Source organism: Rhodococcus sp. Leaf225 (genome assembly GCF_001426145.1).
Lineage (GTDB): Bacteria > Actinomycetota > Actinomycetes > Mycobacteriales > Mycobacteriaceae > Rhodococcoides.
The window spans coordinates 386911-441669 of the sequence record NZ_LMRN01000025.1; the positions used below are offsets into that span (position 1 = coordinate 386911).

The window sequence follows — 54759 nt, forward strand, 5'->3', positions numbered from 1 at the left end:
AGCGTGACTCACCATATGCACACATTCGCATGTATGGTCTCGATCATGGGAGCGGGGCACGGACATGCGCACACACCGGCGGCAGGTGAGGCCGGCACCGGGCGTCTGCGACGCATGGGGATCGCGTGGTTCGTGCTCGTCGCGTTCTTCGCCCTCGAGCTGACCGTCGGCCTCATCATCAATTCGCTGGGCCTGCTCGCCGATGCCGGGCACATGCTCACCGACATCATCGGCATGTCGATGGGCCTCGTCGCGCTCACGATGGCCCGGCGCGGATCGAATTCTGCCGCACGGACATTCGGGTGGCACCGGGCCGAGGTGCTCACCGCTGTCGCCAACGCGGTGCTGCTGCTCGGAGTCGCGGTCTTCATCTTCGTCGAGGCGATCCGCCGCATCGGGGACCAGCCGGACATCCCGGGCCTCGCGATGGTGCTGACGGCCGCCGCGGGACTCGTCGCCAACATCGTCGTCATGCTGCTCATCCGCGCCGACGCGAAGGACTCCATCGCGGTACGCGGGGCCTATCTCGAGGTGCTCGCGGACACCGTGGGCAGCGTCGGGGTGCTCGTCGCCGGTGTGCTGCTCCTGGCGTTCGACTGGACGTGGGCGGACATCGTCGTGGGTATCGCCATCTCGCTATGGGTGGTGCCGCGGGCACTCTCGCTCGCCGGCCAGTCGTTGCGCATCCTCACGCAGGCCAGCCCGTCGTCGGTGGACATCGGTGCGCTCGAGGCCGATCTGCGGGCGCTGCCCGGAGTCGTCGACGTCCACGACCTGCACGTCTGGACCCTCACCACCGGCATGGACGTCGCCACGGTGCACATCACGTCGGACGGTTCCGGATCGGTGATGCTGGCCCGCGGGAAGGAAGTGCTCTCGGCCTACGGCCTGGACCACGCCACCGTGCAGGTCGAGCCCGCGGTGCACGGTGCCACCTGCCGCGACGAGCTCACCTGGTAGCAGGCCGGTCGGGATGGTGACAGGCATCGGAACACCTGTGCGACCATGACACGGCAGGTCAGTACCTGCGACGTGCTGGCGAGGGGAATCCGGTGAGAATCCGGAACGGTCGCGCCACTGTGAGCGGGCTTCGTCGTCCGTGAGTCAGATCGCCGATCCGGCACGTGAGACTCGAATCGGACGCGCAATCTGAGGAGTTCCACTCGTGCACATCGCCGAGGGTTTTCTGCCACCCGTTCACGCGGCAGTCTGGACGTGCGCCGCGGCGCCGTTCGTCGTTCACGGCGCTCGCGCCGTCGTCCTCCAGGTCCGGGAGAACCCCCGCAGCCGTCTGCTGCTGGGTGCTGCCGGTGCCTTCACCTTCGTTCTCTCCGCCATCAAGCTGCCGTCCGTCACGGGCAGCTCGAGTCATCCCACCGGAACTGGGCTGGGCGCGGTGTTGTTCAAGCCGCCGGTCATGGCGTTCCTGGGCACGGTGGTGTTGCTCTTCCAGGCGTTGCTGCTCGCGCACGGCGGCCTGACGACGCTGGGCGCCAACGCGTTCTCCATGGCGATCGTCGGCCCGTGGGTGGGGTACGCCGCGTTCCGTCTCACCGGCCGGCTGGGCGGCGGTCTGTCGCTGTCGGTGTTCTTCGCGATGATGCTGGCCGACCTGTCGACGTACTGCACGACGTCGGTGCAGATAGCGCTCGCGTTCCCGGATCCGCAGAGCGGCGTACTCGGAGCCGTCACCAAGTTCCTGTCCATCTTCGCTGTCACCCAGATTCCGCTCGCCATCGCGGAGGGCCTGCTGGGTGTGCTGGTGTTCCGCGTCCTGCGGACCGTGGCGACGCCGGAGCTGCGGGACCTCGGAGTGCTCCGCCGCGAGAAGGGTGCCGTCGATGCGTAGGAACGCCGTGATCAACCTGCTGCTCGTCCTCGGGATCGTCCTCATCGTCGGCGCCGCGCTGATGCTCGACGCGGGACGCAGCGGCGACGAGGAGCGGTTCGTCGGTACCGATTCGGCCGCCACGTCGCAGATCGAAGAGGACCACCCGGACTACGTGCCGTGGTTCGAGTCGGTGTTCTCGCCGACGTCGGGCGAGGTGGAGTCGGGTCTCTTCGCGCTGCAGGCCGCGCTGGGTGGGCTCGTCCTCGGGTACGTGCTGGCGGCGCTGCGCGGTCGGCGCAAGCTCGACGCGCTCCGCACCGAACTCGAACGGACGTAGGTGCAGGGTCTCGCGGTCGACGACGCGGCCTGGGCCAGTCCGTGGCGCACGCGCGCGGTGGGGGACAAGGCGGCACTGTCGCTGGGTCTCGTGCTGTGCGCGCTGCTGCTCCCGCCGTGGCCCGGCGCGCTGATCGTCACGGTGGTCGCGCTCGGTGCGGCCGTCGGGGCTGCCCGCACACCGCTCCGGCCGGTGCTGCGTGCGCTCACCGCGCCCGCAGCCTTCATCGCCCTCGGCGCCGTCTCCGTCGCCGTCACGGTGACCGCCACGCCGGACTGGAGTGTCGGGGTCACGGCCGACAGCGCGCGACGAGCGCTGGAGGTGTCCGGTCACGCGATCGCCGGGACGTCGGCCGTGCTCCTGCTGGCCGTCACGACACCGATGATCGACATCCTGACCGGGTTGCGACGGCTGCGGGTACCGCAGGCATGCATCGACGTCGCCGCCGTGATGTACCGCTTCCTGTTCGTGCTGCTGTCGTCGGTACGCACCATCCGCCAGTCGCAGACCGCCCGCCTCGGCTACTCGTCGCCGCGCCGGTCGCTGCATTCCGCGGGTCTGCTGACGGCCGCCGTGCTGATCAAGTCGTGGGACAGGGCCTCGCGGCTCGAGGCGGGGCTGGCGGGTCGCGAGTTCGGCGACGCGGTCTCGGCGGATCCGGTCGACCGGCAGCGCAGTTCGCCGAGCTTTCTGGTGACCGTCGTGGCGGTGCTGGGAGCCGTGGTGGCGCTGTCCCTGCTGGGACATCGCGCATGAGCCACCGCACGCTCACCGCCCGCGACCTCGAGGTGCGGTATCAGGGCGGGCCGCCGGTGCTGGCCGGCGCGAGCCTGAGCGTTCCCGCCGCGGCGAGGGTGGCGCTCCTGGGCGCCAACGGCTCGGGCAAGACGACCCTGCTGCGGTGCCTGTCCGGAGCGATCGTTCCCGACGGCGGCCGGGTGGAGATCGACGACGTCGCACTGCGCCACAGCCGGTCGGGCCTGCGGGCACATCGCCAGGAAGTGCAACTGGTGCTGCAGGATCCGGACGATCAGTTGTTCTCGGTCGACGTGTACCGAGACGTCGCCTACGGTCCGGTGAACCTCGGCCTGGGGCCCGACGAGGTGCGCGAGCGCACAGAGGCGGCGCTCGAGGTGATGGGCATCGACCATCTGCGGTCCCGGCCGACGCACCAGCTGTCCTACGGTGAGCGCAAGCGCGTCGCGACGGCCGGCGCCGTGGCCATGCGGCCGTGCATCCTGTTGCTCGACGAACCGACGGCCGGGCTCGATCCGCAGGGCGTCGACGAGATGTTCGCCGCGCTGCACCGCCTGGAGAATCACCACACGACCGTGGTGCTGTCGACACACGACGTGGCACTGGCGCTGGAGTGGTCGCACTCGGTCGCCGTGGTCGTGGACGGCGCTGTGGTGCAGGGGGATCCGGTGACGTTGCTGTCGGACATCGACCTGCTGGGACGGGCCAGGTTGCGGACACCGTGGCCGTTGGCGCTCGCGGCGGACCTCGTCCGGGACGGAATGCTCGAACCGGGATCGCGACCACGGGACGCCGAAGAACTACGAAAGATGCTGAGCAGCAGTATCAGTCGGCGCTAACGTACGAGCAACCACTGCTTGTCGTGGCGGTAGATGGTGGACCGGGTGGTCTCGCGGGGGATGTCGATGCCGTCCTTCGTCAGACGCGCCGCGGTGGCTCCGAGTTGCATCGCCCGGCCGGTGATCCAGCGGCGGCGGAACAGTCCGCGCTTGCCCTGCACCCGAGCTCGGAGTCCCGGCATCTCGAGCGTCGGGGTGACCTCGATTCCCGGCACCTCACCGGAGAAGAGCTTGGTGTCGTCGACGTAGGCCTCGCCGACGAGGTGGCCCGACGGCCCCGAGACGGTGGCGAGTCCGACGACGGCCGATCCGGCGTCGTCACGGATGAGGGGAGTGGGGGAGGCGGTGCCGGACAGCGCGACCTTGGCGGCGCGCGATCCGGTGCCGACGCGGAAGAGGTGGCTGGCCTCGCTGGCGGTCTCGGCGACGTAGGCGAGCTCGATGTCGAGTCGGTCGCGCCGCATCAACCGGGTGAGGACGGCGGCGAGCGAGGCGTCGGTGCCGAGCACGATCAGCCGGGGGTCGTGCACCGCGTCGAGTTCGGAGAGCAGGGCGTCGCACTCCTCCTTCGACGGCACCTCGGGTACCGCGGTGAGCGGTAGCGAGGACAGCGCGATGGGCAGTAAGGGCCTGCCGCACTGCAAGACGAACGGAGTCACGCGAATTCCTTCTCAGCCGGACGGGTCTGCCCCACCCTAATCAGGACACGGTCGTCGTGGACCCCGGGAAGGCGCTTGCCCGGTCTCGATTTCGCGTCGCTTTGACCGTGCCGCCGCGACAGAAGACCAGGCAGTACGGTGTGCGGTCGGCTGTGAGCGGCACGTGTCGTCTCGGGCGGTACACTGTGTCACCGGTCATGGTCGGTGCGCGTTCCGCACGTCACGAAGTGCGTTCCGACACGTGCCACAGCCCGGGATGGTCCGGCTGTCCACCCGAGTGATGGAGCAACACATGCCGGCAATCGTCCTCATCGGCGCCCAGTGGGGCGACGAGGGCAAGGGCAAGGCCACGGATCTGTTCGGCGAGCGACTGCAGTGGGTGGTGCGCTACCAGGGTGGCAACAACGCCGGCCACACCGTGGTGCTGCCGAACGGCGACAAGTTCGCGCTTCACCTCATCCCGTCGGGCATCCTCTCGCCCGGTGTGAACAACGTGATCGGCAACGGCGTCGTCGTGGATCCAGGTGTGCTGCTCACCGAACTCGACGGCCTCGAGAAGCGCGACGTGGACACGTCGAAACTGCTGCTCAGCGCCGATGCGCACCTGATCATGCCGTACCACGTGGCCATCGACAAGGTCACCGAACGCTTCCTCGGTGCCCGCAAGATCGGCACCACCGGACGCGGCATCGGCCCGTGCTACCAGGACAAGATCGCCCGTGTCGGAGTGCGCGCGGCGGATGTCCTCGACGAGAAGATCCTGACCCAGAAGGTCGAGGCCGCACTGGAATTCAAGAACCAGGTGCTCGCCAAGATCTACAACCGCCGCGCGCTCGAGTCGGAGAAGGTGGTGGAGGAGGTGCTCGGCCAGGCCGAGGGCTTCAAGCACCGCATCGCCGACACCCGGCTCGCGTTGAACCAGGCGCTCGAGCGCGGCGAGACGGTGCTGCTCGAGGGTTCGCAGGGCACGCTCCTCGACGTCGATCACGGCACCTATCCGTTCGTCACGTCGTCCAACCCGACGGCGGGCGGCGCGGCCGTGGGTTCGGGCGTCGGCCCGGGTCGGATCACCACCGTCCTCGGCATCCTGAAGGCGTACACCACGCGCGTCGGCTCCGGCCCGTTCCCGACGGAGCTGTTCGACGAGTCGGGCGAGTACCTGGCCAAGCAGGGCGGCGAGGTGGGTGTCACCACAGGCCGCGCCCGGCGCACCGGCTGGTTCGACGCCGTCATCGCGCGGTACGCCACGCGCGTCAACGGCATCACCGACTACTTCCTCACCAAGCTCGACGTACTGTCCTCGCTCGACACCATCCCGATCTGCGTCGCGTACGACGTGGACGGCGTGCGTCACGACGACATGCCGATGACGCAGACCGGGTTCCATCACGCGAAGCCGATCTACGAGGAGATGCCCGGGTGGTGGGAGGACATCTCGGGGGCGCGGACCTTCGAGGAGTTGCCCGTCAACGCCCAGAGGTACGTGCTGCGTCTCGAGGAGCTCTCGGGGTCGTACATGTCGTACATCGGCGTCGGTCCGGGCCGTGACCAGACCATCGTGCGGCGCGACATCCTGTCCTGACACGGTCGAGATATCACAAATGGCGTGACGATAACGCCAGGATGGCTCATACTGTGGCTCAGGTTCGCTATGAGGTGGAACAACACGGATCCCCCTCTCAGCGAGAGCAGGTCAGTGGAGGACCGCTATGGACAGCACCTACGTCGGGCTCGAGGTCTTCCAGTGCCAGTTCGAGCGTTTCAGCTTCGAGCACTCGTGGATCGGTGACCGTGTCGGTGAGCTGATGCTGGGGCCGCGCGGCGGCGGCATGCTCGAGTTCCAGCACGCCACGGTCTTCGCGCTCCCCGAGGGCGGCGCGCACGAGGTGCACGGCGACATCCTCGCCTGGTATCTCGCGCACGGCGGCCCGAGTGGATCGCTCGGCTACCCGCTCACCGATGAGAAGCGCACTCCGACGGGCCACGGCCGCTACAACGTGTTCGAGAACGGCACCGTCGGATGGCTCCCGGGTACCGGGGCATTCCTCATGGGATCCGTCCGCACCGCCTGAACTGGACTGCACCCCGGTGTCCACCGAGGTGGATACTGGACCTCATGGTGACTCGCGTGATCGGTGCGTCGACTCTGTCGCGGGACCTCGGGCACTGGCGGCCGTCGGGGCGGCACCGGCCGGTCTACCGGGCACTCGCCGACGGGATCCGGCTCCTGGTGCACGACGGCCGCATCCCCCTGGGCGTCGCCCTGCCCAGTGAGCGCGATCTGGCGGGAGCCCTGTCGCTGTCCCGCACCACCGTCACCAACACGTACGCGGCACTGCGTGACGAGGGGTACCTGTTGAGCAGGCAGGGTTCCCGCAGCACGGTCGCACTGCCGCGGACCGCCCTGGCGGGGCGGCCGGCCCGCGCGGCGGCGTCGGTGATCGATCTGACCCATGCCGCCGTCACCGCCCCGTCCGACGAGGTGACACAGGCGTACGCCGCTGCGCTGGAGGCACTTCCGGCCTACTACACAGGTCACGGTATCGAGCCGGTCGGTCTCGCGACACTGCGGCAGGCCCTGGCTCGCCGGTACGACGAGCGGGGGCTGCCCACGTCGCCGGACCAGATCATGGTGACGTCCGGCGCGCAGCAGGCCTGGCGGCTGCTGCTCGAGGTGCTGGTGTCGCCAGGTGACCGGGTGGTGGTCGATCACCCGACGTATCCCAATGCGCTGGAGGCGATTCGACGAACTGCGGCGCGCGCGGTGCCCGTTCCGTTGAGGCCGCGGGAGTACTCGACCCCTGGATCGGCGCGTTCGTCGAGGCGATGGGACCTCGACGCGATTCGCGACGCGACGGTGCAGACGGGGGCGCGAATGGCGTACGTGCTGCCCGACTTCCACAATCCGACGGGTGCTCTGCTCGATGTCGCCGGCCGCGCGGAACTGGCGTCGAACGCCCGCCGGACCGGCACCACGTTGGTGGTGGACGAGTCGATGGCCGACCTGTGGCTGGACGAGGCGCCGCCCGCTCCGGTCGCGGCGGTGGGGCATCCCGGCACCGTCGTCACCGTGGGGTCCGCGTCGAAGGCGTACTGGGGTGGTCTGCGGGTCGGCTGGATCAGGGCGTCGCCGCCGCTGATCTCTCGCTTGGCGACATCGCGGGCCGCCGTCGACATCGGCACGCCGATCATGGATCAGCTCGCGTGCGCGGCACTGATCGAGCGGCACGAGGAGATCTTGGTTCCCCGCCGCGCGGAACTCCGTGGTAACCGGGATGCGCTGACGGCGGCTCTGGCGCGGCACCTGCCGGACTGGTCGTACGACCCGGCGCCGGGCGGCCTGTCGTTGTGGGTTCAGATGCCTGCCGCGGCGTCCACGGCTCTCGCCGCGATCGCGCCGGCGCACGGGGTGGCGCTGGCGGCGGGGCCGCGGTTCGGGGTGGAGGGGGCGTTCGAGCGCCACGTGCGCCTGCCGTACACGGAGGGTGCCGATCGATTGGAGGCTGCGATCGACCGAATTGCGTTCGCGTACCAATCCCTGAAACCGACCGACGGGGATTATTCTGCCGTCGTGCTGTGACGTGGGGCGGCCGACGGAGAATGGTCGGCCAGTCAGCGGGAGCCGAAGACCTCGTGATCGAGTTCGGCCATGTCCCACTGGAGCTCGGAGCCGAGTTCCTCGTGGTCCGCGCGCGATGCGGCGCGTCCGAGCAGCACTGCGGCACCCGCGGCGACCAGCAGCCACACCACTCCGACGACCACGACGACTATCACGATTCCGTTTGTAGCACCTCGAACTGAAAACATTCTGTGAAACGCGAGACTTGGATCGGTTTCTTACGGAGTAAACCGGAATGAATCTCGATCGGCGCGCTCGGCGGCTGCCCGCTCGCCGATTCGCGTCGGTTTGCGCGGAGGTACTCGTGGGTACAGTCGAACGTATGAGCGATGCGAATGACACCACCAAGACAGGCAATGCGGACGTCGACCAGAGCGCGGAGAAGGATCCGTCCGACTGGGTCACCGGCGACGAGCCGCCCACCGGCCCCCAGTTGAGCTACCTCGAGACGCTGGCCCGCGAGGCCGGCGAAGAGGTGCCGTCGGACCTGACCAAGGCGCAGGCGTCCGAGATGATCGACAAGCTGCAGTCCGAGACGGGCCGCGGAACCAGCTAGACCCCGTCCGTGCCGCGCGCGTCATACTCGGCGCGCGCGGCCGTCACGGTCGGAAGCGTCGATTCGACGAACTCGATGAGGCCGACGAGCCGGGTCGCCGTCTCGCGCCCGAGGTCGGTGAGTGCGTACTCCACCTTCGGCGGAATCTGTTCGAGCACGGTGCGGGTGATCAGCCCGTCACGCTCCAGCCGCTGCAGTGTCTGCGACAGCATCCTCTCGCTGACCCCGTCCACGCGCCGCCGCAGAGCCCCGAACCGGTACGGCCCCTCGTGCAGCGCGGCGAGCGCCAGCAGGCCCCAGCGACTGGTGATGTCCTGCATCGTGTCGCGGGACGAGCAGTGGCGAGAGAACACGTCGGCTTCGAGTGTCGGGTCGGTGTCGGGCACGAGCGCCATCCTACCAGCTGGTCCGTAAGTGATTACGAGGAATGTTGCACTGCACGATTAGTAAGTGCATAGTGGTGCCGACGGCCGAATCGGTCGCAGCGGCACACCCTCTTGGTGCGCCGGACGACGCTCACTCTCCAGGGAGACATGCTCATGACCACGACAGCGGTGACCGGCGCGACCGGACAACTCGGCAGCGCAGTGATTCGATCGCTCCTCGATCACGGGGTCGCCGCGGGCGACATCGTGGCCGTGGTGCGCGACGAGGCCAAGGCCGCCGACCTGGCGGCGCGCGGTGTCGTCGTCCGCGTCGCCGATTACGCGGATCCCGCTGCGTTGCGCGCCGCTCTCGACGGGGTGGACAAGCTCCTGCTCGTGTCGGGTTCCGAGCCCGGGAAGCGAATCCCGCAGCACACCAACGTCATCGAGGCCGCCGAGGCGGCCGGTGTCTCGCTCATCGCATACACCAGTGTGCTGAAGGCGCCGACGAGCGGCATCAGTCTCGCGCCCGAGCACGTCGCCACCGAGGAGCGCCTCGCGTCGTCCTCCGTGCCGTCCGTGCTGCTGCGCAACGGGTGGTACTGGGAGAACTACGCGGCGTCGATCGGCCAGGCACAGCACACCGGCGCCATCATCGGGAGCGGCGGGTCGGGTGTCGTGGCCGGTGCTGCTCGGGCCGACTACGCGGCGGCCGCGGCCGCGGTGCTGATCGCCGACGACCAGGCGGGCGCCGTGTACGAGCTGGGCGGCGAGCGTCTGACGTACGAGGGTCTGGCGGGTGCGATCTCCGAGATCATCGGCGCGCCGGTGGAGTACCAGGATCTGAGCACCGACGAGCACATCGGCGCGCTCGAGGGTGCGGGACTGCCCGCGCCCGTCGCGCAGATGCTGGCGAGCGCCGACGCGGGCATCGCCCGCGGCGACCTCGACACCGAGTCGGGAGATCTGACTCGACTGCTCGAGCGTGAGCCGGTCTCGGCCGTCGACGCGCTGCGCGCCACGCTGAGCTGAGCCGACAGGTCAGGACCCCGGCGCCAGCGCCGCGAACCAGCGCAGCGCGTCGGGGTCGTCGACCGACTCCGGATCGGCCACCGTCGACGGGTCCGCACCCGACAGGATCTTCTTGACCGGGATCTCGAGCTTCTTCCCGGTCCGCGTGTGCGGCACGGCGCGGATCTCGATGATGTCGTCCGGCACGTGACGCGGCGAGGCCTCCCTCCGCAGCGCCGCCGAGATGTGTTCGCGCAGATCGTCGTCGAGCTCCACGTCGTCGGACGTGACGACGAACAGCGGCATCCAGTAGCTGCCGTCCGGGCGTTCGAGACCCACGACGAGACTCTCTGCGATGCCGGGCAGGCGCTCGACCACGCCGTAGATGTCGGCGCTGCCCATGCGCACACCGTTGCGGTTGAGCGTGGCGTCCGATCGTCCGTGGATCACCACGCTGCCCCTGCTGGTCACGGTGATCGAGTCGCCGTGCCGCCAGACGCCGGGGAATGTGGAGAAGTACGCGTCGGCGTAGCGGTCACCGCTCGGGTCCTTCCAGAACCCGACGGGCATGGACGGCATCGGCGCGACGATGACCATCTCACCCGGTTCGTCCACCAGCGGGGTCCCGTCGTCGCTCCACGCCTCCAGAGCGACACCGAGATTCACGGCAGGAATCTCGCCGGGGACCACGGGCACCCCGGTGGGCGCTCCCACGAATCCGCTGACGACGTCCGTGCCGCCCGACACCGGCGCGAGGTGCACCGACCGCCCCACGTGCTCCGCCACCCAGCCGTGCGCCGCGGCGGGGAGGACCGACCCGGTGACCCCGAGAATGCGCAGTGCCGAGAGGTCCTGTGCCCGAGCCGGTTCGACTCCCACACTCTCGCAGTGCAGGAGGTACCCGGGACTGGTGCCGAGCACGGTCACGCGGTGCCGCGCCGCGAGCTCCCACAGTGCGCCGGCGTCCGGATGGCCGGGGCTGCCGTCGTAGCAGACGACGGTCGAGCCCACGAGCAGCCCGGCCAGCAGGTAGTTCCACATCATCCAGCTGGGTGATGTGTACCAGAGGAACACGTCGTCCTCGGTCATGTCCGACTGCAGCGCAGCAGATTTGAGGTGCTCGAGCAGAACACCGCCGTGGCCGTGAACGATGCCCTTGGGGCGCCCGGTGGTGCCGGAGGAGAACAGCACCCACAGTGGGTGGTCGAACGGGACAGGCTCGGGGAGCACCCGTGGGCCACCGCGCCCCTCGTCGAGCAGATCGTCCCATCGGACGGCTCCGGGTACGTCGGTGCCGAGTCGGGAGAAGGCGATCACCGCGCGCAGGGAGGGAATCGAGGCCTGCAGTACCGCCACCTGGTCCCGGCGGTCGCGGTCCACACCGGCGAAGCGGTAGCCGTCGGCGGTCACCAACACCGTCGGTTCGAGCTGTCCGAGCCGGTCCACCGCGGCGGCCGCGGAGTAGTCCTGCCCGCACGAGGTCCAGACGGCGCCGAGTGCGGCGGTGGCGAGGAACGCGACGGCGGCCTCGGTCGTGTTCGGGACGTAACCGGCCACCCGGTCGCCGCTCCGCACGCCGAGGCGGTGCAGCGCGGCGGCGATCGAGGAGATCTGCTCGGCCAGTTCCGCGTACGACGATGTGCGGGTGCCGAGCCCGCCCGGTTCGGTGTCGTCGATGATCGCCACGGACTCGGGTGACCGGTCGCACCACGCCAGTACGCGATCCACGTAGTTCACGCGGGCACCCCGGAACCACTGCCGCCCGCTGAACACGCGGGGGTCCTCCGAGGGGGACAGGACGGACTCGTGACCGGTGAGCGGCACGTCGAAGAAGGTGCTGACGCCGGCCCAGAACTGTTCCGGCTCGTCGACCGACCAGCGATGCAGTGCGCCGTAGTCGGAAGACGAGCGTCCCGTGAACGTGACGACCGAGTCCGAGAACCGGGCGAGAGGGCGGGGGTTCATGAGGACAGTCTGATGAACCCGCTCGGCGAGCCCGGCGCCGTGATCATTCCGTTACCCGCCGTGACCTGATCGTGATGTTCCGGTTCGCCGAACCGCGATGTCGATCGATCAGAGTTGTCTGCAAGGCGGTCCAGCCCAGGGCCCTTCGCTACACCCTCGGTACCGGTGCGAGACACCGCGTCCGAGCAGCGCCGCAGAAGGAACATGATGACCACGGTTGCTCCTTCCCACCACTCCTCCAGCCCGTTCGACGTCGTCGTCCACGCAGGCCACGACGGCCGCCGCATCGTCGCCGTCCGTGGCGACGTCGACCTCGTCACCGCGCGCGACCTGACCCGCTGCCTCCGAGCGGCCGTCTCGGACGGCCCCGTCACGGTCGACCTCACCGACGTCCGGTTCTTCAGCTCGGCCGGCGTGACCGCGATCGAGGACGTCCTGTCGGACGCCCCGACCGCGATCGACGTCGTGATCTCGCCGTCACCTCGGGTGCGGCGCACTCTCGGTGTCCTCGGCCTCACCCGTCTCGTGCCGGTCGTGGCTTCGGTGGAACCGGAGCCGCTCGCGAGCTGACCCGCTCGTCACGGACGCAGGATGATCTTCACGGCTCCGTCCTGCTTCTTCTGGAAGATCTCGTAGGCGTGCGGCGCCTGCGTCAACGGCAGGGTGTGGGTCGCGAAATCGTCCACGCCCAACGGATCGTCGTCCGTCAGCAACGGCATGATGTCGTCGACCCACCTCTTGACGTTCGCCTGACCCATGCGCAGTTGGATCTGCTTGTCGAACATGGTCATCATCGGCATCGGATCCGCCGCGCCGCCGTACACGCCGGACAGTGAGATCGTGCCGCCCCGGCGGACGATGTCGACCGCCGAGTAGACCGCGTCGAGGCGGTCCACTCCGGCCTTCTCCATGAACGGTTTCGCGAGGGCGTCCGGGAGCAGACCCGCCACCTGCTGCGCGGCCTTCGCCACCGGTGAGCCGTGGGCCTCCATTCCGACCGCGTCGACGACCGAGTCGGTACCGCGGCCGTCGGTCAGTTCGCGGACGACGTCTCCGACCTGCCCTCCGTGGGCCCGGAGATCCACCGTCTCGATGCCGCGAGCGCGAGCACGCTCGAGCCGCTCGGGTACGCGGTCGACGCCGATGACGCGGTATCCGAGATGGGTGCCGATGCGTGCCGCCATGTCGCCGATCGGACCGAGGCCCAGCACGGTCAGCGAGCCGCCCTCGGGCACCCCCGCGTACTGCACGGCCTGCCACGCGGTGGGCAGTACGTCGGACAGGTAGACGAATCGCTCGTCGCTCGGGCCCTCCGGGACCTTGATGTGGGTGAAGTCGGCGTGCGGCACCCTCAGGTACTGCGCCTGGCCGCCCGGCACCGATCCGTAGAGCTCGGAGTAGCCGAACAGTGCTGCGCCCATACCGGTCTCGCGTACCTGGGTGGTCTCGCACTGGGTGTACAGCGACTGATCGCACATGAAGCACGAGCCGCACGAGATCTGGAACGGGACGACGATGCGGTCGCCCACCGCCAGCGTCGACACGGCGCTGCCGACCTCGCGCACGATGCCCATCGGTTCGTGGCCGAGGATGTCACCGACGTTCATGAACGGCCCGAGCACCTCGTAGAGGTGCAGATCGGAGCCGCAGATGTTGGTGGACGTCACCTCGATGATGGCGTCCGTCGGATCCTGGATCGTCGGATCCGGGACGTTGTCGACGCGGACGTCGCGCTTGCCGTGCCAGGTCACTGCTCTCATGATGTGCCTTTCGTGTCGTGCGGATGCGGGAATGCTCAGGTGATCGGGGAACCGCCGGTCACGCCGATGACCTGCCCGGTGATGTAGCTGGACTCGCCCGAGGCGAGGAACACGTACGCGGGTGCGAGTTCCGCGGGCTGTCCCGGACGTCCGAGCGGCACCTGGTCGCCGAAACCGTCGACACTGTCCGACGGCATCGTGGCCGGGATCAGCGGTGTCCAGATGGGTCCGGGTGCCACGGCGTTCACGCGGATGCCCTGTCGGGCGACGTCGCTCGCGAGCCCCTTGGAGAAATTGATGATGCCGGCCTTGGTGGTGGCGTAGTCGAGCAGTTCGGGTGAGGCGCTCACGCCCTGGACGGAGGAGGTGTTGACGATGGTCGAGCCCGGATCCATCACGGCCACAGCCTTCTTGGACAACCAGAACAACGCGTACAGGTTGGTCTTCAGTACGCGGTCGAACTGCTCGGTGGTGATGTCGGCGATACCGCCGCTCTGGGCCATCTGGAACGCCGCGTTGTTCACGAGAATGTCGAGACCGCCCAGTTCGCGCACCGCGGTGTCGATCAGGGCGTCGCAGTGCGCCTCGTCGCGGATGTCACCGGGGACGCTGACGGCCCGGCGGCCGGCCTCCTCGACGAGCCGCACCGTCTCGCGCGCATCGGGCTCCTCGGACTCGAGGTACGACAGCACGACGTCGGCGCCCTCGCGCGCGAACGCCAGGGCGACGGCGCGGCCGATGCCGCTGTCCGCTCCGGTGATCAGTGCCTTCCGGCCGGTGAGCCGCCCTGATCCGCGGTAGGTGGACTCCCCGTGGTCGGGGGTGGTCCGCATGTCCTCGGTCAGCCCGGGATGCGAGATCGGTTGCTGCCCCTCGCGATCCGGCGTCGCGTAGGCGGTACGCGGGTCTCTCTTGGTGTACTGGTCGATCGAGCCGTTCGAAGAAGTCATACCGGCCGGGTACCCGCGTACCCGACCGGGAATCCTGGTCCCGCCTCAGGAACGCGGGTGCAACAGCGCTCGCGAGAATCGTCCCGACACGTCGTGACGCACCCGTCCGTCTCGGCCGATCGACACGACGCCGCCGGCCCACGAGGGGTCGGTGTCCGCCGCGGACTGCGGGTCGGTGGTGCCCTCGGCGTCGGTGCCGTCGTGCGAGCTGACCGTCAGCGACCGCCTGATGGACTCGTCGATACCCACGAGAGAGTCGACGGCGTGCGCGAACGTGTCCGTGGCCGCGTTGCCCCGACGGACGATCATGTCGTGATGCAGGCTGTCCACCAACGAGATCACGGTGCCGGGCGGCATCTGTGTGATGGCGGCGACGGCTCGCCCGACGATCGGTGTGGGAACCAGCGGCACGCGGAACTGGGGCCGCGACAGTTCGGCGATGGTCGCGTAGCGGGTGAGCAACTCGGGGTAGGTGAGCACCTCGGTCCCGCCGATGTCGTACGACCCCGGAATGGGCTCGTCACCGAGAGCGGCGGCGATGATGTGCAGGACGTCGGTCGTCGCGATCGGCTGCACCTTCTTCACCATCCAGCTCGGCACGGGGGTGAACGGGAGCCGTTCGACCATCCTGCGTACGAGCTCGAACGAGGTGGAGCCGGACCCGAGGATGATGGCCGCCCGGAACACCGTCGCCGGGACGGACGAGTTGAGGAAGACCTCCTCGACCTGCAGGCGGGACGTGATGTGGTCGGAGAGGTCCTCGTCGTCGTCGGGCACGTGGCCGGACAGGTAGACGATGCGGCCCACGCCGTGCTTCTCCGCGGCGCGCGCGACGGCCTGCGCGGCCTCGCGATCCTTGGTCACGAAGTCGCCGTCGTCCATCGAGTGCACGAGGTAGACGACCGCGTCCGCACCCTCGAGCGCGGCGTCGATGGACTTCTCGTCGGTGATGTCGAAGTGGACCGGCGTCACGTCGTCCTCCCAGCTGAAGGAGGACGCCTTGCTGTCGTCGCGCATGGCGGCGAGCACGTCGTGACCGTCGCCCAGCAGGATGGGAACGAGACGTGAGCCGATGTAGCCGGTGGACCCGGTGACCAGGATGCGCAAGACATGCCTTTCGAGTGAGTGGTCCTGGTTTACCCGTCCCCGGTCGCGGTCAATCTGTGCCGAGTGTCATGCCCGCTGCTGCTCGAGGAGGTCGGATGAACGCGTCTCGAGAACGGGAGCCGTCGGACATCGCGTCGGCGCTGGCGGCATTCGCTCGCGACCTGACGGCGCACACCGATCTCGACGACACGTTGCGCAGGGTCACCGAGGCGGCCCTCGATCTGGTTCCCGGAACGGACGCCGCCGACGTGGTGGCGATCTCGGGCAGGTCGTCGTTCACCTCGCACGGGCCCACGTCGTCCCTTCCGCCGCGGCTCGACGCAGCTCAGATCGAGTTCGGGGAGGGCCCGTGCCTGGACGCGGCGACCACCACCGCGGTGGTGCGGGCCGATGATCTGACCACCGACACCCGGTGGCCGAAGTATGCGCCGATCGCCGTGGCGGAGGGCGTGCGGAGCTCGCTCTCCTTCCAGCTCTTCACCCACCGCGACACCTTCGGTGCCCTGAACCTGTTCGCGTTCGAGCCCCGAGCCTTCACCGACGACGCGATCATGGTCGGGGAGGCGCTCGCCACCCACGCCGCGATCGCTCTGACAGCGGGTCGGGTCGAGGATCAACTGCATTCGGCCCTGGCGTCCCGGGACGTCATCGGGCAGGCCAAGGGCATGATCATGGAGCGTTTCGGCGTCGACGCCCAGCAGGCCTTCACCCTGCTGACCAGGCTGTCCCAGGACTCCAACACCCCGATCTGCCGGTTGTCGGTCCACTTGGTGGAGAAGGGGTCGGAGTCGGCTCGCTGAGGTGCCGGGTCACGAGAACTCGGCGTGCAGTTCGGGGAGGAACGCCGCGAGGTGATTCATCTCCTGCCCGCAGTGCATCAGCAGGTCACGACCGAGGTTGAGGCTCAGCTGCAGATCGGTCGGATCGACCGACGCACCACGGGCCACCGCACACGCGGCCTGCGTCACGTTCGGTACGTGCAGGCCGCGGAGGTTCAGGTGGAACCGGCTGCGCATCTCGGCGCCGCCCTCGATCGGGCGGACCTGGTGGGCGAGCCACCCCAGGTCCACGGGGGCGATGCTGCTCCCGACGCGGCCGAAGACGATGGTCTGATCCGACGGCACGGTGAACCCGTGCGCCACCGGGTCTCGGAAGTTGATCCCGAGCTGCTGCAGTTTCGGCCCCACGTACTCGTCGACGTAGGTGGTGTTGCCGATGTACTTCTGCCGGTCCGTGAGGTCGGCGGTGGTGAGGTCGGTGTCCAGGGCAGCGAACTGGTGCGCGTCGGGATGCCACAACTTGTAGCGCGCGGCCTCGCTGGAGTGCCACCCGAACCACCAGTCCCACATGGCCGCAGTGACTCTCGGCATGACGGTGCGCACCGCCACGAAGACCACTCCGTCGGCGCCCTGGCCGTACCCGGTCTCCACCGCGGACGTCCCGGTCGGGCCGAGATCGCGCGTGATGTCCTCGAACCGAGGCACTGCTCCCGCCGGTAGCGCCGGGCCGGCGAAGGCGTCGGCCACGATCTGCGGCGCGGGGGCGGTCCGGGCCTGCATGTAGCGGGCGTACGGGAGCGCGAAGTCGGCGCCGCGGTAGCCGGGATAGCGAACGGCGCAGGCCGCCGAGGGGAGTGTCGGCGCTGCGCGGACGCGCGGGGCGATCCCCACCGTGACCGCTCCCGCGGCGACGGCGGCCGCTCCCAACATCCCGCGACGACTCATGGCCCGATTCCTCAACATCTGTACAGAAAAGACGCCGGCGACCCCGGTGTCAAGCACGAGCGGACGTGCCGAGACGGGTGTACCCTCAACGCCTGTCATGATCGTGACGCGGCAGTCGGGGGACGGTGGAGCGGGCTCGATCAGCCCGTTCCGCCGGCGCGATCATCGTGAGCCGACCGTGACCGGTGATGGTGGTACCGGCACGTCAGGGCCGTAACATCTCACCAATGAGTGATGGTGAGACGGTGGAGAAGCCCAGAAGTCGGCGCTCACTCATCTCTGCCGCCGCGGTGCAGGTGCTCGCCGAACGCGGTCCCCGTGGGTTCACTCATCGTGCGGTCGATCAGGCAACCGGTCTCGGTGCCGGCGCCGTCAACTATCACGCGCCCGATCGAGCCACCCTGCTCTCGCTGGCGCTCGACGAGGTGTTCCGGAGAGATCTCGAGGTCGCCGGTCGGCACTTCGCACTCGACACCTGGCATCACGACGCCGTGGTCGACGCCGTCGTCGGGTTCGTCCGCGACATGTGCAGCGAGGAGCATCGCGGCCGCGTCGTCGCACGGCACCACCTTCTCGGCGAGGGTCTGGTGCGGCCCGAACTCAAGGCGGCGTTCGACGCCCAGTTGGCCGCGTTCGTCGGCCTGGTGTCGTCCAAGATGAGCGAGGCGGGCTACCCCGCGACCGTGGCGTCTGCGGAACTGTTCGCCATGTCCGTGGACGGTCTGCTCACCCGCCAGGTGGTCATCGGGGTCGAACCGCTTGCCGACGAGGAGATTCCGCGCATCGTCTCCATCATCGCCCGGAGGTGGTGACGCGCCGGTCCCGCGTTTGAATCGCGTCCGTTCGGGAATGCCATTCCTGAAGAAAGGCGGCAGATGCTGCCAGCGCATCTGCGCCGACGGAAGGTTCTCGTGTGACGACGATTCATCGCGACACGATCAGCATGGTGCGTGCACACCCCGGTGTCTACGCCCCCCAGGACGATTCGAGACTGCTCTGCGAGGTCATGCCGGTGGCGGCGTCGCCCCTGGGTGCGCGCGCCCTCGATCTGTGTACGGGTACCGGAGTGCTCGCGCTCCAGGCTGCGTGTCTCGGTGCACGTGAGGTGCTCGCCTACGACCTGGATGCTCGCGCCGTCGCGTGCGCCCTGGACAACGCCGAGCGCATCGGTGTCGAGGTCGATGCGCGACAGGGCACGCTCATCGACGCCCTCGCCGAGGCGCCGTTCGACCTAGTGGTCTCCAATCCGCCGTACGTACCGTCGCCGACCGCGCCGGAGGGGCGCGGTGTGCACCGTGCGTGGGACGCCGGCGCCGACGGTCGTATCGTCCTGGACCCGTTGTGCGACAACGCATTCGATCTCCTCACTCCGGGCGGCACCATGCTGATCGTGCAGTCCGAGTTCGCCGGTGTGGACCGCACGATCGAGCGTCTGATGCGGTCCGGCACCACGGTCGACGTGGTGGCTCGCCGTCGGATCGCGTTCGGTCCCGTCATGCACGCGCGCGCCGAGTGGCTCGAGGCCACGGGCGCCCTGCAGCCGGGTCGGCGCTCCGAGGAACTGGTGGTCGTCCGTGCCCGACGCGCCTGACGCTGCTCCCGCAGCACGGCTCGTCCGTGTTGTTCCGGGCGGGCCGGTGATGGTGGAGGGGCCCGTCGACGTGGAGATGGAGGACGGCACCCGCGTGCGGTCCGACCGCTTCATGGTGGCGCTCTGCGCGTGTCGACGCAGCAAGAACTACCCCTTTTGCGACACCAGCCATCGCCGCAAGATCCGTGCGTCCACCACCGAGGACCGGGGTCGCGACGACTGACACGGCCCGGACGTTTCACGGCGCCCTGCGGGGGCACTCCGGCGTCGTGGACACCAGGGAACAGCCGACGGTCGTCTCGTCGGAAGAGCAGTGGCGTCGGGTACTGCGTGAGCGCGGGCTGCGCGTGACCCGCCCGCGCCTGCGCGTGCTGAACGTCGTGGCGCGGCACCCACACGTCGACGCCGGCTACGTGGCCCGCACGCTGAAGAGCCAGGGGATGTCGCGGCAGACCGTCTGCGGCAACCTCGACGCACTCGTGTCGGTGGATCTCCTGCGCCGGATCGAGCCCGCCAATTCGCCCGCGCTGTACGAACTTCGGGTCGACGGCGACGACCACCACCATCTGATGTGCCGGCAGTGCCGCCGAGTGTTCGACACGGCCCTCACCTCCGATGTGCGTCGACGCGCTCCCGAGCCGGAGGACGACGATTTCGACATCGACGGCGTCGACGTCTTCTTCTGGGGTGTGTGTCGTGACTGCCGGACGGGTAACCAGCAGGTATGAGCGATGATCGCGAGAAGATGCTGACGGACCACCACCGTCCGGACGGGTCCGACGATGCCACGGTGTCCGCCGTCGGTTCGGTCTCGGAGGCCCTCGAGTGGGTGGAACGCGCCCGCGGCCACCTGTACACGTTCCACCAGCTGATGGGCCACGCCGATCTCCAGTTCGGCTCTGCCGCGGACGAGCTTCGCGACGCAGGGCACGGTGACGCAGCGGACGCACTGGAGCGAGAGGTGATCGGCCGCAACGTCATCGAGGGTCGGTGGACGTTCCAGATGGTCGAGGACTTCGACGACGGGTACTGGACCACCGCGCGTGAGCACGAACGCCGGATCCGCGACGACCTGATGGACGGCCGCCGTCACGTCTTCGAGGCGGAGATGAAGGAGAACCGGCGCACGCACGGCAAGCGCGGTCACGAGGCAACACCCTGACAGGAGGATCGACACGATGACGATGACGAGCGACACGGTGCGCGGCGTGCTCGACGCACCCGACGGAACGCTGCTGGTGATGCGGGACGGCGAACTGACGATGACCGACGACGATTCGGGTGCCGTTCTGGTGACCACCAAGGCGGCACTCGTCGAGCAACTGGGAGACGACAGGTCACCCGAGCGACTCGAGACGGCGGCCACCGCGCTGAACGACATGGTCGACAAGCTCGGGGCATGATCATGTCGACGTCCGACGAGAAGCACTCGGAGCCCTCCGGTTTCGCGGAGGCGTCGGGGCCACCCGACTTCGGGATCGAGCCGACGCGCCGCGACTCCGGCGACGACCGGCTAGCGGACCCGGCCGAGCAGAGCGCGACCGGTCGAGACGGTGAGCCCGAGCAGCCCTCGGACACCTGACACCGACAGGGCCGAGGACCATACGGTCTCGGTGGTGTTCGGGGGCACCGGGCGGTCGGCGATGCGATCGGCGAGCCAGTTCAGCGTGGCGGGTGCGGCGATGGGATGCAGCGACAGGTGCTCGCTGAGCCGGTCGCGCACGTACGTCACGTGGGCGCCGGCGGTGCGGTACCGCTCCACCTGCCCGTCCACGTCGTCGACGGCGATGATGGGGTCGTGCACCGCCTGCATGATGAGGAGCGGGAAGCTCGGTGCGGACTTGCCCGGCTGGATGTCCTGGAAGATCTGCACCAGCTCGGGGGTCGCCATGACGTCGGCGAGCGGGATGTCGGTGTAGCGCTCGAGGTCGTGCATCAGCAGCGTCAGAACGGCGTGCACCGTGGTCTTGCGCTCGAGCGAGGACAGAATGGTCATGCCGGGCTGCGCGACGTGATCGCGGATCGTCCGGTCCAGATCGGGGTAGGTGCGGCGCAGCCCCTCGACCACCATGGTGGGCAACGCGGCGAAGATCGTGCCGTTGAGGCGGGAGAACGCCGACGCCGGATCACCGACGGGCGAGCCCAGCGCGGCACCGACGACGTTCAGCTCCGGCGCGTACTCGTCCGCGGCCTCGGCGGCCCACGACGTGGCCAGGCCGCCGCCCGAATACCCCCACAGTGCGACGGGCGCCGAGTCGTCGAGCTCCAGAGGTGCGAAGGACAGGGCGGCGCGGATGCCGTCGAGAGTGCAGTATCCGGGTTCGATCGGTGCACCCCAGCGGCCGTCCATGCCCTCGTGATCCGGCAGGGACAGCGCCCACCCGCGGCGCAGCGCGTACAGGATGATGAGCAGCTCGAACTGGGGCACGGCGCCGTGGGCGTGTGCTCCGTCCCGCAGCGCGTACGACGGGAAGCAGCGGTCCGAGACGGCGTCGATGGCGCACTGGTAGGACAGCAGCGGAATGCTCCGACCCGGAACCGCGCCGGCCGGCAGCAGGACCGTGGTGACACCCGTGCGCGGTTCGCCGTGCATGTCGGACGTTCGGTAGAGCAGCTGCCATGCCGACACGCGCTGGCGGATGGTGCCGAACAGGGCGATCTCGACACGGCGCGACCGCAGCACGGTCCCCAGCTCGGCCTTCTCGAACCCGGCGGGGGAGCGGTAGAACGGATCCTTGTTCGGCGTCGTCGTCAGCCGCTCGACGGCATCGTCGGAGTCAGTGCTCCGGTCCGCCGCCGTCCCTCGCCCACCCGTGAACGCTGCATCTCGTTCGATGCTCATGTGCGTCTCGCTTCCTGATTCGTCGAGTCACAGTAACCCGACGACGCAGGAGGCGACCGACGCATGCGCCGGATCAGGTGAGGGAGACCAGCTCGTGGATGTCGTCCTTCGGCAGGCCGTCGGTCGCCACGGCCGTGACCGTGGAGCTGTTCAGCGTGATCGAACCCTTGTGGTTGTCGAGGAACGCGGTGTCGGCCGCATCGCGTCCGGTCGCGATCCGGACCAGCGTCGACCGAGGTGCGAGGCACGTCGCGTCCACGACGTGCCAGGTGTCGTTCACCAGGGCCTCCGCGACGGCGTGAAAGTCCATCGGGTCGCATCCGGGTGCGTAGACGGCGACCAGACGAGCCGGAACGTTCAGCGCGCGCAGCATCGCGACGACCAGGTGCGCGTAGTCACGGCACACGCCGGCACCGGCGAGCAACGTGTCCGCCGCACCGTCGATGGGATCGCTGCTGCCCGGGACGTAGTGCAGTCGACGGCCGACCCAGTCGGACACCTCCGACAACAGCACCGCGTCGTCCGACTCGCTGCCGAACTCCGTGGCGGCGAAGCCGAAGAACTTGTCGGCCTCCGCGTACCGGCTCGGACGGAGGTAGACCGAGCGATCGAGATCCGTGACGGGGGACGGCTCCGCGTTCCCGGTGACGGTCGCGTCGTAGTAGACCTGCAGGTTGCCCACCGGCGCCTCGAGGACGTGGATCCGGTTGCCGTGGGCTCCGCTGACCTCGCGGGCCTCGACCGGTTTCCCGTCCAGGACGAACGAGAGGGTCTCGGCGACCTGCGCGCCGGGATGCGGGGCCACGGCGATCTGGAACTCCAGGGTGCTGGCGGCCGTGATGTCGACATCGAGGCGTGCGGAGACGACGCGTTCGGTCATGGAGGTGCTCGTTTCCGGGGGGAGAGGGGGTGTGCGCGGAGGTGTACCCAGCCTGACCAGGAACGACGCGTGTCGCTGGACACAGTGGGACGACCGCGGGCCTGGATCGTGGAATGTGGGCCCTGGAATCCGGGGTCCGGATTCCACCATCGCCCGGCGGCGAGGGGGAGGCGTGGAGCCGATGACGGGAATCGAACCCGCGTATTCAGCTTGGGAAGCGGTTTCGACGTTGCGGCGTGACCGTACCCGACCTGCGGCGAGGTTGCCTGAGTCGCTGTATCAATAGTGGTCACAGCGCTAACTAGCGCGTCGTAGTCGCGAGGTAGCGGACCGTAGCGCCGTGTAGTTGCGCTGTGGTGCGCGGCCCCGTCGCGGCCCCGGAGCTGAGTCCGCGCGGGCGGTAGAGTCGGTCGCGTAAGCCGGTCAGGCCGCTCGGAGAGCGCCCCGGCGAGCACAGTCCGGGCCGGAGGCCCACACGGCGGTTCAACCGCACGCGCGCGAGGCGCACCCCTTCCCAGTTACCACGCCGACGCCTCGCGCGGCCTCTAGATTGGACCCCTCGTGGACACCACCCAGCTCACCCCTGTCCAGCTCACGGCAATGGACGACCCCGACTACTTCCCGATCTTCGGGGCGGAACGTACCGGCACCAGTACGCGTGGCGACGTGCTCGTCTCCCACACGAGCGACGGCACCGACTTGAATACGGTCTGGGACGAACTCGCCGCGACCCTGGACATCTTCAACGAGCAGCGTTCGGCAATCGCGTCGTTGCTCTCGTACCCGACCACTCGGCAGGTCGATGCGGTCCAGCAGTCCGTCGGCGGGGCCACGCTGGAGCTGGCGAGCGAGTTCGGCGTGCCGACCGGCGTGCGCGGCCCAGAGGTCGCCACTGTCGGGTACGACTTCAAGGACTACGACATTGCGAGCCGCTTCTCCTGGAAGTTCCTCCGGGACGCCGATGCGCGGCAAGTAGATGCGGTCCACAACGACGTGCTGGAAGGTGTCAACAACCACACGACGACGGCGATTCTGCGACGGCTGTTCAATCCCGCGCCGTCTGTCTCGCCAGAGGGCAACGCGGTTTACGGGCTGTGGAACGGGGACGGCTCCATGATCCCGCCGTTCATGGGTCGGGAGTTCGATCCGGCCACCGAGACGCACTACCTCACTACCCAGAGCGCGGTGCTCGACGCGAGTGACCTGGAAGCGGTCATCGAGAAGGTGACCTCGAAGGGCTACCAGACCGATACCGGCCGCCAGCTCCTCATCCTCGCGCACCCCAACGAGGCGAAGCGCATCGCGACGTTTCGTGCCGGGAAACCTGGGTCGGACGGAGTCGAGGCTGTCTATGACATGGTGGTGTCCACCGCCGCCCCGGCCCGCCTGACGCTGGAGTCGATCGTCGGCGGGCAAGCCCCCTCGGACTTCAACGGTCTGCCGGTCCTGGGCAGCTACGGACCCGCGTACTTGGTCGAGTCCTACTGGGTGCCGGCGGGTTACGTGGCGGTGGTGGCGACCGCGGGACCCGACGCCGAAGGAAACCCGATCGCGTTCCGCCAGCACCCCCGCCCCGAGTACCAGGGGCTGCGACTCATCCCCGGCAGCGACCAGCGCTATCCGATCGTGTCGTCCTACTATGCCATTGGGTACGGTACGGGGGTACGGCATCGCGGTGCGGCGGCGGTGCTCCAGGTGAACACGAGCACGACGTACGCCGCGCCGACCTTCCTCCGGTAGGGCGTCGTGGGTAAGAAGCGGGAAGCGTCCGAGCCAGGTGGAAGCGAGTTCTCCCATGGCAAGGGGCTGACTCCGAACGGCGTGACTCGGTACTCCGGTCGCGTCGCCTCACTCACCGTCACCGATCCCAGCAGCAAGGCTTCGAAGCGCGCGATCCGAGCCGCGACCGCAGTCCGGTCGGCCTAGCCTGCGGATTGCACCCCCTAGTCACCATCGCGCTCTTCGGGTAGGAGTGTCCGCGATGGGCACAAGTGCCCCGCACCCTGACGAGGGGTGCGGGGCACTTCACGTCGGTACCCAAAGCGTGAGTCGCACTGAGTGTCTGACCGTAGTCCCGTAGACGTCTCGATACGGCTCGTATAGACTCGTAGTAGTTCCGAGAAGTTACTGGAACTGGCAAGTCTCCTTTGGCCCCTGAACGCACACGGGCACGTGCAAGGTTTTCTTCAGTCCTTGGCGGGTGGATAGGCGAGTTGGGCAGGCTGCGTCTCGCCCAGGTTCACTCCACATCAGCTGGAGCCCTGGTGAGACGCATCGGCAGGGTTCCCTTTCGTCAGGAGAACCATGGGAAAGTCATTAAACCCTCCACGTCCGGTCGACCCCTCGCTACCGACGATGACTATCGAGGATGCAGTCGTCTGGTCTGCGGCAATGGGCGTCGCCGTCACCAAAAGCACAATTCGCCGAGCCATCTACCAAGGCAATCTACGGCGGCACCTCATCCAGAATCGGGTCCGTCTGTCCGAGAACGATATTCGGTCATGGATGGCAAGTACGGCAGACGCCCATTTCGTTCCCCGCCACGTTCCAGGGCGTGCATCATGAGCGACCCCACTCACGACCCGTATGCCCGTGATTCGATCGGTCGCCTTCGCGGTGCGCCTATCGAACCAATCGAAGAGTATGAGGCTTCCGGGCGTTTTCGGTGCGACCCCTACGCCCCGCCTGATCCTGAGCGCGTTGATGCCTTGCTCACGCGCCTTGGCTTGGAGGGTGGGCGGAACTTCGATCCGCATCGTTCGAATCCCATTGTGGAACAATGGGAAATGCATCAACGTTTCGCAGAGTCGTTCTCGCCAGGGCACGACCGGTTGGCACACCCAGCTACGGGCACTCAGACCCTCGGCCACCACATGGCCTTCATGCAGGTCGGGCAGCGACGCACAGGTGGACCGAAGCGGAGCAGCATTTCCGCTCAGAACGACGACCCGCTTGATGTTCGTGCCGTTCTTGTCGGTTGTGACAGCGAAGGCTGGCTGCAAACTGAGGTGAACAGCTATGAAGAGGTCCGTCGGATCGTTCTGGAACAGTTGAGCCCGAAGCTGCGGCGGGACAGCTGGTGCGGCTTCTGCAACAAGAAGAAAATCCGGCTGGCTGACTTGAGGTTCTTACTTCAAGGGCATTCGTATTGGATCTTCGCGACACCAGCGTGCCTGGGCTGTCAGACGAAGCTGTGCACCAATGCTCGCGAGATCGACGTGGACTTGACGTGGATCGCACATCCGTCGGTGGGAGACCAGTAAATAACCAACACCCCTGACCGCTCGCTAGTCGGTCAGGGGTGTCTCGAAGCGAACACGGTTGCAGCCGTGCACCCAATCCCATTGTTAGATTGAGGATTTGAGTTGAAGTCTACTCTAGAAGCGCCGCGTAGCCGCGTGCGCCGGACGACTCTGGTTGTCGGGGGGTCCACCCGACACAGATTCGACCGCCTGAACCGATGCGAGACAGAGGTTCCCTCGGGCCTCCCCAGCTTCGACAACCGAGACGCGGCGCAAGCCATGGCGAAGGCTGGTTGGTACGTACTGCCGACGAGTTCGGACCCAGTGCACGTCAAGCGGCCTGGCAGCGTGGTTGGTAACAACTGGCCCTGGCACTCCACGCGCGACCCGCAGCAGATAGACGAGTGGTGGACGGAGGACCCGAACCGGGGAATCGCGCTGCATGTGGGGCGTTCCCGCGCAATTGGTTTCGACTTGGATGTGGACTCGCTGACCGAGCTGCCGGACGAGCTGGCGCAAGCTCTGCGCACGGGCTTGGTCCAAAAGACCCGTGCCGGGGAGTCGGACCGCGGGCACTACCTCTTCGCGCTGGACGACGGTGACGACTTCGGAAACGGGGCGGGTGCGTTCGCTCCGTTCGGTGAGGTACGCGGTCGCAATGGAGTGCTTATTTGCGAGCCGACGACGCACCCGAACCCGGAGGGCCGATACCGCTGGATCAGTGCCGGACCGCTGCCGCCACTTCCCGACGCACTTCGATCCTGCCTCAGCGCGAGTGCAACCGTCGAGGTGGCCCCTTTAAGTTCGGCAGCCCTGGACGAGTTCCTAAGCAGTCATGCCGGAAGTGATCGGCTACCGCTGCTTGAAGGGGTCGTCAAACTCTTCGAGCGTGAGGTGGCAGAAGGGTCGGCGCGGCACGAGGCTTTGGTGCGGGCGCTCCCAATGGCTTTCCGAGAGGCTGCGGCCGGCTGCTACCCGGCGCGGGACGCCTACGCGCGGTTAGAAGCCGTCTTCGAGGCCGCGTTCACGAACCCCGCTAACGAAGGGGGCGGTCTGAATCGGGGGCGAAGCCTCCCGAGCCCGAACGAGTACCGCAGGACCGCGGAGTGGGCTGCCGCGCAGGCACAGCACGCCGACCCGACCGAGACGCTCGCAAGAATCAACCGCGACGACCCGGCACATGCTGTCGTAGACGAGGATGCGTTCTGGAACTCCAGGTCCGTACTGGAGCATCTTCGAACCTTTGCTCGCTCGCGGCGCGTCGGACCTTGGTCGATGCTGGGGGCCGTCCTCGCGCGCGTTCTCTCGGTCGTTCCGCCAACTGTGGTGCTGCCGCCCACGATCGGAAGCCACGCCAGCCTCAACCTTTTCGTCGCGTTGGTCGCCGCGTCGGGCGAGGGCAAAGGCTCGTCCGAGAGCGCCGCAGCGGACGCAATCGACACGACGCCCGACGTGTACGTCGCGACGCCTGGAAGCGGCGAAGGCATCCCCAAGCAGTACGCCTTCAAGTCGAGTGGGAAGCAAACAAACCTGCGGAACTCAGTGCTGTTCTCGGTCGCGGAAATCGACACGCTCGCCGCGCTCGGGAATCGAACCAGCGCCACCTTGATGCCAGAGCTCCGCAAGGCGTGGATGGGCGAACGCCTCGGCTTCGGCTACGCAACGGCGGACAAGGCAATCCCGATTCTCGAGCATCGCTACCGGATGACAATGGTCGTGGGGGTCCAACCGGGCCGCTCCAAGGCGCTGCTGGAGGACAGCGACGGCGGCACCACTCAACGCTTCTTGTGGTTCCCGACGACCGACGTCGATGCACCCGACAAGGTGCCCGAGAACCCCGGAACATTTGCGATTCCACGGTGGCCGAAGGGCGTCGTCGCAACGCACGACACCGCGTCCTCGGCCGCGCCGGTTGTCGAGGGCGGCGAGGTGCGTCACCTGATCGAGGTGGACGTGCTCGCGTTACAAGAACCGGCGAACGTCAGAGAGTTTCAGGTGTTGGAGCTGCCCGATTCCGCGGTCGCACTGATCCACGAAACGCAGCTCGTAAAATTGCGGGGCGGAGCGCGCGACGGGCTCGATGGCCACGCGATCTTGGCGCGGTTGAAAGTGGCCGCGGCGCTGATGGTTCTGGACGGGCGTTTCGACGCAGTGAGCGAGGTCGACTGGGACTTGGCCGGCACGGTTCTCACCGTCAGCAATCGCACCCGAGCACAGGTCCAGCGTGACGTGGCGGCGAAAGCGGCACAGCTCAACCACCACCGCGGGAAGTCGGAAGGCGCACGTGAGATTGCCAAGGCGGAAGTGATCGACGGCGCGCGAATCAAGCGCGTCGCCAACAACCTCCGAAAGCATCTACGCAAGAGGGGAACGTTGTCGAAGAACGAGCTGCGGAAGCTGATCGCGCAGCGCGATCGTGACGCGGTCGAGGATGCGCTGACGAGGTTGGTCGATGTAGGCGATGTCGAACTGACGGACGTCGAACACAACGGCACCAAGGGCCAGCACGCCACCTTCGTAGGTGGGTCGTGAGTCGGTTTCGGCGGCGTGGGCGGAAAAGCCGATTCAGGGGGGTACGGGGGTACGCCGTACCCCCGTCCGCCGCGACGAAGGGAAGAAGTTGAGAGAAACGTGCACAGCAGGAACTCTAAAAGGCCTGGTCAACACACAAAATATTAATCGCGGGTATAGAAACGAAGCGCCCGAAAGTCGGCTACGGGGGTACGCGTACCCGTCGTACCCCCCTACCGCGCCGAAAGCGAGAAACCATGAGTAACACCGACGGTCCCGGCGCAGATTCGCCCGACTCGGACGGCGACGAGTTGCTGCGGGCGGCGCTGCCGGAGGCGGAGACGTGGCGCACGATCAAGCGAACGGCCAAGGCGGAACGCGCGGCGTTGGACCGTGAGCGAGAAAGGCACGAACGGGCCTACCGGGCACGGGTGCGGCATACGGACGAGATGACCGAAGCGGAAGCACGCCGCCGCGCGAACGGGGAAAGGCCGAACCTCACGCCCGAGAACTTCGGAGCGATGGTAAGCAGCGATCCGATCGACCCCGACGCGGAACAGACGCCAGTGGGCAAGGACTGGTTCTGAGGCTGGGCACCCGGCGATAATCAGGTGCTCTGCCTGTGCGGGCGGTCGTCTCTTACGGGGGTTGCGCTCCGGCCTCGGCTTCCTGGCCGGCCAATCCATCGCCGTCTTCCCGGTCGATAGCCGCCGACCGCCGTCCCGGAGCGGAGCGATCGACCTCGACACAGATTGCACCCACCTCGCTTCAACGCTCCCCAGCGTTCGGCCCGGTTCCGGGGACTCGTCGGGGTACGGGGTCTCAACGCCTTAGAGCCAAAATGCACTGTGAGGCAGTGCAATCGGCGTGTACCGGCCGGTGGGCGCGTGGCGTACTTTCGGGGTCGGAAACGTTCCAACCGGTCAACGGCGACGTATCCGGCCCCACTCTGCAGGACGACAGGAGAAGCGAATGACGACGACTCAAGCCCCGGATCGGGGGCATGCGGGCGCGGGAACGGCGCACGGTCTACGCGGGTTGCGCGTGATCGGGTACGCCCGCGTCTCGACCAACGCCCAGGAGATGGGGCACGGACTCGGTGCGCAGCAGGACGAGATGCGTCGGTACTGCGCCGCGAATGAGCTCCAATTACTAACCGTCACATACGATGTGATGAGCAGTGGCAGCGTGCCGAAGCTCCACGGCCGAGCGACCGCCATCGCGGCTATCGAAGCGGGCCTGGCGGATGCGCTACTGGTTCGGGCGCTCGACCGCGCCACGCGGGACCAGCTCGACGCCGCGGCAATCGCTCAGCGCGCCAACGCGAATGGCTGGACTTTGCTCGACACGCAGGGCGCGAACTCCAGCGACACCAGCCAGCGACTGCTCTTCGACATTCGGGTGGCGATGGCTGCGGAGGAGAAGCGCAAGATCAGCGAGCGAACCAAGGAGGGCTTGCGTCGGGCGAAGGCGCAAGGCGTGCGGCTGGGCCGTCCGTCCGGCATCTCGCCCGCTATCCAGGAGGAGATTGTGGCTCTGCGGGTCGAGGACGGGCTCAGCGCGAAGAAGATCGCGGCGAGGCTGGACGAGTACGGCATAGCCACGCCGGGGGACGGGCTGCAGTGGCACCACAGCACGATCCGTCGGGTGCTTCAGCGCGCGGGGGTGATGTGAGATGGACACGCTCGGTTGGGTTCTCGTTCTCTGGCTTCCGCTCACCTTCGTGGTGGTCGCCGCGATCTTCAGCAACGGGAAGCGGTAGTCGTGGCTAGCGTCCACAGGTTCACGTCGAAGCGCGACGGCAAGCCCTACTACAAGGTGAAGTGGCGAACGCCCGACGGCAAGCACCGCACCAAGGGCGGCTTCGATACCCGCAAGCAGGCCGACACCTACGCCTCGGAGGTCGAGTACAGCCAGCGGCGGGGAACTACCTTCGACCACCGGGCCGGGGAAGTCACGTTCCGGCTCGCGGCGAACGAGTGGCTGGAGAGTCGCCACGACCTCAAGCCCCGGACCCGCGCGGGCTACGCGTACCAGATCGCCGACGGCAGCGAGATCGACCGGACTTTTGGGGGCTACCCCCTTAACGCCATCACCCGCCCGATGGTCTCGGAGTGGGTCGTCGGTCTCTCCCGACGCGGAAAGCAGTCCTCGACCGTCCGGCATGCGTTCTTCGTGGTTCGGATGGTCCTCGGGCAGGCGGTAGCGGATGGCCGGCTGAGCGCAAACCCCTGCGATCACGTACGACTTCCGAGCGAGCGAAGCGCCACGGCGGGGACGCCGGGTGTGGTCGATGACCCCGACCAGTTCCTCACCGCGACTCAGGTATCGGCGCTCGTGGAGGCGGCGCCGTGGCCCTTCAACGTCATGGTGCATCTCGCGGCGTGGTCCGGGTTGCGTGCCGCCGAGCTGGCGGGGCTCCAGGTAGGGGACGTGGAGTTACCGGCGCGGTCGTTGAACCCGAACGCGCCCCGCAAGCCCGGAACGCTTCGGGTGGAGCGGACGGTCATGGTCGTCGGCGGGGTGCTTTCCTACGACACGCCCAAGACGCGGGGGAGCAGGCGGCGAGTGCCGCTGCCGAGCGCGACGGTGGACGTGCTTCGGGAATACCTCGCGGTCCACCCCCGCACCGACGAACCGGGTGCGCCCCTCTTCCCCGCGTCGACGCTCGTTGCCGCGAAGCCGACGGGGAAGCGTGCGACCGACGCGGAGGGGCGTCGGACCGTGCCGAAGGCTGAGGATGTCCTCGCGGCCCTCACCGCGGACGAGGCAGCGGAGCGACTATCGCTCGACTGGTCGACGCCACTCCGGCACCCCTCCTTCTACAAAGCGGTCTACAGGCCAGCCGTCCTGCGGGCGATCCGCCTCGGCACCGCACTCCCGCCAACGCTCAAGTTCCACTCGCTACGGCACACGTACGTGTCGCTGTGCGTTGCGGCCGGAATCCCGCCTCTCGAGATCGCCCGGTTCGCCGGCCACGCGAAGGTGACGACGACGCTCAGCGTCTACGCGCACCTCTTCGAGGACGACCACTCCGACGCGATGGACGCGCTCGGTTCGATGGGTACGGCTCGCGCCGCGAACGTGGTTCCGATCCGCCGCGCGGAGGTCAGTTGACTGGGGTCGCTCCCGCGGATGTGGACGCCTCCACTCGCGCCTTGGTCTCCGCATAGAACCGCTCCCAGACGGCACCGCTGCACCGCGCGTCCGTCTGGGAGTTCAGTGGAACGTCCATCAATTCGAGGTATCGCCTCATCCCGTCTTCGCGTGCGGCAGGGGTTAGAGAGGGGTTCGTAGCGTCAGCCAGGGCTTGGCTCTTGCTTTCGCCCTGGCTTGAATTCTCGATTCGCTGAAACGACTCGCACCATTCGGCGCGCTCGGCATCGACCGGAGCGGCTGCTGACGAGGGCGGTGAGCTCGAAGCCGGGTCGGCCTGGCTGCCGCAAGCGGTCACGGTCAGAACGAACAGAGCGGCAAGGACCGCGGACTTCTTCACGTACGTCTCATCTCAGTCGGTGACTCGGGCAACCGTCGCAGAGCCTAGATGGTTTCGCACTAGACGTTTGTGCTCTGGATAGCTCCGCTGTAGACGGTTGTGCTTATCAAGCTATGCCGACAGACCCGAAGCCCCCTCTGAACGCCACGCTCGGTGCGTTCGGTGAGCGTGTCCGGGTACGCCGCCGCGAGCTGGGCCTGAGTCAGGAGGCCGCAGCGGAAGCCTGTGGGGTCCATTGGACCTACCTGAGCCAAGTCGAGCGGGGCCAGCGAAGCCCGCGCCTGGAGAACCTGCTCAAAATCGCCGACGGACTCGGATGCCGACCGGGTGAATTGGTCGACGGGATCGATGCGGGATAATTGGGAGCCAGACTGGGCTCGCGCCGCGAATGTGGTTCCGATCCGCCGAGCGGAAGTAAGTTGATCTCCTGGAAATCGTAAAAGGTCGCGGCTACTTTTCGTCTTCGTCTTTGGAATCCGAGTCGTCGGAGGCGTTACGTCCAAATAGAGTAATCAATCTTCTGCCGCCATCAGGCTCTTCATCGGACAATTTACCACGCAAGAATATTGTTTCCGCCATGCCTCTTCGTACCTCGGCAGCTTCTTCTTCTCCCAGGCGAGCCAGGAACGCTTCAAGCAAACGCAATCGAATATCGGCGCTCTTGCTGTTTCGGGCCTGTCGATGATTGGTTGACCCTCGACTGAAGAAGTATCCAGCGATGACGAGGGCGGCGATGGTAACTGACGCGCGGGCGACACTGACTGAGAATGCATTCCCGTCGACGGTGGAATCGTTGAGAAAGTGGACCAAAAGAAGAATCAGAGGGACTCCTCCGGTGACCGCACCTAAAATGTCGTAGAACCAGCCCGCGACGGCCTTATTTCTTGCCTGACGACCGAAGTCAGTGGCTACAGCTTGCTCGGCGATCCAGCTCGCAGCTACTTCGCTGCTGTCCCGATGCTCTTCTGCCTTCTTCGCCGCAGACTCGGCTCTCAGAAGTTGTTCATCTGAACGCTGAACGACGTTTTCGATTTGCGTGACTCTATCAGACAGGTCGCGCGCTATGGCCCTATCGAAAGCCTCCTGACCGGAAAGCTCGACCAATCGTACTGCTTCGGAGTATTCGCCTTCCCTCTCTTCTAGTGAGACTCGTGTATTTTCCAGCGTCTGGCCAATCTGCGACTTTAAACTCTCAAACTCGGCCATCAAGTTTTCGTTCTTTTCCTTAAGTTTCTGGTAGTAATTGTTTAAGTCGTCTAATGCATCTCGGGCCGCTTTGTCGTGCTCCTTAAACGTCCTCCCCGCGGCACGGGCTTGCCCTTGTGCGGGCAGAGGTGGCCACTTCGCCAGTTGGTCAAGCACTTGATCGAGTTGATCCGCGGCGCTTTTGAGATAGTTCGCATAGGAAATTGGATCATTAAGGTAGGTGGTTAACACGCTAATAACTTGAGCTAGTGCGCTCTGCGTAGACGCGAGCATTTGCTCGCTTATGAGGTCGCTTGTGCCACTTTCTTGGTGCTCGCGGAGATGCTGCAGCACAGATTTCAGGCGGACGATCGAATCGAGTTCCGGGGATCCATCGGCAACGGGCACTGATTCTAGTTTCGTACTGTAATCATCGACCACTGTCCAGAGGGGGTGATTCTGGAAGCGTTCTTGCCAGGGGTTCATGTCGCAATATTCGCATCTCAAGGCAAAACCGCGTTCGGGACACCCCGCACCTACCGGTTTCTAAAACGATGTTCGGGTCGGTGCCTACAGTCCGGTCGTGTACCGGAAGGCAATGGCGGTCAGTGCCGCATCGAGCGGTTTCCACGGCCACTGAAGGATGAGTTCACCGCCCGTTGCTCGCGAGCCGTCTGGAGTGTTCTCGAGTTCGATGTACCGCACGAGCGCCAGAGCCGTAGCCGGGTACTCAGCTTGATGTAGGTCGACTTCGTTTCGGGTGAGAATAACTTCAGACCCGTTCGACGTAGTCCCCTTCACTTCGATCTTCAGCGTCTCGCCGTCCCGTGTCGCATGCAGGTCGTAAGACCGCGTTGCGCCAACGTCCTTGACAGCAAATCCCAGTTGCTTCGAGGTGAAATATTCGACCGTCACCGCCACAGCGCGTTCCTCGATTACCTTCCGCTGACTAGCGGAGAGCCTTGGACCAGCTCGTACCGATTTGCGCGGCTCGGCGACCTCGGCAAGTTTCTGCTCAAAGTCGGCGACATCGGGCGCTTCACCAGGCACCCGCAACCCGATATCCGCCTCGCGGTAGATGCTGCCGATCCACTCCGCGGCCTGTAAAAGATGCCCCTCGATCTGCTCGTCCGGCGGTACAGCGTCGGCTTCGTACTGCACAGCAAGAACGTTGCCTAGCTCATAGGAGTGTCCGAGCGACTCGTTCCTTGGGTCTACGTCGATTTCGGTCACCCACTCGTCCGGGATGACGAAGTCCTTCTCCAGTAGTTGCCGAGCCCACTGGTTGCGGTGGGCGAGCTCAACCGGAGGCCGCAACTCAAACTCGGAACCGTTCCAACGGCGGGTTCCCTGGTTGAGGCTCAAATAGGCGCGACCACCGTCCGCTGAGAAGAGGAAGACCAGGTACCACCCATCCGTTGCCCTAGTCGATCGACTGGACGAGAAGATGCGAGTCCACGGGACGGCGGACTTCGGACCCATCCCGTCTTTACCCTGAACTTGCAGGTCGTCGATTCCGCTTCGCGCTTTCAACGCTGGGACTAGATCCTCTAGCTCTCGGCGAAGTTCGTCCCTGATGATGACGCCCCGGCGTTTCATGCCGTCTGTGTTGCGGTGTGTGTAGTCGGTCTGCCACAGCAAGACCTCTTCGATCGCGTCACGCATGGAGGGACCATATCCGGGGGATCGCGGCTTCCTGTGTACCGCGACGCGCGGCCCCGTGGCGGCCCCGCGACATGGACCAACGGCGAACGCCCCGGCCGATACTGCGTCGACCAGGGCGTTCGGTGGAGCCGATGACGGGAATCGAACCCGCGTATTCAGCTTGGGAAGCTGATGTTCTGCCATTGAACTACATCGGCCGGTGGTGCTGCCCTGAAGATTAGCAGGGCGCCCGGGTGGCCTCGGCGGGCTCGGTCGATAGTCTCTGTGCGTGCTGCTCTCCGATCGCGACATCAAGGCCGAGGTGGATGCCGGAACGCTCGGCATCGAACCGTTCGACGAGGCGATGGTGCAGCCGTCGAGTGTGGACGTGCGCCTGGACGGGCTGTTCCGGGTGTTCGACAACTCGCGCTACACCCACATCGACCCGAAGCTGCAGCAGGACGAGCTGACCACCTTGGTGGAGCCCGCCGAGGGGGAGCCGTTCGTTCTGCATCCGGGCGAGTTCGTGCTCGGGTCGACGCTCGAGCTGACGACCCTGCCGAACGATCTCGCGGGGCGACTGGAGGGCAAGTCGAGTCTGGGCCGGCTGGGACTTCTCACACACTCGACGGCGGGTTTCATCGATCCGGGCTTCAGCGGACACATCACGCTGGAGCTCTCGAATGTCGCCAATCTGCCCATCACGTTGTGGCCGGGCATGAAGATCGGGCAGCTCTGCTTGTTCCGTCTCTCCAGTCCGGCGATCAATCCTTATGGCAGCTCAGCGCTGGGATCGAAGTATCAGGGACAGCGCGGCCCGACCCCGTCGAAGGCTTATTTGAACTTTCTCCAGTAGACCTACGGTCGGTTTTCGCCGTCGTATACGTTGCTATGCCCGGTTTGACGCTCTACTATTGGTCTGTCTGAAACTCCGACAGCCGATGGTGGTGATCCATGATGCGAACCGAGACGGAAACGTTCGGTGTCTCCATGAGCACCGGGTGCGTGCGCGGAGTCGTGATGGACCCGGAGGGCCGGGTCGTCGAGGTGCGCTCGCTCGCCACCGGATCCCACCATCCTCTGTCCGCGGCCGCTGCAGCAGCGTTCGAGATGGCCGCGGATCTGTGCGGGGGTCCGGACGCGCCGGTGATCGCCGTGGGGGGAGATCCCGAGAGCACCTACGGTCCCGGCGGAGTCCGACTCGTCGCCGAGTGCGACGCGCTGCTGGCCGCCGCACGGATGGAGAACTGCGTCGACGCGGCTCGCACCCTCGCGATCGTCGACCTCGGTCGGGTCGGCACGCGCGTGCACGTCCTGGACACGCAGACCGGTGACCTGTACTCGAGCGTGGGCATCACGGAACTGTCCGGTGACGCGATCGACGCCGCGGTCGCCGATCACCTGTCCACCACCTTCGGTGCTGCCGAGAAGATGAGCCCTGCCGCAGTGCGCACCCTGGCGCGAGACAGTCTCGCGGCCAAGGAGATGCTGTCCGACGAGCGTGCGGTCGACCTGTCGGGGCCGTTCGTCACCGATTCGGTTCGCCTACGCCGCACCGACTTCGAACTTCTCATCGCCCAGCCCACCGCGATGCTCGTCGATCTCGTGGACGACGCCGTGGCCCGCGGAGCCGACGCCGTGCTCCTGGTCGGCGGCGGCGCGCACATCCCGTCGGTGCGCCGCGACATCGCCGCTCGCGTCGCGGTCCCCGTCATCACGCCGCGCTGGCCGCAGTTCTTCGCGGCGATGGGCGCCGCACATCTCTCCACCGTCGTGCCCCCCGCCGTGGACGCCGTGCCGCTGCCCGACGTCACCGCACCGCCGGCGGACGACGAGGTCACGGCCGCCTTCACCACGGTGGCGGAGCCGGCTCACACCCCAGCGGCGGAGCCGGTTCCCACCCCGGAACCCGAGGTGGCGCCGGAGCCGGAGACCGCTCGACCACCGCTGCCCACACCGCGCGTCGTCACCGGTGCGCCTCGACGCGCCCGCTCCACGCGGCGACGTCGGTCCCGTGCCGGTGTCGTGGTGGGAACCACGGCGCTCGTCGCCGCGGTCACCCTCGGCGCGGCCGCCGGCGCGTCGGGACGGTCGGAGACCGAGGCCGTGCAGGCGACGGATCGCGTCGTCGTCACGTCGTCCGTCGACGCCACGCCCACCGCCACCACCGTGCCCAGCACTGCCCCGCGCGTCGACGCGGCGCCGGCCTCGCCCTCGGCGGCGTCGAGCGCCACCGCCGCGCCGGCGCCGGCGCCGGCCACGGAGACGCCCGTCGCAACACCGTCGAGCGTCACCCCGTCGACCTCGATCTCCCAGCGCCCGACGCTCGCCCCCGCACCCTCCACCGCGGTACAGGACGAGCCGGAGGAGACGCCGGCGCCCACCACGACACGGCGGCCGAACTCGAACACCAGCACGACGACGTCACCTGCGGCTCCGTCGCCGACGTCCACGACGACTCGGACGACCACGCCCGCGGCAACCAGCGCCCAGCCCACCACGGCGCACTGATCCATCGGGCGGGACCGTACGAGACCACGCATCATCGAGAACGAACAGGCGGACGACGACGACATGCACATCGTGCTGGGAATCTCGGCGACGAGCGACGAGGTGACGGCGGCTCTCGTCGACGTCGAGCTGCCTCGGCTCGGTCCGGTCGACGAGCGCACCATCCCGATGCAGACCGGGTCGCCGGCCGAGGTGGCCGCGGCGGTCGCGACGTCCATCGGTGTCATGCGGCTCCGGGCTGCCCGCGCCGATCTGCTGCTCACCGGTGCCGCCGTCGTCCTCGAGTCGCCGCATCTGCGTGAGCCCGTCGAGTCCGCGCTGCGCGACGGTCACGTTCGCGACGTGGTCGTCGTCGACGCGGTGGACGTCGATCCGTCCCTCGAACCGGCGGTCGCCGTCGCGCTGTGGGCCGACCACGACGCCGGCGACGCGATCACCGGTCCGATCCCGGTGGTGCTGCCCGAGCCGGTCGACGCGTCCTCACGCGAGACGCGCCGAGGGTTCGCCGTCGTGGGTGCGGGAGTCGCTGCCGCCGTCCTGGCCGGATCGTTCGCGGTCTGGGCCGTGACGGGACCCCGGGCTCCCGAGGCTGCCGGTGTCGCGGAACCCCTGTCCACGTCGGCCACCGACTCGGCCGAGGCGGGCACCGGTATCGCTCCCAATCCCGCAGCGCCCGCCGGATCGAGCCCCACGGCCGTTCCGGCGCCCGTGCCCGGCGGCACCACGGCCGCGGACGCCCTCACCGGCATCCGCCCCGGTGTCACGCAGCAGAACGGAGCCGTGTCGGTGCCCGCCGCACCCGGTGCCGCGACCACGCGACCGGGAACCTCGTCGGCGGCGCCGTCCAGCGGCGGATCGACGAGCGGCGGATCGACGAGCGGTGGTTCCACGAGCGGTGGTTCGACGAGCGGTGGTTCGACGAGTGGAGGCTCGACCAGCGGTGGTTCGACCAGCGGTGGGTCGACCAGCGGAGGCTCCGCCGGTGGCGGCGGATCGACCAGCGGCGGCGGAACCGGCACGGGTGGTACCGACCCCGGCACCGGTACGGGCGGTGGTTCCGGCGGCGGCGAGACACCCGGATCGACGGGAGGCTCGTCGTCCGAGCCGCCGACGGATTCCGAGCCGCCTAGCCAGCCGTCCGAGCCCGACCCGACGCCGGACACGTCCGGTACCGCGTCGGTCGAGTGACGCCCCGGTTCCTAGTGAAACCAACCAAACTTTGCCAATAGACACTGAGAACCGACCTTTTCCCTGTTCGAGCGCCTAGGCTTCGTCGCGGAACACCAGGAACGGGGCGGGTCATGCGAGCAGTGGTAGGAATTTCCCTCGGAGCGTCGGCGATACGAGCCGCGGTGATGGATCCCATGGGCCGTGCGTTGCTCGGTACCGAGTCCGTCACGGTGGCACGCGGTCGCGATCGACTCGAAGCCGCTGTCGACGTGGTGGATTCGGTCTGTGCGCGCCACGGCGCCGATCGTGAGACCGCCGTGCTGGTGGTTCCGGACGAGCCCCGGTCACGCGTGGGTACCATCTCCCTGTCCGTGCACACCGGCGGATGTGTCCGTCTCGCTTCGGAACTCGGCGCCCAGCTGATGTATCTGAGAATGCGCGGCCTGGTCGAGTCGGGATCCACGATCGCCGTCGTCGACATGGGGAAGAGCGGTACGTCGGTGTCCGTCGTCGACGTGGCCACGGGCTTCGTCAAGGACGCGACGTGGACCGACCGCTACCGGGGCAGTGCCTTCGCGGACAGTGTCCGCGAGCACCTCCTGGCTGCCTACGGCACAGCGGAACCGCTGTCGCCGAACGACTCTCAGCTACTGACCGAGGGCGTCGAGTGGGCGATGGAGATGATCGCCCTGCACCGCGTCGTGCGCGTCGGCGGACCGTTCGTCGGGGGCACCGTGAACGTCTGGCGGACCACGGTGGACCGGCTGATGCTGGACTACGTCACCGAGGCTGCCGACTGGGTGAGCGATGTGGTGCGCCGGGGTGCGCATCGTGTCGACGCCGTGGTGCTGGCCGGCGGACCGGCGAACCTCCCTCTGCTGCGCGGTGTGTTCGCGCGCGAGTGGGGTTCCGCTCTGGTGATGCCGCAGGATCCGCAGTCCATCGCCGCGACGGGGGCTGCCCTCCTCGCCGCACGGCGGTCGGAGTCTCCGTTCAGCGCGCCGCTGCCGGTGGTACCGACGCGGTCGGAACCGGTGCCCGCGGTGACGACGCAGTCGCGGCACGCACTGGTCTGACCGTCAGGCCGCGTTCCACCGCATCCGGACGGTCGTGCCGTCCTCCGAGGAATCCACCGACGCCTCGTGCGCGAGCGCATGAATGAGGGGAAGCCCTCGACCTCGGCGCGGATCGTTGCCGTTGTCGACCCAGGATCCCCGATCGGTCACGTCGATGGTCACCTCGCCGGCCCGCGGAGTACGCACCTCGAGTCCGACGGTGCGCACCACGGTGTCCGCGGAGCGCTCGTAGGCGTGCTCGACGCTGTTGGCCAGTGCCTCGTACGTGGCCAGGGTGATGTCCTGGCACAGGTCCTCGTCGAGGCCTCGGTCGCGCAGCCATGCGAGCACCGTCGTACGCACACCGGTCAGCGCCCGCGGCTCGGCGGGGATGTCCTGCAGGATCAGATCGCGGGTCGCGTCACCACGGTCGGCGACCGGCATGTCGTCGGCGACGTCGGTGATCATGGAAGCCCTGTACCCACTGCGCGCAGATTTTGCACATCCATGGTCGAGATCACTCGGTCGAATCGGACCGATCGTTCACCGGACCCAGCCGGCGGCGCAACGACACGGGCAGTACGAGGCAGACCGAGACGAACAGGGTGGCCGCCACTGCGCACGCGATGATGCCCGCGGTGGGACCCACCACCAGGTCGAAGATGAGCAGCGGTACGCCGGACATCGCGATGCCCAGCAGGACGAAGCCGGCGAGAGCGAACCGGTTCGCGTGGTCGACGAGCTGACGCAGTGCCCGGCGACGGAACAGGATCCTGTGCAGAGCCACCGGCGCGACCAGGAGGATGGTGGCGGTGACCGATGCTCCGAGCGTCACGAGGTACACGGCCTGCTCGTACGTCTCGAGTTCCGGGAACCGGGCCTGGAACGGGAGGGTGAGCAGGAAGCCGGTGAGCAACTGGATACCGGTCTGCACCACTCGCAGCTCCTGCAGAAGGTTCGACCAGTTGCGATCGAGGCGCTCGGTCTCGGTCTCGTTCCGCTCGCGTGCGTTCCAGTCCGACCCGGTCAGGGGCCCGTCCGCTGTCATTCGGTGATACTACGGCGGAACCTCCGATACCCGGCGTCGTGCCTGTTTGACGGCTTGTACGATGACTCGGCTGTGGAATGGTCGAAACCTTTTCCCGCCCGTGACCGATACGGGGCTGGAACAGGTACGAATCACTGACGATCCGGGGGGTCACGGTGTCGGGACATGCCACGTCGGAACCATCCGACGGTGGCCTCGTAGAACGGACACGTCATGCAGAGGAGCGCACTCCGGCGCCAGAGTGAGTCGGCGCGGCACTATGTCGACTTCACGGCCACGGACTCCACGCTGCAGACCCTCACAGCTCTCGCGGCGACCACGCTGGGATTCTCCGCCGCGCAGCTCAACATCCTCGACGAGGACGTCCAGTACACCCGTGCTCAGCACGGGGGACCGTTCCCACACACACTGCCGCGCTCCGTCACCGCCTGCCAGCACGTGGTCGCGTCCGCGGGGCCCGTCGCGGTCTCGAACTCCGTCCTCGACCGGTTCTCGAACGATCCGGTCCGCGCGGCCACCGCGCAGGCTCTGCACGCTCTGTCGCTCGGGTCCTACGTCGGGGTTCCGTTACGCGGACGCGAGGGGCTGATCATCGGCACCCTCTGCGTGCTGGACGCCGAGCCGCACCCCGCGAACGAGTACACGGTCACCACTCTCACCGAGTTCGGTCGGGTGGTCGAAACCCATCTCGAGGCGCTGCGTGGTCACGGCCGCTCGAAGAGCGCCGGGTGCGTCCGCGCTGTCGCGGCCGCGATCGAGCGGGGCGAGATCACTCCCTGGTATCAGCCGATCGTGGACGTGTCGTCCGGCGCCGTCACGGCGGTCGAGGCTCTTGCCCGCTGGACGCGTCCGGGCGACGGCACCACTGCGCCGTCGATGGTGAGCCCCGCGGACTTCCTGCCCACCATCGAGGGCAGCGACCTCGAGATCGACGTCGACCACGCGGTCCTCGTCCGCGCGCTCGTCGACTTCGAGCGGTGGATGGTCGACGCTCCCGAGATGGACCTGCACGTCAACCTGTCCGCGCGGCATCTCGCGGCCCCCGACGCGGTGCACCACCTGATCGAGATCGTCGCCGCGTCCGCGGTACCGGCGGCGCGCGTGGTCTTCGAACTGACCGAGACCGTGTCGCATGCTCGACCGGCACGGGCACACGAGTTCGTCAGCGCCCTGCAGGCCGTCGGGTTCCGGGTGCTGCTCGACGACATCGGCATCGGCTTCTCGTCGCTCGAACGCCTCGTCGACTTCCCCGTCGACGGATTCAAGATCGACGCGGGCATCGCGCGGACGCTCGGGACCGCCGCGGGCGACTCGTTGGTCCGCGCACTGGCCGGATTCGCGGTCGACACCGGCCGTGCCCTGGTCGTCGAGGGAATCGAAAGCGACCACCAGGTCGCGGCCGCCCGCCATACTGGGTGCACTCGCGTCCAAGGATTTCTCTACTCTCGTGCGGTGCCCGCGCGCGACGTTCGCTCTCTGTTCGATTAGGGGGGCGCTCTCGCGGGTACCCCCCATCGTCGCGTCCTCCGGGACGCGTCGGCGGGACGGCCAGGATCGGGGACATCATGCGCAACGCGTACACAGCTCAACTCGAGGGACTGAACGATGATCTGTGCGCTCTCGCGCAGGCGGCGGAGACCGCCATGCGCGACGCCAGCATTGCCCTGCTCGACGGCGACCTGCAGGCTGCGGAGTCCGTCATCGCCCGCGGCGAGGCACTCGGAGAACTCGGTGCCCGCTGCGAGGATCAGGCTGTCACCGTGCTGGCGCTGCAGGCACCCGTCGCGGCGGATCTCCGCCGAGTGTTCTCGGCCGTGCGCATCAGCAGTGACCTCTCACGGATGGTCGGCCTCGCGGTGCACATCGCCGAAGCCGCGCGCCGTCGATTTCCCGAGCCGATCGTTCCCGATCATCTGATGCCGCAGTTTCGTGAGATGAGCGAATTGTGTCTCGACATGTCCGGTCGAATAGTCGACGCACTGCGTACGAGTGATCTCGGGCGTATCGATTGTCTGAGTTCACAGAACGATCGGGTCGATTCTCTGAAGACAACGGTCGTGGACACCGTGTCGGCGGACGATCACGGGCACGACGTGATGAATGCCGTGGACATCGCACTGCTGGGACGGTATTTCGAGCGCTACGCCGACCAGATCATCGATGTCGCGTCGCGGATCGTCTTCTTCGTGAGCGGCCGCAAACAAATGGCCTGAGGGTCCTCTGAAATCGTGTCGTTCGAACACGCTAAATCTGTGTGAACTCACCGTGTGATTCACCGCACTGTGGTTGTCTGAGCGAGCCTTGCGGGAAGGCAATAGGCTACCGACTGCCCTGATACACGAATCAGCGGTCGAGTCGCAGGCGGATCCAGTCGAACGGAACGAGGTACACGTGTCTGCTCCCAGCCCGGCGGAGAGCGAGTCGGCCGAGCGCCGCGACGTCGCACTGCCGCGGGCTCGGCGATCGCGGAGGGCGACCTCGCGACGCGACTGGGAGCGCGCGTACATGGACCGGCTCCGGGTGACCGACGTGCTCGTCGTCGTCGCCGCCGTCGCCTGCGCACAGGTGGTGCGCTTCGGTCGGCCGGATCTCGAGGTACCGCGCGCGGCGTTCAACTACACGTTGGTCTCGGTCACCCTCGCGCTGACGTGGATCGCATTCCTCGCGATCTTCCGCACCCGCTCGCCGCGTGTGCTCGGCGGGGGAGCCGAGGAGTACAGGCGTCTGCTGTCCGCCACCTTCCGCCTCTTCGGGCTCGTGGCCATCATCTCGTTGCTCTTCCGCTTCGAACTGGCGCGTGGCTACCTGGCCATCGCACTGCCGGTCGGGCTGATCGGGCTCCTGGTCTCGCGGTGGCTCTTCCGCAAGCACGTGGCTCGCGGACGTCGTCGCGGCGACTATCAGACGTCGGTCGTCATCGTCGGCAGTCACAGCTCGGCCCTCTCCATGGCGCGGTCGTTCAACCGCGACGGGAGTGCCGGATACGCCGTGGTCGGGGTGTGCCTGCCGCGCACCCAGTCGGTCACCGAGGATCAGCTGTCCGTCGACGGTCTCGAGATTCCCGTCCTCGGCAACGAGAACGACGTGCTCGATGCCATCGAGGCCACGGGCGCGGACACCGTCGCCGTCACCGCGACGGACCACATCGGCCACGAGGGCATCCGCCGCATGGTCTGGGACCTCGAGAAGAAGAACGTCGATCTGGTCGTGGCTCCCGGCGTCGTCGACGTCGCCGGCCCGCGCCTGCACATGCGGCCGGTCGCCGGCCTCCCGCTCATCCACGTGGAGAAGCCGCAGTACAACGGTGCGAGCCGCTTCGGGAAGACGGCGTTCGACATGGTGTTCGCCGTGGTCGCCCTCGTCGCCGTGGCCCCGCTGTTCCTTCTCGCCGCCCTTCTCGTCAAGGCCACCAGCAAGGGTCCGGTGTTCTACCGATCCGAGCGCATGGGCCTCGACGGCACACCGTTCCAGATGATCAAGTTCCGCTCGATGGTGCAGGACGCGGACGCTCGGGTGTCGGAGTTGTTGGCGCTCAACGACAGCGAAGGCGGCGTCCTGTTCAAGATGCGCGAGGATCCGCGTGTCACCAAGGTCGGCCGCGTGATGCGGCGGCTGAGCATCGACGAGCTGCCGCAGTTCTTCAACGTGCTGCGCCGCGAGATGTCGATCGTGGGCCCGCGGCCGCCGCTGCGCCGCGAGGTGGAGACCTACGACGGCGACGTGCGCCGCCGGCTGCTGGTCAAACCCGGTCTGACGGGCCTGTGGCAGGTGAGTGGCCGCTCCGACCTGTCCTGGGAGGAATCGGTGCGCCTCGACCTGAGCTACGTCGAGAACTGGTCCATGACAGGTGATCTGCTCATCGTGCTGAAGACCCTCAAGGCCGTCGTCGGCAGCGACGGCGCGTACTGAGTCGACCGCTCATCGGATGGCCGCGAGCACCTCGGCGGCGATCTCGGGCATCGTGGCGGACCGCGACGACGCCGTCGACGCCAGTCGCGCGACCGCGGCAGGTGCCTCGCATCCGTGCCGCACCATCCGTGCACCCACGGCGAGATCGATCGCCGCGCGCGCATCGAGGGACAGCCGGATGCGCTCGGTGACCACGGCCCCGAGTCGCTCGAGCAATACGAGCTCGTCTGCGGCCGCACGGATGCGTTCATGCAACGACTGCTCCGGGTCGCTCGTCATGGGTCTCCGTGTTCTCGGTCGTTCGCCTGTTCGCCCGTTCACGAGTGCAACGGTGCGGGAAAACTCTACGCCGGTCGCCCGCGCGGTCCAGACTTGTCGCTACGGTTGACTCGCGGCACACGGGGCATTCCTCGGATCGCGGACAACGGTGTGGACGTCGATCGACGAGGAGTGAGTGCAGGTCATGACGACGCGATCGGGTGGTGACGACGACGCGCACGCACCGTTGTCCATCACCGACATCGCCGATCTGTGCCGCAGTGTCGTGCAGTTGGTCGAGGTGGACGGCGCCGCCATCACCGTCATGAGCGGCACCACGCGCGAGTTGGTCTACGCCACCGACGCCGTGTCGCAGTACCTCGACGAACTGCAGTTCACCACCGGTCAGGGTCCCTGCGTCGACGCCTTCCACCGTGGCCGGACCGTGTTCGTCGCCGATCTCGACAGCGAGGCGGAGGAGCACTGGCCCGGATTCGCCGCCGACGCGTCGGACGGGGGCGCGGCCGCTCTGTTCGCCTTCCCGCTGCGCGGCGGCAACACCGTGTTCGGCGTGCTCGAGCTGTATCGCGCATCCGTCGGTGAACTCAGCGACGAGTTCGCCGCTGTCGCCCAGCTGACCGCGGACGCGGCAGCCATCAGCCTGCTGGAAGCCTTCGCGCCCGGCCTCGGCGCGGGACAGTCGCTCGGCGACGCCTCGGACGACTCGCCGCTGGGCGACCATCGCACCCGGCCCTACGTCAATCTGGCCGTCGGCATGATCACGGTGCAGATGCGGGTGTCGCCGACCGAGGCGCTCGCCCGGCTGCGCGCCGCGGCGTACTCGGCCCGACGCCCCGTCGACGACATCGCCCGCGAGGTGGTCGAGCGCAAGGTGCGCTTCTCCACCGACGACACCGCGTCGGACTCGACGACGAAAGGACAGCCGTCGTGACTTTCCCGCCCACCTTCGATCCGCCCGGCACCGGCCCCGTCGGTGACACCGACGTGCCGTCGCCCGTCGTCGTCCTCGCCGAGTTGACGGGCCATCTGGCCGCCGGGGTCGACGCCCCCTATCTGCTCCACCTCCTCGCCACCCGCACCCGCGAGGCCCTGCGGGCCGCCGCGGTGTCGGTGGTGTTCGACGGGTCCGGGTCGGTCGACCTCGACCTGGTCGCTGCGGCCTCGACCGGGTTGCTCGACCGATCGCTGTCCGTGGGCGGACCGGTGGCGATGTGCGTGCGCACCGGCGCGGCCGTGCTGCTCGACGATCTGGAGAACGCTCCGGGGCGCTGGCAGGACCACGCACGCGAGGCGCGTGCGGCCGGCATCGGCGGTATGCCTGCCTACCCGTCTCGGATCGCGAACCGGGTCATCGGCGCCGTCGTGGTCCACACGTCGGGGCCGTGGCGGGCACCGGGTCACGCGGCGGCGTTCGTTCAGGCCGTCGCGGATCTGGCGGCGTTGGCCGTCAGCGTCGACACCGAGGGCGACGTGCGCCTGTCGGTCGAGGCGACGCGTCGACAGCAGGTCCTCGAGGACGCCGCCGTGATCGATCGGGCCATCGGTGTGCTCGCCGAGACCCATGGTCTCGCCATCGGCCCCGCGACCGACCTGCTCGTCACCGACGCCCGCCGCTCACGGACCTCGCTCGCAGATCGGGCGCGTGCGGTGATCGATGCCCTGAGCTGACCGGGCTCGTTCCCGCCACACGGGGCGCACTACTCGGCCGGAGTGACCTGACCCGACGGCACGCGCGTGTGCGCTGTCATCAGCAGCTTGCCGAGTTCGGTGGACAGAGCGTCCGGTGCATCGCCGAGCGAGCCGATGTCGCGGACCAGTTGCTCGGCGAGAGTCCGTACCTTGATGTTCGTGGTCTGCGAGCGCCAGAGCAGCAGGTCGAAGGCCTTGTCGGCCGACACGTTGAGTCCCAGCATCAGGGCGCCCTTGGCCTGCTCGATCGCGGCACGGGACTCCATCGCGGCGGCGTAGGTCTCGACCTGCCTGGCGGCGTGCTCGGAGTTCTCCGCTCCGGTCAGGGCCGACTGGGCGGCCTGCACGAACACCCGCATCGCCGACTCGTCGACGGAATCGAACCGGTGGCCGGTGTGGCTGTAGAGATTGAGGGCACCGATGTGGGTACCACCGGAGGTGACGGGCGCGGACAGGAAACTCGCGACGTCGAGGTGCTCGATCGCCGTCGCGAACACCGGCCAGCGACGGGACACGTCGTCGAGATCCGCACGCACCACCTCGTGGGTCAACGCCGACTCGATGCACGGTCCCTGCTCGCTGCGGTACTGGGCCTGATCGATCTCGAGGACGAACGTCTCGGTGCTCGCGGCGGTCTGCGGCTTGCCGCGGCGAAAGACCGTGACGCCCGCTGCGTCGGCGTCGGGGATCACCGTCACGACGCGCGCGCAGATCGTGTCGAGCGCGCCGTCGGCCGTGTGGGAGACGGCGAGCGCACTGTCCAGGTCTGTCAGGGCCTCCGCCAACAGGGCCAACGCCCGTCGTTCGGCCGTGGTGTCCGCGCTGTCGGTCATTCCCGCATCTCCCGCCTTCGCCGATTCATCACTCGACGACCCGTACGCGGAGTGCGAGACCACCGTACCGCTGTCGGGGTGTCCGGTTATAGTTGCGCGGAAGGCGATACCCCGCCCGGCGTCCAGCAGTAGGCGTCGGCACTGGTGGGTGTCGCCTTTTGTCGTCCGGTCTGCGACGACCGAGTGACGACGGATGATGAGAGAACCGAAGGGATCAGCACCACACATGAGCAACGACGGTCGGCCGCCGAGCTCCGAGCACCTCGATCTGGTGCGCACTCTGGCCGAGCTGGCGCGCGAGTTCGCCGGGTCGCGCCAGGTCCGGACGATCGACGAGGTGCTCGATCACGTCCTCGCGGTGTCGGTCGATCTGATCGACGCCGCGAATCACGCGTCGGTGCGGCTCGCGGCCGATGTGCCGGGGCCTGCGGAGCCCAGCCGCACGAGCAGCGACATCGCGGCCGCACTCGACCGGGTGCAGAGGCGACCGGGGGACGGACCGACCGTCGATCTCCTGCATCGGTCCTTCGAGGCGGACGTGGACCTCGCTGCCGTCGTCGCCGGTCCGGTGCATCGTTGGCCCGGTCTGGCGGAGGTGGCCGACGCCGTCGGTGTCCGCGCGCTGGCCGCCGTACCGCTGGCGATGCACGAGCGCACGCTGGGAGTGCTCACGCTGTACTCGTCGTCGACCGCGGCGTTCGACGAGGACAGCCTGACCGTGGCGACGGCGATCGCGGCGCACGCCGCCATCGCGGTGCAGAGTCTGCAGAAGGAAGCGCAGTTCCGGTCCGGTCTCGCGTCCCGCGACATCATCGGTCAGGCCAAGGGCATGCTGATGGAGCGGTTCGAGGTGGACTCGGTCCAGGCGTTCGAGATGCTCTCGAAGCTGTCGCAGAACAACAATCGTCCGCTGCACAGACTCGCTGCGGACATCGTCGAGGCGGGCGCCAAGCTGCGCTACCCGTCCGCCTGAGGCAGGGTGGCGGCGAGTCGGTCGAGCAGGGCCTCGAGCGCCCTCTCGAACTCGGGCAGCCCGAGATCGCGCGCCAGCTCCGCCCTCATCCGCACCACGGTGGGGAACTCCGTCGGGTCGATGTCGTCTCCGGGCTGGGCGGTGGCGCGCGGATCGTCGGGATCGTTGGGGTCCGTCGGACCGATCGAGACTCCCTGCGCCGAGACCTCGAGCAGCAGCTGTCCGAGCAGGAAACTCGTGTACGAGCGATACGCGGCGGCCGCGGCCGCGTCGTCGAATCCCCATTCCTTCAAGCTGGAGAGGAAGTTCTCGAGCCACCGGACGCTGCGGAGCGGGGGCCGTACCCACGGTGCGCTGTTGGGCCGGGTCGCGATGAGGGGGAACACCTCGGGATGTTCGAGAGCCATCCGGCGCACGCCGTGCGCCAGCCGCTGCAGGTAGTCCTGCCAGCTCGAGGCGCCTTTCATCAGCACCTGCGGGTCGCTCCCCAGATCGTCGATGACCTGGTCGACGATGCCGTCGAGCAGTTCTTCCTTGCCACCGAAGTAGTGGTAGAGCGCCATCGCCTCGACCCCGAGACGCCCGCCGAGTCGGCGCATCGTCAGATCCCGCGCGCCGTTGTCGTCGATGAAGGCGATGCCCGCGCGCAGGATGACGGCGCGGGTGAGCTGACCTCTACCGGGCGGTGGCGTGGTGCCGGGTGTCGAACCCACGATGAAACGTCCCCCCGTTGTCTCGAGACTCGGACGCACCGAGTGGTGTCGACACTAGGCGTGTTCTGGCACGGTCACCACATGAGCACCGAGCGCCTGTCCGTGTACGACGCCATCGCCGCACGTCGGGACGTCCGCAGTGAGTTCAGCGGTGAGGTGGTGGACGACGCCGTCCTCACCAGGATCCTCACCGCCGCCCACCGGGCACCGAGCGTCGGGAACACCCAGCCGTGGGACTTCGTGATCGTCCGACACCCCGAGACGCTGGGGCGATTCGCCGCGCACGTGGCGCAGTGCCGCGCCGACTTCGCGGCATCACTGCCCGCCGACCGCGCCGAGACCTTCGACCCGATCCGCGTCGAGGGAATCGAGACCAGTGGCACCGGCATCGTCGTGACGTACGACGACTCCCGCGGTGGTGAGCACGTCCTGGGCCGGGCCACGGTGCGGGACACGGGACTGCTCTCCGTGGCCCTCGCCATCGAGAACCTGTGGCTCGCAGCGGTGTCCGAGGGCGTCGGCGTCGGGTGGGTGTCGTTCTACGACGAGGCGGTGCTGCGGGACGTCATCGGCCTGGCCGGCGACGACGCGGTGCGGCCCGTCGCGTGGCTGTGCGTCGGGCCGGTGACGGAGTTCCAGCAGATTCCGGACCTCGAGCGGTTCGGGTGGCGTCCGCGTCGGCCCCTGTCCGACGCCGTGCACCGGGAACAGTGGAGCCGTCGGGGTTAACGTGGCCGGGTGACCTCCTCGCGTCGGCGTTCCCCGGTGAGCGCGCTGACGCGTCGCGGTGTCCCGATCGGTAGAGCCGACATCACCGTCGCGGAGGCGGCCGACGCGATGACCCGGGCGCGGTCGAGCACCCTCGTCGTGCAGTGCCCGGGCTCGGTGTGGGGCGTGGTGACCGACGGCGACCTCCGTCGACGCGTGATCGCCGCGGGCCTGAGCACCGCGGCGCCGGTGTCGGCCGTCGCGTCCGTTCCGGCCGTCACCGTCGACGCCGAGGTGCCCGTCGCGGAGGCGGCGGCCGTCGCGCTCGCCGCGGGTGTCCGCCGGCTGGTGGTGCTCGACGCGAGTGGGGGCGTGCTCGGTATCGCCCTCGAACAGGATCTGCTCTCGCCGGCGCTGCGTGCGGGCACAGCGCTGCGCACCGCGGTGGAGCGCTCGGCGAGTGTCGACGATCTGGTCGAGGCGTGCGGGCGGCTTGCCTCGGTGACGTTGTCGCTGAACGATTCCCGCGTCCCGTCGGCCGACGTGACGGCGGTGCGATCGTCCGTGGTGACGGCCACCGTGCGCCGGGCCGCCGAACTGCTGGGCGACGACGCGTCCACCTGGCTGGTCTCCGGAAGCGTCGCTCGACGCGAATCGGTCCCGTCGTCCGATGTCGAGACGGCGCGGGTGGGCGGCCCGTCCTCGATGGGGTCGGACGTGCACGCCGTACTCGAACGCTGCGGTCTCGCAGCCGATCCCCATCACGCGAGTGCCGCGTCGCCGCGCTTCGTGCGGACGGTCGACGAGTGGTCCGACGCGGTGGCGGGCTGGGTGGCCGATCCGTACGAGGACACCGGTGTGGTGATGCTCTCGCTCGCGCTCGATACGCGTCCGGTTGTGCCTGGCGGATGGACACCGGCGGAGCCCGCGCGCGCCGCGCTGGCCGACGCCGCTCACTCGCGACTGCTGATGTTGCGTGAGGCGACGACGGTCAAGGCGCGGGTGACGCTGCGGGACAAGCTCTTCCGTCGTGCGGACACGATGGACGTGAAGGCGGGGATCCTGACTCCCATCGTGGACATCGCGCGCTGGGCCGGTGTCTCCGCCGGGCACGACGCCGTGGGCACGCCGGCTCGGCTCGAGCACGGTGCTCGCGCGCAGGTGCTGTCCGAGGACGACGCCGCGGTGCTCGCGGAATCGTTCGACGTCGTCCAGCGCATCCGGCTGCGGCACCAGTGCGAGGCACTGCGCGACGGCCGCCCCGTCGACGACCTGGTGCGCCCGTCGGACCTCACGCCCCTCGACCGGAGCCTGCTCGACGCGGCTGCGCGGGAAGTGGCGGGCGTGCAACGGGCCTCGGCGTACCTGGCTCGATGAGGCCGTCCGAGGAACATCCCGACACCTTCGCCGGGCTCACCCCGGAGCAGTGCCACGCCGTCGATCAGGCCGTCGCCGCCGAACGGCTCGAGGGATGGCGTCCCACGCCGGCGGACCTCGCACTCCTCGTCGCCGAGTGTCGCGGCGAGACGGTGCTGCCGTCGGTGCGCGAGGGGCTCGTCGGCGACGGACCGACACGCGAATCACGCTGGGCGGCACTGCGTCCGCGGCACACCCCGTACCTGCTGCCCGGGTCGACGACGCTGCGCAACGTGCTGGGCATCGTCGACGCGGCCGCGTTGCACCGCGCGGAGAGCATCCTCACCGCACTCCGTCTGGTCCGCTGTCACACCGGGCGGGCCGACCTCGGGGGCGCCGTCGGTGTGCACCGCCTGCTGAGCGTGCACCGCTACGTCTTCCAGGACGTCTACGTGTGGGCAGGCGACGTGCGCACCGTGGAACTGTCGAAGAACGGCACCGCGTTCGCGAGGTGCTCCGTCGTGTGGGACGGCCTCATGGGCGTGCACGAGACCATCCTGAGCGCCGACTGGGCGGCCGCCGACCGGGGCGAGCTCGCGTACCTCCTGAGCCGCACCTACGCCGACCTCAACCAGGTGCATCCCTTCCGTGAGGGCAACGGACGGGCCGCGACCATGCTGCTGCATCTGCTCGTCGCGCCGACCGGGTTCCGGCTGGATCTGACCGACGTCGAGCGGCGGGACTGGATCGCCGCGTCGCAGGACTCGGCGCCGTTCCGCCAGGCCGGTGCACCGTCGGCACGCCCCTTCCTTCCGCTCTTTCTGCGAGCTCTGAGCTCGTAACGCACTCGCAACATCTCGATACATCACGGACACCACCGCGGCCGCTGCGTCCGATTAACTATCACTCGACAGATACACCCCTCCCGTCGATGGAGAACACCCATGAGCCAGGCCGTGCTCCCACCCCCGTCGGACCGTCACGCGGACGGCGACTCCGACGATCTCCTCGAGTTCGGGTACGAACAACAGCTGCATCGCAAGCTGGGGAAGTTCGCGTCCTTCGCGGCGGGCTTCTCGTTCGTCTCGATCCTGACGACGATCTTCCAGCTGTTCGGCCTAAGCTTCAGCTTCGCCGGCCCGGCGTTCTTCTGGGCGTGGCCGGTGGTGTTCGTCGGCCAGTTCATGGTGGCGCTGTGCTTCGCCGAACTGGCCGCGCGCTACCCCATCTCCGGGGCCATCTACCAGTGGTCACGCCGCGTCGGCGGTGAGATCACCGGCTGGTTCGCCGGGTGGTTCATGATCATCGCGCAGATCGTGACGGCCTCCGCCGCCGCCATCGCACTGCAGGTGGTGTTGCCGAACGTCTGGAGCGGCTTCCAGATCGTCGGTACCGACACGGCGCTGACCTCGTCGGACGGCGCCACCAACGCCGTCGTGCTGGGCACCGCGCTGCTGGTGATCACCACCACCATCAACTCCATCGGCGTCAACGCGATGGCGCGCATCAACTCGATCGGCGTGACGTGCGAGATCGTCGGTGTCATCGCGGTGATCGGGGTGTTCTTCACCCACGCGCAGCGCGGACCGGACGTCGTCTTCGACACCGGCGGCGTGCCCGTCGATTCCGGCTACATCGGTGCGTGGATCGTCTCGGGCCTGATGGCCGCCTACGTCATGGTGGGCTTCGGCTCGGCGGGCGAGCTGGCCGAGGAGACCAAGAACCCGCGTCGTGTCGCCCCCCGCACGATCCGGCTGGCCCTGTCGGTGTCGGCACTCGGCGGTGGCCTCATGATCATCGGCGCCCTCATGGCAGCGCCCAGCCTCACCGACGGCGAGCTGGCGACACAGGGACTTCCCTACGTGCTGAACTCGGTGCTGTCCTCCCCGTGGGGCACCGTGCTCCTGATCGACGTGGCCATCGCGATCCTCATCTGCACGTTGGCCATTCAGACCGCCGCGTCCCGGCTCATGTTCTCGATGGCTCGCGACGGCCGGCTGCCCGGCTCGCGCATCCTGGGCAGCGTCAACAAGACGACGGGCACACCCATCGCCCCGGCCGTCGTCATCGGTCTGGGCTGCGTCCTGGTGCTCGTGGTCAACGTCGGCAACTCGGCGATCTTCTCCACCCTCGCCAGCGTGTGCATCGTCCTCATCTACCTCGCCTACATGATGGTGACGGTCCCGCTGCTCCTCCAGCGGCTGAAGGGCTGGCCCCACAACACCACCGGCGCCCCGAAGGTCGACTCCGAGGGCAAGCCGCTGTTCACGCTCGGCCGGCTCGGGCTGCCCGTCAACATCCTCGCCGTCGTCTACGGCGCCGTCATGGTGGTCAACCTGTCCTGGCCGCGCCCCGAGATCTACGACCCCTCCGGCGACTTCCCGCTGCTGCGCTGGGCCGCCCCCCTCACCGTGCTGGCCGTCGTCGCCGTCGGTGCGCTGTGCTTCCCGCGCGGCAAGGCCCACCCCAACCCCGTCACCACAGGAGTGTCCGCATGACCGCCACCACCACAGCCGCCCGCGAGCACGCCCGGTCGCAGGCTCGGGAGATCACCGACTCGATGCCGGTGGTCCCACCCTCCCTGTGGCCGCACGAGGTTCCCGGAACCGATGCCGCGTCGCTCGTCTGGGCCGAGACCGTTCCCGGCGGGCGGTACACGACGAAGGTGCTCCAGCGCGGAACCCGAGTCCGGTTGCGCGACATCGACGGAGCGGCCTGCGCGCACGTCCTGCTGCACCGTGCCGACGCACCGTGGGAACGCCTCAACACCGCCGACTCCGTCAAGGTGCCGTGGCAGGCGTACATGGGGGTGGGTCATCCGCTGCTGTCCGACCAGGGGCGGGTGCTCGCCACCGTGCTGGCCGACTCGTCCGGACACCACGACGCACTGTGCGGTACGACGACGCTGCTCACCAACACCGCGAAGTACGGTGACGGCTGCGCGTACTCGGCGTCCCCCGCGGGCCGCGAGTTGCTGATCCTGGCCGCCCTGAAGAACGGCCTCGGTCCCGGCGACGTGCCGCCGACACTCAGCTTCTTCCACGGCGTCACCGTCGATCCCGACGGGGCGCTCCGCAGCACGGGTTCCGCGGGTGCCGGCCGCGAGGTCGACCTGATCCTGCACCTGCCGGTGATCGTGAGCATCGCCAACACGGCGCACCCGATCGATCCGTCGCCCACCTTCGACACCACGTCGCTCGAGGTGCTGGCCTGGCCGTCGCCGGAGGATCTCGACGCGCTGCCGAACACCGACCCCGAATACCTCCGTGCCGTCGCCAACACGGAGGACACGTACGCAGCAGGAGGCTCGAAATGACCACAGCAGTACAGGAACTGGCGCTGGTGGCCGGCCGGGTGATCCTCGACGAGGTCGCACCCGCCCGTGGCCCGTGGTCCGCCGTCGTGCGCGCCGGCGACGTCCTCACCATCCTCGACCTGGAGGGCAACCAGGCCGTCGACACCCTGGTCTACGGCGCCGACGACCACACCGTCCGCTACAGCGCACCGGCCACCATGGTGGGTCAGGGCAACGTCTACCTCACCACGGGAACGGTGCTGCGCGACAGTGAGTCCCGGCCGATGATGACCATCGTCGCCGACGAGGTGGGCAATCACGACACGATCGGCGGCGCGTGCTCGCAGGAG

The 54759-nt window shown here is 68.0% G+C and carries 58 protein-coding genes, 1 tRNA gene and 1 riboswitch (1 of these 60 only partly in view); of the genes, 41 read left to right on the plus strand and 18 right to left on the minus strand.

All coding sequences use genetic code 11. The features are described from left to right. Nucleotides 1-45 precede the first annotated feature (45 nt). From ASG69_RS20155 to ASG69_RS20175, 5 genes are all read left to right on the plus strand, one after another. On the plus strand, nt 46-960 hold the full coding sequence (locus tag ASG69_RS20155) for a cation diffusion facilitator family transporter (protein WP_056444318.1): 915 nt from the start codon (nt 46-48) through the stop codon (nt 958-960). A 57-nt stretch (nt 961-1017) separates the two neighbouring features. Beyond that, nucleotides 1018-1164: riboswitch (adenosylcobalamin (AdoCbl) riboswitch) on the plus strand. A 1-nt stretch (nt 1165) separates the two neighbouring features. Next, the gene (locus ASG69_RS20160) at nt 1166-1849 is read left to right on the plus strand and encodes an energy-coupling factor ABC transporter permease (protein WP_056443683.1); all 684 of its coding nucleotides are present in this window, start codon (nt 1166-1168) and stop codon (nt 1847-1849) included. Further along, entirely contained in the window at nt 1842-2168 is a 327-nt protein-coding gene (locus tag ASG69_RS20165) for an energy-coupling factor ABC transporter substrate-binding protein (protein ID WP_056444321.1), read from the plus strand. The genes ASG69_RS20160 and ASG69_RS20165 overlap by 8 nt, the downstream gene beginning before the upstream one ends. Then, entirely contained in the window at nt 2169-2924 is a 756-nt protein-coding gene (gene cbiQ, locus ASG69_RS20170; protein WP_027506408.1) for a cobalt ECF transporter T component CbiQ, read from the plus strand. It abuts the gene before it with no gap. Further along, on the plus strand, nt 2921-3763 hold the full coding sequence (locus ASG69_RS20175; RefSeq protein ID WP_037186296.1) for an energy-coupling factor ABC transporter ATP-binding protein: 843 nt from the start codon (nt 2921-2923) through the stop codon (nt 3761-3763). The genes cbiQ and ASG69_RS20175 overlap by 4 nt, the downstream gene beginning before the upstream one ends. Here the strand turns inward: ASG69_RS20175 and ASG69_RS20180 are convergent. Next, nucleotides 3760-4422 carry a hypothetical protein gene (locus ASG69_RS20180; RefSeq protein WP_235579017.1) on the minus strand — a complete coding sequence of 221 codons (663 nt, stop codon included), beginning with the start codon at nt 4420-4422 and terminating at the stop codon, nt 3760-3762. The two genes, ASG69_RS20175 and ASG69_RS20180, sit on opposite strands and share 4 nt — an antisense overlap. Before the next feature lie 292 nt (nt 4423-4714). Between ASG69_RS20180 and ASG69_RS20185 the strand changes: the two genes are divergently transcribed. From ASG69_RS20185 to yczR, 3 genes are all read left to right on the plus strand, one after another. Further along, nucleotides 4715-6004 carry an adenylosuccinate synthase gene (locus tag ASG69_RS20185; protein WP_027506406.1) on the plus strand — a complete coding sequence of 430 codons (1290 nt, stop codon included), beginning with the start codon at nt 4715-4717 and terminating at the stop codon, nt 6002-6004. Nucleotides 6005-6131: 127 nt separating this feature from the next. Next, entirely contained in the window at nt 6132-6494 is a 363-nt protein-coding gene (locus tag ASG69_RS20190; protein ID WP_056443694.1) for an LGFP repeat-containing protein, read from the plus strand. 44 nt (nt 6495-6538) lie between these two features. Then, nucleotides 6539-8002 carry a MocR-like transcription factor YczR gene (gene yczR / locus ASG69_RS20195; RefSeq protein ID WP_056443700.1) on the plus strand — a complete coding sequence of 488 codons (1464 nt, stop codon included), beginning with the start codon at nt 6539-6541 and terminating at the stop codon, nt 8000-8002. 32 nt (nt 8003-8034) lie between these two features. Here yczR and ASG69_RS22625 read toward each other — a convergent pair whose 3' ends face one another. Continuing rightward, nucleotides 8035-8196 carry a hypothetical protein gene (locus tag ASG69_RS22625; protein ID WP_155957078.1) on the minus strand — a complete coding sequence of 54 codons (162 nt, stop codon included), beginning with the start codon at nt 8194-8196 and terminating at the stop codon, nt 8035-8037. A 167-nt stretch (nt 8197-8363) separates the two neighbouring features. Between ASG69_RS22625 and ASG69_RS20200 the strand changes: the two genes are divergently transcribed. After that, nucleotides 8364-8597, plus strand: coding sequence for a DUF3072 domain-containing protein (locus ASG69_RS20200; RefSeq protein ID WP_027506404.1), 234 nt, complete (start codon nt 8364-8366; stop codon nt 8595-8597). Here ASG69_RS20200 and ASG69_RS20205 read toward each other — a convergent pair. Then, on the minus strand, nt 8594-8992 hold the full coding sequence (locus ASG69_RS20205) for a winged helix-turn-helix transcriptional regulator (protein ID WP_197027821.1): 399 nt from the start codon (nt 8990-8992) through the stop codon (nt 8594-8596). The two genes, ASG69_RS20200 and ASG69_RS20205, sit on opposite strands and share 4 nt — an antisense overlap. Before the next feature lie 144 nt (nt 8993-9136). On the opposite strand from ASG69_RS20205, the gene ASG69_RS20210 reads away from it, so the two are divergent. Beyond that, nucleotides 9137-9994 (plus strand): NmrA family NAD(P)-binding protein, encoded by an 858-nt coding sequence (locus ASG69_RS20210; RefSeq protein WP_197027820.1) that lies wholly within the window; start codon nt 9137-9139, stop codon nt 9992-9994. A gap of 9 nt (nt 9995-10003) precedes the next feature. Here ASG69_RS20210 and ASG69_RS20215 read toward each other — a convergent pair whose 3' ends face one another. Next, nucleotides 10004-11938: an acetoacetate--CoA ligase gene (locus ASG69_RS20215; RefSeq protein WP_056443703.1), complete on the minus strand. Its 1935-nt coding sequence runs from the start codon at nt 11936-11938 to the stop codon at nt 10004-10006. 207 nt (nt 11939-12145) lie between these two features. Here ASG69_RS20215 and ASG69_RS20225 point away from each other — a divergent pair, with 207 nt between their 5' ends. After that, the gene (locus ASG69_RS20225; protein ID WP_056443708.1) at nt 12146-12508 is read left to right on the plus strand and encodes an STAS domain-containing protein; all 363 of its coding nucleotides are present in this window, start codon (nt 12146-12148) and stop codon (nt 12506-12508) included. Between the two features lie 8 nt (nt 12509-12516). On the opposite strand, the gene ASG69_RS20230 is transcribed toward ASG69_RS20225, so the two are convergent. From ASG69_RS20230 to ASG69_RS20240, 3 genes are read right to left on the minus strand one after another with little or no spacing between them, the layout of a single operon-like run. Continuing rightward, entirely contained in the window at nt 12517-13698 is a 1182-nt protein-coding gene (locus ASG69_RS20230) for a zinc-dependent alcohol dehydrogenase (protein WP_027506400.1), read from the minus strand. A 35-nt stretch (nt 13699-13733) separates the two neighbouring features. Continuing rightward, on the minus strand, nt 13734-14648 hold the full coding sequence (locus ASG69_RS20235) for an SDR family oxidoreductase (protein WP_056443710.1): 915 nt from the start codon (nt 14646-14648) through the stop codon (nt 13734-13736). A gap of 45 nt (nt 14649-14693) precedes the next feature. Then, the gene (locus tag ASG69_RS20240) at nt 14694-15755 is read right to left on the minus strand and encodes an NAD(P)H-binding protein (protein ID WP_056443714.1); all 1062 of its coding nucleotides are present in this window, start codon (nt 15753-15755) and stop codon (nt 14694-14696) included. Between the two features lie 95 nt (nt 15756-15850). Between ASG69_RS20240 and ASG69_RS20245 the strand changes: the two genes are divergently transcribed. Next, nucleotides 15851-16555 (plus strand): GAF and ANTAR domain-containing protein, encoded by a 705-nt coding sequence (locus tag ASG69_RS20245; RefSeq protein ID WP_056443717.1) that lies wholly within the window; start codon nt 15851-15853, stop codon nt 16553-16555. Nucleotides 16556-16564: 9 nt separating this feature from the next. Here ASG69_RS20245 and ASG69_RS20250 read toward each other — a convergent pair whose 3' ends face one another. Then, a complete protein-coding gene (locus ASG69_RS20250; protein WP_200933863.1) occupies nt 16565-17479 on the minus strand; it encodes a DAPG hydrolase family protein in 915 nt (304 codons plus the stop codon). Nucleotides 17480-17706: 227 nt separating this feature from the next. Between ASG69_RS20250 and ASG69_RS20255 the strand changes: the two genes are divergently transcribed. The 6 genes from ASG69_RS20255 to ASG69_RS20280 all read left to right on the plus strand — a co-directional run bounded on the left by ASG69_RS20255 (nt 17707) and on the right by ASG69_RS20280 (nt 20473). Further along, the gene (locus tag ASG69_RS20255) at nt 17707-18291 is read left to right on the plus strand and encodes a TetR/AcrR family transcriptional regulator (RefSeq protein WP_027506396.1); all 585 of its coding nucleotides are present in this window, start codon (nt 17707-17709) and stop codon (nt 18289-18291) included. Nucleotides 18292-18392: 101 nt separating this feature from the next. Further along, nucleotides 18393-19070 (plus strand): methyltransferase, encoded by a 678-nt coding sequence (locus ASG69_RS20260; RefSeq protein ID WP_027506395.1) that lies wholly within the window; start codon nt 18393-18395, stop codon nt 19068-19070. A 49-nt stretch (nt 19071-19119) separates the two neighbouring features. Then, a complete protein-coding gene (locus ASG69_RS20265; protein ID WP_082544411.1) occupies nt 19120-19293 on the plus strand; it encodes a CDGSH iron-sulfur domain-containing protein in 174 nt (57 codons plus the stop codon). Between the two features lie 46 nt (nt 19294-19339). After that, nucleotides 19340-19798, plus strand: coding sequence for a Fur family transcriptional regulator (locus ASG69_RS20270; RefSeq protein ID WP_056443730.1), 459 nt, complete (start codon nt 19340-19342; stop codon nt 19796-19798). Further along, nucleotides 19795-20232 carry a hypothetical protein gene (locus ASG69_RS20275; RefSeq protein ID WP_056443732.1) on the plus strand — a complete coding sequence of 146 codons (438 nt, stop codon included), beginning with the start codon at nt 19795-19797 and terminating at the stop codon, nt 20230-20232. The genes ASG69_RS20270 and ASG69_RS20275 overlap by 4 nt, the downstream gene beginning before the upstream one ends. A gap of 16 nt (nt 20233-20248) precedes the next feature. Then, nucleotides 20249-20473, plus strand: coding sequence for a hypothetical protein (locus tag ASG69_RS20280; protein ID WP_056443734.1), 225 nt, complete (start codon nt 20249-20251; stop codon nt 20471-20473). A gap of 110 nt (nt 20474-20583) precedes the next feature. Here ASG69_RS20280 and ASG69_RS20290 read toward each other — a convergent pair whose 3' ends face one another. Then, nucleotides 20584-21912, minus strand: a complete 1329-nt coding sequence (locus ASG69_RS20290) for a lipase family protein (protein WP_056443737.1) — start codon at nt 21910-21912, stop codon at nt 20584-20586. A 73-nt stretch (nt 21913-21985) separates the two neighbouring features. After that, on the minus strand, nt 21986-22792 hold the full coding sequence (locus tag ASG69_RS20295; protein WP_056443739.1) for a transglutaminase-like domain-containing protein: 807 nt from the start codon (nt 22790-22792) through the stop codon (nt 21986-21988). A gap of 561 nt (nt 22793-23353) precedes the next feature. Here ASG69_RS20295 and ASG69_RS20300 point away from each other — a divergent pair. The 7 genes from ASG69_RS20300 to ASG69_RS22315 all read left to right on the plus strand — a co-directional run bounded on the left by ASG69_RS20300 (nt 23354) and on the right by ASG69_RS22315 (nt 32400). Continuing rightward, nucleotides 23354-24532: a hypothetical protein gene (locus ASG69_RS20300; protein ID WP_235579018.1), complete on the plus strand. Its 1179-nt coding sequence runs from the start codon at nt 23354-23356 to the stop codon at nt 24530-24532. 821 nt (nt 24533-25353) lie between these two features. Next, nucleotides 25354-26055 (plus strand): hypothetical protein, encoded by a 702-nt coding sequence (locus ASG69_RS20310; protein WP_156380598.1) that lies wholly within the window; start codon nt 25354-25356, stop codon nt 26053-26055. Nucleotides 26056-26313: 258 nt separating this feature from the next. Next, nucleotides 26314-28566: a bifunctional DNA primase/polymerase gene (locus ASG69_RS20315; RefSeq protein WP_056443745.1), complete on the plus strand. Its 2253-nt coding sequence runs from the start codon at nt 26314-26316 to the stop codon at nt 28564-28566. Nucleotides 28567-28802: 236 nt separating this feature from the next. Then, nucleotides 28803-29132, plus strand: a complete 330-nt coding sequence (locus tag ASG69_RS20320; RefSeq protein WP_056443748.1) for a hypothetical protein — start codon at nt 28803-28805, stop codon at nt 29130-29132. A 385-nt stretch (nt 29133-29517) separates the two neighbouring features. Beyond that, a complete protein-coding gene (locus ASG69_RS20325) occupies nt 29518-30219 on the plus strand; it encodes a recombinase family protein (RefSeq protein WP_082544413.1) in 702 nt (233 codons plus the stop codon). Nucleotides 30220-30309: 90 nt separating this feature from the next. Continuing rightward, entirely contained in the window at nt 30310-31662 is a 1353-nt protein-coding gene (locus ASG69_RS20330; protein ID WP_056443751.1) for a tyrosine-type recombinase/integrase, read from the plus strand. A 492-nt stretch (nt 31663-32154) separates the two neighbouring features. Next, nucleotides 32155-32400 carry a helix-turn-helix domain-containing protein gene (locus ASG69_RS22315; RefSeq protein ID WP_082544414.1) on the plus strand — a complete coding sequence of 82 codons (246 nt, stop codon included), beginning with the start codon at nt 32155-32157 and terminating at the stop codon, nt 32398-32400. 91 nt (nt 32401-32491) lie between these two features. Here ASG69_RS22315 and ASG69_RS22630 read toward each other — a convergent pair whose 3' ends face one another. The 3 genes from ASG69_RS22630 to ASG69_RS20340 all read right to left on the minus strand — a co-directional run bounded on the left by ASG69_RS22630 (nt 32492) and on the right by ASG69_RS20340 (nt 35088). After that, entirely contained in the window at nt 32492-33712 is a 1221-nt protein-coding gene (locus ASG69_RS22630; RefSeq protein WP_156380599.1) for a hypothetical protein, read from the minus strand. A gap of 84 nt (nt 33713-33796) precedes the next feature. Beyond that, on the minus strand, nt 33797-34891 hold the full coding sequence (locus tag ASG69_RS20335) for an MrcB family domain-containing protein (protein ID WP_056443757.1): 1095 nt from the start codon (nt 34889-34891) through the stop codon (nt 33797-33799). 123 nt (nt 34892-35014) lie between these two features. Then, nucleotides 35015-35088: transfer RNA gene (locus ASG69_RS20340), tRNA-Gly, on the minus strand. A gap of 71 nt (nt 35089-35159) precedes the next feature. On the opposite strand from ASG69_RS20340, the gene dcd reads away from it, so the two are divergent. The 4 genes from dcd (at nt 35160) to ASG69_RS20360 (ending at nt 39627) form a co-directional block, all read left to right on the plus strand. Beyond that, nucleotides 35160-35726, plus strand: coding sequence for a dCTP deaminase (gene dcd, locus ASG69_RS20345; RefSeq protein WP_027506388.1), 567 nt, complete (start codon nt 35160-35162; stop codon nt 35724-35726). Nucleotides 35727-35824: 98 nt separating this feature from the next. Further along, on the plus strand, nt 35825-37381 hold the full coding sequence (locus ASG69_RS20350) for an Hsp70 family protein (protein ID WP_056443758.1): 1557 nt from the start codon (nt 35825-35827) through the stop codon (nt 37379-37381). Between the two features lie 63 nt (nt 37382-37444). Continuing rightward, the gene (locus ASG69_RS20355; protein ID WP_056443764.1) at nt 37445-38569 is read left to right on the plus strand and encodes a hypothetical protein; all 1125 of its coding nucleotides are present in this window, start codon (nt 37445-37447) and stop codon (nt 38567-38569) included. Nucleotides 38570-38682: 113 nt separating this feature from the next. After that, the gene (locus ASG69_RS20360) at nt 38683-39627 is read left to right on the plus strand and encodes an Hsp70 family protein (RefSeq protein WP_156380600.1); all 945 of its coding nucleotides are present in this window, start codon (nt 38683-38685) and stop codon (nt 39625-39627) included. 3 nt (nt 39628-39630) lie between these two features. Here ASG69_RS20360 and ASG69_RS20365 read toward each other — a convergent pair whose 3' ends face one another. Further along, a complete protein-coding gene (locus tag ASG69_RS20365) occupies nt 39631-40074 on the minus strand; it encodes an ATP-binding protein (RefSeq protein ID WP_056443776.1) in 444 nt (147 codons plus the stop codon). Nucleotides 40075-40123: 49 nt separating this feature from the next. Continuing rightward, complete coding sequence (locus ASG69_RS20370) at nt 40124-40654, minus strand: DUF6328 family protein (protein ID WP_056443779.1); 531 nt, start codon at nt 40652-40654, stop codon at nt 40124-40126. A 213-nt stretch (nt 40655-40867) separates the two neighbouring features. On the opposite strand from ASG69_RS20370, the gene ASG69_RS20375 reads away from it, so the two are divergent. The 3 genes from ASG69_RS20375 to ASG69_RS20385 all read left to right on the plus strand — a co-directional run bounded on the left by ASG69_RS20375 (nt 40868) and on the right by ASG69_RS20385 (nt 44563). Beyond that, complete coding sequence (locus ASG69_RS20375; RefSeq protein ID WP_056443781.1) at nt 40868-42142, plus strand: EAL domain-containing protein; 1275 nt, start codon at nt 40868-40870, stop codon at nt 42140-42142. Nucleotides 42143-42219: 77 nt separating this feature from the next. Then, nucleotides 42220-42867: a phosphate signaling complex PhoU family protein gene (locus tag ASG69_RS20380; protein ID WP_027506381.1), complete on the plus strand. Its 648-nt coding sequence runs from the start codon at nt 42220-42222 to the stop codon at nt 42865-42867. A 292-nt stretch (nt 42868-43159) separates the two neighbouring features. Then, the gene (locus ASG69_RS20385) at nt 43160-44563 is read left to right on the plus strand and encodes a sugar transferase (protein WP_037186361.1); all 1404 of its coding nucleotides are present in this window, start codon (nt 43160-43162) and stop codon (nt 44561-44563) included. A 9-nt stretch (nt 44564-44572) separates the two neighbouring features. Here ASG69_RS20385 and ASG69_RS20390 read toward each other — a convergent pair whose 3' ends face one another. Next, nucleotides 44573-44842, minus strand: a complete 270-nt coding sequence (locus tag ASG69_RS20390; RefSeq protein ID WP_056443787.1) for an ANTAR domain-containing protein — start codon at nt 44840-44842, stop codon at nt 44573-44575. Between the two features lie 184 nt (nt 44843-45026). Here ASG69_RS20390 and ASG69_RS20395 point away from each other — a divergent pair, with 184 nt between their 5' ends. Both ASG69_RS20395 and ASG69_RS20400 read left to right on the plus strand, forming a co-directional pair. After that, nucleotides 45027-45773 (plus strand): GAF domain-containing protein, encoded by a 747-nt coding sequence (locus ASG69_RS20395; protein WP_056443790.1) that lies wholly within the window; start codon nt 45027-45029, stop codon nt 45771-45773. Continuing rightward, entirely contained in the window at nt 45770-46510 is a 741-nt protein-coding gene (locus ASG69_RS20400) for a GAF and ANTAR domain-containing protein (RefSeq protein ID WP_056443793.1), read from the plus strand. Before ASG69_RS20395 ends, ASG69_RS20400 begins: the two co-directional genes overlap by 4 nt. A 29-nt stretch (nt 46511-46539) precedes the next feature. Here the strand turns inward: ASG69_RS20400 and ASG69_RS20405 are convergent, their stop codons facing one another. Further along, the gene (locus ASG69_RS20405; RefSeq protein WP_056443794.1) at nt 46540-47364 is read right to left on the minus strand and encodes a GAF and ANTAR domain-containing protein; all 825 of its coding nucleotides are present in this window, start codon (nt 47362-47364) and stop codon (nt 46540-46542) included. 226 nt (nt 47365-47590) lie between these two features. On the opposite strand from ASG69_RS20405, the gene ASG69_RS20410 reads away from it, so the two are divergent. Beyond that, the gene (locus tag ASG69_RS20410; protein WP_056443797.1) at nt 47591-48337 is read left to right on the plus strand and encodes a GAF and ANTAR domain-containing protein; all 747 of its coding nucleotides are present in this window, start codon (nt 47591-47593) and stop codon (nt 48335-48337) included. Here ASG69_RS20410 and ASG69_RS20415 read toward each other — a convergent pair. Beyond that, nucleotides 48322-49050 (minus strand): TetR/AcrR family transcriptional regulator, encoded by a 729-nt coding sequence (locus tag ASG69_RS20415; RefSeq protein ID WP_235579020.1) that lies wholly within the window; start codon nt 49048-49050, stop codon nt 48322-48324. The two genes, ASG69_RS20410 and ASG69_RS20415, sit on opposite strands and share 16 nt — an antisense overlap. 81 nt (nt 49051-49131) lie before the next feature. Between ASG69_RS20415 and bluB the strand changes: the two genes are divergently transcribed. The 6 genes from bluB to ASG69_RS20445 form a co-directional block, all read left to right on the plus strand. Next, nucleotides 49132-49779, plus strand: a complete 648-nt coding sequence (bluB, locus tag ASG69_RS20420; protein WP_056444337.1) for a 5,6-dimethylbenzimidazole synthase — start codon at nt 49132-49134, stop codon at nt 49777-49779. A gap of 9 nt (nt 49780-49788) precedes the next feature. Further along, nucleotides 49789-51135 (plus strand): putative nucleotidyltransferase substrate binding domain-containing protein, encoded by a 1347-nt coding sequence (locus ASG69_RS20425; protein ID WP_156380602.1) that lies wholly within the window; start codon nt 49789-49791, stop codon nt 51133-51135. Then, a complete protein-coding gene (locus ASG69_RS20430) occupies nt 51132-51956 on the plus strand; it encodes a Fic family protein (RefSeq protein WP_056443803.1) in 825 nt (274 codons plus the stop codon). The genes ASG69_RS20425 and ASG69_RS20430 overlap by 4 nt, the downstream gene beginning before the upstream one ends. Nucleotides 51957-52058: 102 nt before the next feature. Further along, complete coding sequence (locus tag ASG69_RS20435) at nt 52059-53612, plus strand: amino acid permease (RefSeq protein ID WP_056443806.1); 1554 nt, start codon at nt 52059-52061, stop codon at nt 53610-53612. Continuing rightward, nucleotides 53609-54430, plus strand: a complete 822-nt coding sequence (locus ASG69_RS20440) for an urea amidolyase associated protein UAAP1 (protein ID WP_056443809.1) — start codon at nt 53609-53611, stop codon at nt 54428-54430. Before ASG69_RS20435 ends, ASG69_RS20440 begins: the two co-directional genes overlap by 4 nt. After that, nucleotides 54427-54759: the 5' portion of an urea amidolyase associated protein UAAP2 gene (locus ASG69_RS20445; RefSeq protein ID WP_056443812.1), read on the plus strand. The gene runs 312 nt beyond the window's last position; 333 of the gene's 645 nt are visible here — the first part of the coding sequence; it begins with the start codon at nt 54427-54429; its stop codon lies off the right edge, out of view. The genes ASG69_RS20440 and ASG69_RS20445 overlap by 4 nt, the downstream gene beginning before the upstream one ends.

Excerpts from the sequence above, each read along its gene's own strand:
- ASG69_RS20155 (WP_056444318.1), top strand. The coding sequence starts at position 46 with ATGGGAGCGGGGCACGGACATGCGCACACACCGGCGGCAGGTGAGGCC.
- ASG69_RS20165 (WP_056444321.1), top strand. The coding sequence starts at position 1,842 with ATGCGTAGGAACGCCGTGATCAACCTGCTGCTCGTCCTCGGGATCGTC.
- ASG69_RS20175 (WP_037186296.1), top strand. The coding sequence starts at position 2,921 with ATGAGCCACCGCACGCTCACCGCCCGCGACCTCGAGGTGCGGTATCAG.
- ASG69_RS20185 (WP_027506406.1), top strand. The coding sequence starts at position 4,715 with ATGCCGGCAATCGTCCTCATCGGCGCCCAGTGGGGCGACGAGGGCAAG.
- ASG69_RS20190 (WP_056443694.1), top strand. The coding sequence starts at position 6,132 with ATGGACAGCACCTACGTCGGGCTCGAGGTCTTCCAGTGCCAGTTCGAG.
- yczR (WP_056443700.1), top strand. The coding sequence starts at position 6,539 with ATGGTGACTCGCGTGATCGGTGCGTCGACTCTGTCGCGGGACCTCGGG.
- ASG69_RS20200 (WP_027506404.1), top strand. The coding sequence starts at position 8,364 with ATGAGCGATGCGAATGACACCACCAAGACAGGCAATGCGGACGTCGAC.
- ASG69_RS20205 (WP_197027821.1), bottom strand. The coding sequence starts at position 8,992 with ATGGCGCTCGTGCCCGACACCGACCCGACACTCGAAGCCGACGTGTTC.
- ASG69_RS20210 (WP_197027820.1), top strand. The coding sequence starts at position 9,137 with ATGACCACGACAGCGGTGACCGGCGCGACCGGACAACTCGGCAGCGCA.
- ASG69_RS20215 (WP_056443703.1), bottom strand. The coding sequence starts at position 11,938 with ATGAACCCCCGCCCTCTCGCCCGGTTCTCGGACTCGGTCGTCACGTTC.
- ASG69_RS20225 (WP_056443708.1), top strand. The coding sequence starts at position 12,146 with ATGACCACGGTTGCTCCTTCCCACCACTCCTCCAGCCCGTTCGACGTC.
- ASG69_RS20230 (WP_027506400.1), bottom strand. The coding sequence starts at position 13,698 with ATGAGAGCAGTGACCTGGCACGGCAAGCGCGACGTCCGCGTCGACAAC.
- ASG69_RS20235 (WP_056443710.1), bottom strand. The coding sequence starts at position 14,648 with ATGACTTCTTCGAACGGCTCGATCGACCAGTACACCAAGAGAGACCCG.
- ASG69_RS20245 (WP_056443717.1), top strand. The coding sequence starts at position 15,851 with ATGAACGCGTCTCGAGAACGGGAGCCGTCGGACATCGCGTCGGCGCTG.
- ASG69_RS20250 (WP_200933863.1), bottom strand. The coding sequence starts at position 17,479 with ATGAGTCGTCGCGGGATGTTGGGAGCGGCCGCCGTCGCCGCGGGAGCG.
- ASG69_RS20255 (WP_027506396.1), top strand. The coding sequence starts at position 17,707 with ATGAGTGATGGTGAGACGGTGGAGAAGCCCAGAAGTCGGCGCTCACTC.
- ASG69_RS20265 (WP_082544411.1), top strand. The coding sequence starts at position 19,120 with ATGGTGGAGGGGCCCGTCGACGTGGAGATGGAGGACGGCACCCGCGTG.
- ASG69_RS20275 (WP_056443732.1), top strand. The coding sequence starts at position 19,795 with ATGAGCGATGATCGCGAGAAGATGCTGACGGACCACCACCGTCCGGAC.
- ASG69_RS20280 (WP_056443734.1), top strand. The coding sequence starts at position 20,249 with ATGACGATGACGAGCGACACGGTGCGCGGCGTGCTCGACGCACCCGAC.
- ASG69_RS20290 (WP_056443737.1), bottom strand. The coding sequence starts at position 21,912 with ATGAGCATCGAACGAGATGCAGCGTTCACGGGTGGGCGAGGGACGGCG.
- ASG69_RS20295 (WP_056443739.1), bottom strand. The coding sequence starts at position 22,792 with ATGACCGAACGCGTCGTCTCCGCACGCCTCGATGTCGACATCACGGCC.
- ASG69_RS20310 (WP_156380598.1), top strand. The coding sequence starts at position 25,354 with ATGAGCGACCCCACTCACGACCCGTATGCCCGTGATTCGATCGGTCGC.
- ASG69_RS20315 (WP_056443745.1), top strand. The coding sequence starts at position 26,314 with ATGGCGAAGGCTGGTTGGTACGTACTGCCGACGAGTTCGGACCCAGTG.
- ASG69_RS20320 (WP_056443748.1), top strand. The coding sequence starts at position 28,803 with ATGAGTAACACCGACGGTCCCGGCGCAGATTCGCCCGACTCGGACGGC.
- ASG69_RS20325 (WP_082544413.1), top strand. The coding sequence starts at position 29,518 with ATGACGACGACTCAAGCCCCGGATCGGGGGCATGCGGGCGCGGGAACG.
- ASG69_RS22315 (WP_082544414.1), top strand. The coding sequence starts at position 32,155 with ATGCCGACAGACCCGAAGCCCCCTCTGAACGCCACGCTCGGTGCGTTC.
- ASG69_RS22630 (WP_156380599.1), bottom strand. The coding sequence starts at position 33,712 with ATGAACCCCTGGCAAGAACGCTTCCAGAATCACCCCCTCTGGACAGTG.
- ASG69_RS20335 (WP_056443757.1), bottom strand. The coding sequence starts at position 34,891 with ATGCGTGACGCGATCGAAGAGGTCTTGCTGTGGCAGACCGACTACACA.
- ASG69_RS20350 (WP_056443758.1), top strand. The coding sequence starts at position 35,825 with ATGATGCGAACCGAGACGGAAACGTTCGGTGTCTCCATGAGCACCGGG.
- ASG69_RS20355 (WP_056443764.1), top strand. The coding sequence starts at position 37,445 with ATGCACATCGTGCTGGGAATCTCGGCGACGAGCGACGAGGTGACGGCG.
- ASG69_RS20360 (WP_156380600.1), top strand. The coding sequence starts at position 38,683 with ATGCGAGCAGTGGTAGGAATTTCCCTCGGAGCGTCGGCGATACGAGCC.
- ASG69_RS20365 (WP_056443776.1), bottom strand. The coding sequence starts at position 40,074 with ATGATCACCGACGTCGCCGACGACATGCCGGTCGCCGACCGTGGTGAC.
- ASG69_RS20370 (WP_056443779.1), bottom strand. The coding sequence starts at position 40,654 with ATGACAGCGGACGGGCCCCTGACCGGGTCGGACTGGAACGCACGCGAG.
- ASG69_RS20375 (WP_056443781.1), top strand. The coding sequence starts at position 40,868 with ATGCAGAGGAGCGCACTCCGGCGCCAGAGTGAGTCGGCGCGGCACTAT.
- ASG69_RS20380 (WP_027506381.1), top strand. The coding sequence starts at position 42,220 with ATGCGCAACGCGTACACAGCTCAACTCGAGGGACTGAACGATGATCTG.
- ASG69_RS20385 (WP_037186361.1), top strand. The coding sequence starts at position 43,160 with ATGGACCGGCTCCGGGTGACCGACGTGCTCGTCGTCGTCGCCGCCGTC.
- ASG69_RS20390 (WP_056443787.1), bottom strand. The coding sequence starts at position 44,842 with ATGACGAGCGACCCGGAGCAGTCGTTGCATGAACGCATCCGTGCGGCC.
- ASG69_RS20395 (WP_056443790.1), top strand. The coding sequence starts at position 45,027 with ATGACGACGCGATCGGGTGGTGACGACGACGCGCACGCACCGTTGTCC.
- ASG69_RS20405 (WP_056443794.1), bottom strand. The coding sequence starts at position 47,364 with ATGACCGACAGCGCGGACACCACGGCCGAACGACGGGCGTTGGCCCTG.
- ASG69_RS20410 (WP_056443797.1), top strand. The coding sequence starts at position 47,591 with ATGAGCAACGACGGTCGGCCGCCGAGCTCCGAGCACCTCGATCTGGTG.
- bluB (WP_056444337.1), top strand. The coding sequence starts at position 49,132 with ATGAGCACCGAGCGCCTGTCCGTGTACGACGCCATCGCCGCACGTCGG.
- ASG69_RS20430 (WP_056443803.1), top strand. The coding sequence starts at position 51,132 with ATGAGGCCGTCCGAGGAACATCCCGACACCTTCGCCGGGCTCACCCCG.
- ASG69_RS20435 (WP_056443806.1), top strand. The coding sequence starts at position 52,059 with ATGAGCCAGGCCGTGCTCCCACCCCCGTCGGACCGTCACGCGGACGGC.
- ASG69_RS20440 (WP_056443809.1), top strand. The coding sequence starts at position 53,609 with ATGACCGCCACCACCACAGCCGCCCGCGAGCACGCCCGGTCGCAGGCT.